Source organism: Undibacterium paludis, assembly GCF_022568815.1.
Classification (GTDB): Bacteria; Pseudomonadota; Gammaproteobacteria; order Burkholderiales; family Burkholderiaceae_D; genus Undibacterium.
The window spans coordinates 170,404-226,942 of the sequence record NZ_JAKZHX010000011.1; the positions used below are offsets into that span (position 1 = coordinate 170,404).

General features: G+C 49.7%; 62 protein-coding genes (2 of these 62 running past the window's edge). 41 read left to right on the top strand and 21 right to left on the bottom strand.

Annotated elements, in window-relative coordinates; genetic code table 11:
• The 8 genes from LZ463_RS19480 to LZ463_RS19515 all read left to right on the top strand — a co-directional run.
• Positions 1–39, top strand: the 3' portion of a protein-coding gene (locus tag LZ463_RS19480) for a hypothetical protein (RefSeq protein WP_241457495.1). The gene continues 561 nt to the left of window position 1, outside the view; 39 of the gene's 600 nt are visible here — the last part of the coding sequence; its start codon lies beyond the left edge, outside the window; the stop codon is at positions 37–39.
• A gap of 153 nt (positions 40–192) precedes the next feature.
• Positions 193–603, top strand: coding sequence for a hypothetical protein (locus tag LZ463_RS19485; RefSeq protein WP_241457497.1), 411 nt, complete (start codon positions 193–195; stop codon positions 601–603).
• A gap of 341 nt (positions 604–944) precedes the next feature.
• The gene (locus LZ463_RS19490) at positions 945–3,980 is read left to right on the top strand and encodes a hypothetical protein (RefSeq protein ID WP_241457498.1); all 3,036 of its coding nucleotides are present in this window, start codon (positions 945–947) and stop codon (positions 3,978–3,980) included.
• Positions 3,981–4,462: 482 nt separating this feature from the next.
• On the top strand, positions 4,463–4,996 hold the full coding sequence (locus tag LZ463_RS19495) for a DotD/TraH family lipoprotein (protein WP_241457500.1): 534 nt from the start codon (positions 4,463–4,465) through the stop codon (positions 4,994–4,996).
• A 20-nt stretch (positions 4,997–5,016) separates the two neighbouring features.
• Complete coding sequence (locus LZ463_RS19500; RefSeq protein WP_241457503.1) at positions 5,017–5,958, top strand: type IV secretory system conjugative DNA transfer family protein; 942 nt, start codon at positions 5,017–5,019, stop codon at positions 5,956–5,958.
• A gap of 18 nt (positions 5,959–5,976) precedes the next feature.
• The gene (locus LZ463_RS19505) at positions 5,977–7,239 is read left to right on the top strand and encodes a type IV pilus twitching motility protein PilT (protein WP_241457505.1); all 1,263 of its coding nucleotides are present in this window, start codon (positions 5,977–5,979) and stop codon (positions 7,237–7,239) included.
• Between the two features lie 9 nt (positions 7,240–7,248).
• Positions 7,249–7,536: an IcmT/TraK family protein gene (gene icmT / locus LZ463_RS19510; RefSeq protein WP_241457507.1), complete on the top strand. Its 288-nt coding sequence runs from the start codon at positions 7,249–7,251 to the stop codon at positions 7,534–7,536.
• 169 nt (positions 7,537–7,705) lie between these two features.
• The gene (locus LZ463_RS19515; RefSeq protein WP_241457509.1) at positions 7,706–9,136 is read left to right on the top strand and encodes a hypothetical protein; all 1,431 of its coding nucleotides are present in this window, start codon (positions 7,706–7,708) and stop codon (positions 9,134–9,136) included.
• Positions 9,137–9,237: 101 nt separating this feature from the next.
• Here LZ463_RS19515 and LZ463_RS19520 read toward each other — a convergent pair whose 3' ends face one another.
• From LZ463_RS19520 to LZ463_RS19535, 4 genes are read right to left on the bottom strand one after another with little or no spacing between them, the layout of a single operon-like run.
• Positions 9,238–9,654 carry a hypothetical protein gene (locus LZ463_RS19520; protein ID WP_241457511.1) on the bottom strand — a complete coding sequence of 139 codons (417 nt, stop codon included), beginning with the start codon at positions 9,652–9,654 and terminating at the stop codon, positions 9,238–9,240.
• Positions 9,644–10,270 (bottom strand): hypothetical protein, encoded by a 627-nt coding sequence (locus LZ463_RS19525; protein ID WP_241457513.1) that lies wholly within the window; start codon positions 10,268–10,270, stop codon positions 9,644–9,646. Before LZ463_RS19525 ends, LZ463_RS19520 begins: the two co-directional genes overlap by 11 nt.
• Before the next feature lie 58 nt (positions 10,271–10,328).
• Positions 10,329–10,763, bottom strand: a complete 435-nt coding sequence (locus LZ463_RS19530) for a hypothetical protein (RefSeq protein ID WP_241457515.1) — start codon at positions 10,761–10,763, stop codon at positions 10,329–10,331.
• The gene (locus tag LZ463_RS19535; RefSeq protein ID WP_241457517.1) at positions 10,764–11,726 is read right to left on the bottom strand and encodes a hypothetical protein; all 963 of its coding nucleotides are present in this window, start codon (positions 11,724–11,726) and stop codon (positions 10,764–10,766) included.
• 202 nt (positions 11,727–11,928) lie between these two features.
• Here LZ463_RS19535 and LZ463_RS19540 point away from each other — a divergent pair, with 202 nt between their 5' ends.
• Positions 11,929–12,552: a thiol:disulfide interchange protein DsbA/DsbL gene (locus LZ463_RS19540; protein WP_241457519.1), complete on the top strand. Its 624-nt coding sequence runs from the start codon at positions 11,929–11,931 to the stop codon at positions 12,550–12,552.
• A 50-nt stretch (positions 12,553–12,602) separates the two neighbouring features.
• Here LZ463_RS19540 and LZ463_RS19545 read toward each other — a convergent pair whose 3' ends face one another.
• Positions 12,603–13,133: a PH domain-containing protein gene (locus LZ463_RS19545; protein WP_241457520.1), complete on the bottom strand. Its 531-nt coding sequence runs from the start codon at positions 13,131–13,133 to the stop codon at positions 12,603–12,605.
• Between the two features lie 137 nt (positions 13,134–13,270).
• A complete protein-coding gene (locus tag LZ463_RS19550; protein WP_241457522.1) occupies positions 13,271–13,600 on the bottom strand; it encodes a hypothetical protein in 330 nt (109 codons plus the stop codon).
• 472 nt (positions 13,601–14,072) lie between these two features.
• On the opposite strand from LZ463_RS19550, the gene LZ463_RS19555 reads away from it, so the two are divergent.
• From LZ463_RS19555 to LZ463_RS19565, 3 genes are all read left to right on the top strand, one after another.
• The gene (locus LZ463_RS19555; protein ID WP_241457524.1) at positions 14,073–14,912 is read left to right on the top strand and encodes a FimL-related protein; all 840 of its coding nucleotides are present in this window, start codon (positions 14,073–14,075) and stop codon (positions 14,910–14,912) included.
• Between the two features lie 68 nt (positions 14,913–14,980).
• On the top strand, positions 14,981–15,235 hold the full coding sequence (locus LZ463_RS19560; protein ID WP_241457526.1) for a hypothetical protein: 255 nt from the start codon (positions 14,981–14,983) through the stop codon (positions 15,233–15,235).
• Between the two features lie 222 nt (positions 15,236–15,457).
• Positions 15,458–15,838 carry a hypothetical protein gene (locus LZ463_RS19565; RefSeq protein WP_241457528.1) on the top strand — a complete coding sequence of 127 codons (381 nt, stop codon included), beginning with the start codon at positions 15,458–15,460 and terminating at the stop codon, positions 15,836–15,838.
• A gap of 37 nt (positions 15,839–15,875) precedes the next feature.
• On the opposite strand, the gene LZ463_RS19570 is transcribed toward LZ463_RS19565, so the two are convergent.
• Together LZ463_RS19570 and LZ463_RS19575 are read right to left on the bottom strand one after the other, a co-directional pair.
• On the bottom strand, positions 15,876–16,742 hold the full coding sequence (locus LZ463_RS19570) for a hypothetical protein (protein WP_241457530.1): 867 nt from the start codon (positions 16,740–16,742) through the stop codon (positions 15,876–15,878).
• A gap of 496 nt (positions 16,743–17,238) precedes the next feature.
• Entirely contained in the window at positions 17,239–17,469 is a 231-nt protein-coding gene (locus LZ463_RS19575; protein WP_241457532.1) for a hypothetical protein, read from the bottom strand.
• Positions 17,470–17,473: 4 nt separating this feature from the next.
• Here LZ463_RS19575 and LZ463_RS19580 point away from each other — a divergent pair, with 4 nt between their 5' ends.
• From LZ463_RS19580 to LZ463_RS19645, 14 genes are all read left to right on the top strand, one after another.
• A complete protein-coding gene (locus LZ463_RS19580; protein WP_241457534.1) occupies positions 17,474–18,253 on the top strand; it encodes a hypothetical protein in 780 nt (259 codons plus the stop codon).
• 332 nt (positions 18,254–18,585) lie between these two features.
• On the top strand, positions 18,586–19,032 hold the full coding sequence (locus LZ463_RS19585) for a hypothetical protein (RefSeq protein ID WP_241457536.1): 447 nt from the start codon (positions 18,586–18,588) through the stop codon (positions 19,030–19,032).
• A gap of 3 nt (positions 19,033–19,035) precedes the next feature.
• Positions 19,036–19,650, top strand: a complete 615-nt coding sequence (locus LZ463_RS19590) for a hypothetical protein (protein WP_241457538.1) — start codon at positions 19,036–19,038, stop codon at positions 19,648–19,650.
• 15 nt (positions 19,651–19,665) lie between these two features.
• The gene (locus LZ463_RS19595) at positions 19,666–20,391 is read left to right on the top strand and encodes a hypothetical protein (RefSeq protein ID WP_241457541.1); all 726 of its coding nucleotides are present in this window, start codon (positions 19,666–19,668) and stop codon (positions 20,389–20,391) included.
• Positions 20,388–20,951 carry a hypothetical protein gene (locus LZ463_RS19600; RefSeq protein WP_241457543.1) on the top strand — a complete coding sequence of 188 codons (564 nt, stop codon included), beginning with the start codon at positions 20,388–20,390 and terminating at the stop codon, positions 20,949–20,951. The genes LZ463_RS19595 and LZ463_RS19600 overlap by 4 nt, the downstream gene beginning before the upstream one ends.
• 80 nt (positions 20,952–21,031) lie before the next feature.
• Complete coding sequence (locus tag LZ463_RS19605) at positions 21,032–21,568, top strand: hypothetical protein (RefSeq protein ID WP_241457545.1); 537 nt, start codon at positions 21,032–21,034, stop codon at positions 21,566–21,568.
• A gap of 10 nt (positions 21,569–21,578) precedes the next feature.
• The gene (locus tag LZ463_RS19610; protein ID WP_241457547.1) at positions 21,579–22,106 is read left to right on the top strand and encodes a lytic transglycosylase domain-containing protein; all 528 of its coding nucleotides are present in this window, start codon (positions 21,579–21,581) and stop codon (positions 22,104–22,106) included.
• The gene (gene icmP / locus LZ463_RS19615) at positions 22,084–23,226 is read left to right on the top strand and encodes a type IVB secretion system coupling complex protein DotM/IcmP (protein ID WP_241457549.1); all 1,143 of its coding nucleotides are present in this window, start codon (positions 22,084–22,086) and stop codon (positions 23,224–23,226) included. The genes LZ463_RS19610 and icmP overlap by 23 nt, the downstream gene beginning before the upstream one ends.
• A gap of 41 nt (positions 23,227–23,267) precedes the next feature.
• Positions 23,268–24,035 carry a hypothetical protein gene (locus LZ463_RS19620; protein WP_241457550.1) on the top strand — a complete coding sequence of 256 codons (768 nt, stop codon included), beginning with the start codon at positions 23,268–23,270 and terminating at the stop codon, positions 24,033–24,035.
• Positions 24,036–24,157: 122 nt separating this feature from the next.
• On the top strand, positions 24,158–26,695 hold the full coding sequence (locus tag LZ463_RS19625; RefSeq protein ID WP_241457552.1) for a type IV secretory system conjugative DNA transfer family protein: 2,538 nt from the start codon (positions 24,158–24,160) through the stop codon (positions 26,693–26,695).
• Positions 26,696–26,712: 17 nt separating this feature from the next.
• Complete coding sequence (locus LZ463_RS19630) at positions 26,713–27,348, top strand: YcbK family protein (RefSeq protein ID WP_241457715.1); 636 nt, start codon at positions 26,713–26,715, stop codon at positions 27,346–27,348.
• 4 nt (positions 27,349–27,352) lie between these two features.
• On the top strand, positions 27,353–28,429 hold the full coding sequence (locus LZ463_RS19635) for a hypothetical protein (RefSeq protein WP_241457554.1): 1,077 nt from the start codon (positions 27,353–27,355) through the stop codon (positions 28,427–28,429).
• A gap of 564 nt (positions 28,430–28,993) precedes the next feature.
• Entirely contained in the window at positions 28,994–29,206 is a 213-nt protein-coding gene (locus LZ463_RS19640; protein ID WP_241457555.1) for a hypothetical protein, read from the top strand.
• A 177-nt stretch (positions 29,207–29,383) separates the two neighbouring features.
• The gene (locus LZ463_RS19645) at positions 29,384–30,250 is read left to right on the top strand and encodes a hypothetical protein (protein ID WP_241457557.1); all 867 of its coding nucleotides are present in this window, start codon (positions 29,384–29,386) and stop codon (positions 30,248–30,250) included.
• Positions 30,251–30,533: 283 nt separating this feature from the next.
• On the opposite strand, the gene LZ463_RS19650 is transcribed toward LZ463_RS19645, so the two are convergent.
• Together LZ463_RS19650 and LZ463_RS19655 are read right to left on the bottom strand one after the other, a co-directional pair.
• The gene (locus LZ463_RS19650) at positions 30,534–32,891 is read right to left on the bottom strand and encodes a DotA/TraY family protein (RefSeq protein ID WP_241457559.1); all 2,358 of its coding nucleotides are present in this window, start codon (positions 32,889–32,891) and stop codon (positions 30,534–30,536) included.
• Between the two features lie 30 nt (positions 32,892–32,921).
• Entirely contained in the window at positions 32,922–33,428 is a 507-nt protein-coding gene (locus LZ463_RS19655; RefSeq protein WP_241457561.1) for a hypothetical protein, read from the bottom strand.
• 209 nt (positions 33,429–33,637) lie between these two features.
• On the opposite strand from LZ463_RS19655, the gene LZ463_RS19660 reads away from it, so the two are divergent.
• The 13 genes from LZ463_RS19660 to LZ463_RS19720 all read left to right on the top strand — a co-directional run bounded on the left by LZ463_RS19660 (position 33,638) and on the right by LZ463_RS19720 (position 45,278).
• Complete coding sequence (locus LZ463_RS19660) at positions 33,638–34,126, top strand: type IVB secretion system protein IcmW (RefSeq protein WP_241457563.1); 489 nt, start codon at positions 33,638–33,640, stop codon at positions 34,124–34,126.
• On the top strand, positions 34,123–34,749 hold the full coding sequence (locus LZ463_RS19665; protein ID WP_241457565.1) for a hypothetical protein: 627 nt from the start codon (positions 34,123–34,125) through the stop codon (positions 34,747–34,749). Before LZ463_RS19660 ends, LZ463_RS19665 begins: the two co-directional genes overlap by 4 nt.
• Positions 34,750–34,867: 118 nt before the next feature.
• Entirely contained in the window at positions 34,868–35,506 is a 639-nt protein-coding gene (locus LZ463_RS19670) for a hypothetical protein (protein WP_241457567.1), read from the top strand.
• Positions 35,507–35,520: 14 nt separating this feature from the next.
• Positions 35,521–36,690 carry a hypothetical protein gene (locus LZ463_RS19675; RefSeq protein WP_241457569.1) on the top strand — a complete coding sequence of 390 codons (1,170 nt, stop codon included), beginning with the start codon at positions 35,521–35,523 and terminating at the stop codon, positions 36,688–36,690.
• 32 nt (positions 36,691–36,722) lie between these two features.
• Positions 36,723–38,378 carry a transglycosylase SLT domain-containing protein gene (locus LZ463_RS19680; protein WP_241457571.1) on the top strand — a complete coding sequence of 552 codons (1,656 nt, stop codon included), beginning with the start codon at positions 36,723–36,725 and terminating at the stop codon, positions 38,376–38,378.
• 42 nt (positions 38,379–38,420) lie between these two features.
• On the top strand, positions 38,421–39,062 hold the full coding sequence (locus LZ463_RS19685; protein ID WP_241457573.1) for a hypothetical protein: 642 nt from the start codon (positions 38,421–38,423) through the stop codon (positions 39,060–39,062).
• Positions 39,059–39,778, top strand: coding sequence for a hypothetical protein (locus tag LZ463_RS19690; RefSeq protein WP_241457575.1), 720 nt, complete (start codon positions 39,059–39,061; stop codon positions 39,776–39,778). Before LZ463_RS19685 ends, LZ463_RS19690 begins: the two co-directional genes overlap by 4 nt.
• Positions 39,768–40,871 (top strand): M23 family metallopeptidase, encoded by a 1,104-nt coding sequence (locus LZ463_RS19695; RefSeq protein ID WP_241457577.1) that lies wholly within the window; start codon positions 39,768–39,770, stop codon positions 40,869–40,871. Before LZ463_RS19690 ends, LZ463_RS19695 begins: the two co-directional genes overlap by 11 nt.
• Positions 40,872–40,885: 14 nt before the next feature.
• Positions 40,886–41,914, top strand: a complete 1,029-nt coding sequence (locus LZ463_RS19700; RefSeq protein ID WP_241457579.1) for a hypothetical protein — start codon at positions 40,886–40,888, stop codon at positions 41,912–41,914.
• A 218-nt stretch (positions 41,915–42,132) separates the two neighbouring features.
• Complete coding sequence (locus LZ463_RS19705; protein WP_241457581.1) at positions 42,133–42,447, top strand: HU family DNA-binding protein; 315 nt, start codon at positions 42,133–42,135, stop codon at positions 42,445–42,447.
• Between the two features lie 576 nt (positions 42,448–43,023).
• Positions 43,024–43,533: a hypothetical protein gene (locus tag LZ463_RS19710; RefSeq protein WP_241457583.1), complete on the top strand. Its 510-nt coding sequence runs from the start codon at positions 43,024–43,026 to the stop codon at positions 43,531–43,533.
• A gap of 12 nt (positions 43,534–43,545) precedes the next feature.
• Positions 43,546–44,745, top strand: coding sequence for a phospholipase effector Tle1 domain-containing protein (locus LZ463_RS19715; protein ID WP_241457586.1), 1,200 nt, complete (start codon positions 43,546–43,548; stop codon positions 44,743–44,745).
• Between the two features lie 98 nt (positions 44,746–44,843).
• Positions 44,844–45,278 carry a nuclear transport factor 2 family protein gene (locus tag LZ463_RS19720; protein ID WP_241457588.1) on the top strand — a complete coding sequence of 145 codons (435 nt, stop codon included), beginning with the start codon at positions 44,844–44,846 and terminating at the stop codon, positions 45,276–45,278.
• Between the two features lie 27 nt (positions 45,279–45,305).
• Here the strand turns inward: LZ463_RS19720 and LZ463_RS19725 are convergent, their stop codons facing one another.
• From LZ463_RS19725 to LZ463_RS19755, 7 genes are read right to left on the bottom strand one after another with little or no spacing between them, the layout of a single operon-like run.
• Complete coding sequence (locus tag LZ463_RS19725) at positions 45,306–45,770, bottom strand: nuclear transport factor 2 family protein (RefSeq protein WP_241457590.1); 465 nt, start codon at positions 45,768–45,770, stop codon at positions 45,306–45,308.
• Between the two features lie 14 nt (positions 45,771–45,784).
• Positions 45,785–46,552, bottom strand: a complete 768-nt coding sequence (locus tag LZ463_RS19730) for an SDR family NAD(P)-dependent oxidoreductase (RefSeq protein WP_241457592.1) — start codon at positions 46,550–46,552, stop codon at positions 45,785–45,787.
• Positions 46,549–47,115: a DUF3833 domain-containing protein gene (locus LZ463_RS19735; protein ID WP_241457594.1), complete on the bottom strand. Its 567-nt coding sequence runs from the start codon at positions 47,113–47,115 to the stop codon at positions 46,549–46,551. The genes LZ463_RS19730 and LZ463_RS19735 overlap by 4 nt, the downstream gene beginning before the upstream one ends.
• Positions 47,116–47,123: 8 nt before the next feature.
• Positions 47,124–47,699, bottom strand: a complete 576-nt coding sequence (locus LZ463_RS19740; protein WP_241457597.1) for a chalcone isomerase family protein — start codon at positions 47,697–47,699, stop codon at positions 47,124–47,126.
• A complete protein-coding gene (locus LZ463_RS19745) occupies positions 47,696–48,964 on the bottom strand; it encodes an SAM-dependent methyltransferase (protein ID WP_241457599.1) in 1,269 nt (422 codons plus the stop codon). The genes LZ463_RS19740 and LZ463_RS19745 overlap by 4 nt, the downstream gene beginning before the upstream one ends.
• Positions 48,961–49,836 carry a DUF1365 domain-containing protein gene (locus LZ463_RS19750; RefSeq protein WP_347176284.1) on the bottom strand — a complete coding sequence of 292 codons (876 nt, stop codon included), beginning with the start codon at positions 49,834–49,836 and terminating at the stop codon, positions 48,961–48,963. The genes LZ463_RS19745 and LZ463_RS19750 overlap by 4 nt, the downstream gene beginning before the upstream one ends.
• Complete coding sequence (locus LZ463_RS19755) at positions 49,811–51,112, bottom strand: NAD(P)/FAD-dependent oxidoreductase (RefSeq protein WP_241457601.1); 1,302 nt, start codon at positions 51,110–51,112, stop codon at positions 49,811–49,813. The genes LZ463_RS19750 and LZ463_RS19755 overlap by 26 nt, the downstream gene beginning before the upstream one ends.
• A 273-nt stretch (positions 51,113–51,385) precedes the next feature.
• Between LZ463_RS19755 and LZ463_RS19760 the strand changes: the two genes are divergently transcribed.
• Positions 51,386–52,006 (top strand): TetR/AcrR family transcriptional regulator, encoded by a 621-nt coding sequence (locus LZ463_RS19760; RefSeq protein WP_241457603.1) that lies wholly within the window; start codon positions 51,386–51,388, stop codon positions 52,004–52,006.
• On the opposite strand, the gene LZ463_RS19765 is transcribed toward LZ463_RS19760, so the two are convergent.
• From LZ463_RS19765 to LZ463_RS19775, 3 genes are all read right to left on the bottom strand, one after another.
• Positions 51,997–52,236: a DUF2783 domain-containing protein gene (locus LZ463_RS19765; protein ID WP_241457605.1), complete on the bottom strand. Its 240-nt coding sequence runs from the start codon at positions 52,234–52,236 to the stop codon at positions 51,997–51,999. The genes LZ463_RS19760 and LZ463_RS19765 overlap by 10 nt on opposite strands.
• Positions 52,227–53,918 carry an FAD-dependent oxidoreductase gene (locus LZ463_RS19770; RefSeq protein ID WP_241457607.1) on the bottom strand — a complete coding sequence of 564 codons (1,692 nt, stop codon included), beginning with the start codon at positions 53,916–53,918 and terminating at the stop codon, positions 52,227–52,229. Before LZ463_RS19770 ends, LZ463_RS19765 begins: the two co-directional genes overlap by 10 nt.
• A gap of 205 nt (positions 53,919–54,123) precedes the next feature.
• Positions 54,124–55,086, bottom strand: coding sequence for an MBL fold metallo-hydrolase (locus LZ463_RS19775; protein ID WP_241457609.1), 963 nt, complete (start codon positions 55,084–55,086; stop codon positions 54,124–54,126).
• A 135-nt stretch (positions 55,087–55,221) separates the two neighbouring features.
• Between LZ463_RS19775 and LZ463_RS19780 the strand changes: the two genes are divergently transcribed.
• Complete coding sequence (locus LZ463_RS19780) at positions 55,222–56,007, top strand: IclR family transcriptional regulator (RefSeq protein ID WP_241457611.1); 786 nt, start codon at positions 55,222–55,224, stop codon at positions 56,005–56,007.
• A gap of 27 nt (positions 56,008–56,034) precedes the next feature.
• On the opposite strand, the gene LZ463_RS19785 is transcribed toward LZ463_RS19780, so the two are convergent.
• Positions 56,035–56,539: the 3' portion of a glutathione peroxidase gene (locus tag LZ463_RS19785; RefSeq protein WP_241457719.1), read on the bottom strand. The gene runs 23 nt beyond the window's last position; the window shows 505 of its 528 coding nt (coding positions 24–528); the start codon falls outside the window, past its right edge; its stop codon occupies positions 56,035–56,037.

Here is a 56,539-nt window from a genome sequence, read left to right on the forward strand (position 1 = left end):
TTGCAAAAATCATTGGGTATCAGCAACATTATTCATTAACCTCGCGCGTAGATGAGGCAGTGTGGCAAAAATAGGAAAATATTTTTACTTTTGTTTGTATAAAAACTTGAAAGCATTTTTTGTCTAAGGTATTCTTACCAATGTTCTTACCGGACTTTGTTGCATCTATTTCTAAAGCTTAGGAGTGTTTCCATGAAAAAACTTAACAAAGATATCAAACGCAAACTTGGCATGGCGCTGGGTGTAACTGCAGGTTTGGCCGTAGCATTTGTTCCAGAATTGGCGTTTGCTCAAGCAACAAGTGCGCAATCGATTGGCGATGTCGCCATGAACGCGTCGAAGAGTATCAACGGTGTTCAGGTCATGATACAAGGCGCCTGCTACATGGCCGGTGTGGCCCTGGCTGGCGGTTCCATGTTCAAATTCAAGGCGCATAAAGACAATCCTCAGCAAACTCCATTGTCCACCCCTATCGTGATGCTGGCAGTAGCAGCCGGCTTGCTGTACCTGCCATCGTTGATGACGAGTGCAGGTCAGTCTTTGTGGGGTGGCAAGCAGACCAGCGACAAGGTTTCCTACGAATACAGCAGCTACGGTTCTTAATTTGCTGCAAGTCTTGTATTGGGGGGATTGTCGTCCAGGTACATGATTGCCAATCGGCTTTCTTGAGCAGCCAGAACACCCGAAGAAAATATGACGTGGTGAGCTTTGTCAAGAATCTGTCAGGCCCTCGTCATGTCATATCGGGTCAGGTCGATTGGTGTTTGCCGATGACGAAAAGCTCAGTAACCCGCAAAAAGCCTCGCAGGCCCGGTCTGCGGGGCTTTTTCGTAATGAATGTAAGTTGCTGCGTGGGAATTTTTCCGGCAGCAACAGGCAGGTTTTTCCGGGTAAATTTCTGACCCAGTAATGTGGCCGAGTGTAAATAATCGATCGGAGTGTATATGTCTGTTGTAAATTCTGTTCTTGAAGGTGTCGATGAATTCGTCTACTGGGCTGGTTCCATGTTCAGGAGTGCCGCTTCAGTTTATTGCGAACTGGAAACTACCGACGACGAGAGTACGCTGGTGGCCAAGGATGGCTCGCTGATCAGCTTCATACGCATAGATGGCGCCCGCTTCCTGGTTGGTGTCGAAGAATTTTCCACCATACATCGTTCTCTGATGCAGGGTATAGAAGCATTCTTTGGCAACCCTGGGCACCACATGCAAATTGTCTTTGGCTGCGACAAGGAATTTGTAGTCCGTGATATCAGTTATGCACTTGAGGGATCAAGGGATACGGCAAGAAACCTGCAGATGGATGTGCAAGACATGTTTGATGCCAAGGTGGCTCACATGTCGCAGTACACCTCGCATGAGGAATGTTATCTGGTCTTGTGGACGCATGGTTCTTCCATGACCAAGGCAGAGGCATCCGCCGCCTCGAAAGAAAAAATACAGTTCAACAAAGAACATAGTGTGCCTGTCATGAAGCATAGCCAGTACCTGTTCGCGGCAATCCGTGAATTGCGTGACAGGCATAGCTCATTCAAGCGATCAGTCAGGTTGGAGCTGGAAACTGCTGGCCTTGATTGCGAGATACTGGATGCGCATACGGCTTTGCGCGTTGCCAGGATGTCCTATGATGCTGACTATACGGATGAATTGTGGAAGCCAAGACTGCTTGGCGACAAGATCTCACCGCGCGCTTTTGAAAACCCGCATCCCCGCGATATCTCCGATATTCTGTATCCGCGCATAGAACATCAGATCATGCCCAGGGATGCCGAAGAATTCAATGGCAAATGGCTGCGCATCGGTGATCGTATCATCGCACCTGTCCATGTTTATTTGTTCCCCAAGGATATCAATACCTTCCAGCGTCTGTTTGCCCGTCTGAAAGAAGCCGATTTGCCGTGGCGTTATTCGATGATGATGGAGGGGGGAGGGGTACGCGGCTTTGGCATGAAGTCTATGATCGCCGCCCTGATTTCCTTTGCCTCGGCCAATAACAAGCTGGCCAATAATGCCGTGCAAGCGCTGCAGAATTATCAGGAGATGGAAGGGGGGACTGTCGTCAAGGTTTCCATGTCTTTTGTAACCTGGGCAAAAGTTGGTGAGGAAAAGCTCTTGCGTAGCCGCGAACAGCGACTGGCTCGTGCGGTTGAAGGTTGGGGCGGGATCGAAGTGTTTGACAAGAGTGGTGATCCGTTTGAGGGGGTCGCCTCTACCCTGATTGGTTTCACGACAAAAAACATGGGTACGCCGGCCATCGCTCCTTTGCCGGATATTGTCTACATGATGCCGTTGCAACGCCCCGCCTCATCCTGGAAGGAAGGGGCAGTCCTGTTCCGTTCACCTGATGGGAAACTCTGGCCGTATCAGCCTGGCTCCAGCAAACAGACCACCTGGATTGACATCATCTTTGCGAAGCCGGGTTCAGGCAAGTCGGTACTGTCGAACATGTTGAACTGGGCCATTTGCGTGATGCCAGGCCTGAAACGATTGCCACGTATCTCAGTGATTGATATCGGCCCTTCATCAAGCGGTTTGATTTCGCTGGTGAAGGATGCGCTGCCGCCCAATCTCAAGCATCTGGCCAATTATTTCCGTCTGCGCATGACGCCGGAATACGCAGTGAATCCATTCGATACTCAACTGGGGTTTCACTATCCTATTCCGCAGGAACGTGCATTCCTGGTGAACCTGCTGACCTTGCTGACCATGCCTATGGGCAAGACAGAACCTTATGACGGTATGCCAGACATTTGCGGCATGGTGGTTGATGAAGCATACCGCCTGTATTCCCCAGAAAAAAGCCCAAAACGCTATTCTGAGCATCAGGATGAAAAAGTAGATGCTGCCGTCAGGTCGCTGGGTCTGCATACGGACGAGATCACCACATGGTGGGATATCACCGACGAGTTATTCAGACATGGCATGGTGCATGAAGCCATTCTGGCACAACGCTTTGCTGTACCCAACATGAACGACCTGACTTCGGTCGTACAGGATCAATCTTTCCGGGACGTGTACACCAAGCCCAAAACGGCTACTTCAGAAACCATTGTTGACGCATTTTCACGCATGATTCAGTCAGTATTGCGTGAGTATCCGGTGCTGACATCAACAACCAAATTCGACATCGGTGACACACGCATTGTTGCGATTGACCTTGATGAAGTAGCCAAATCTGGCGGCGCTGCTGCTGACCGCCGTACCGGCATCATGTATATGCTGGGCCAGTTCATCGGCACGCGTAATTTCTTCTTCAACGAAGAAAACCTGCAGGAATGCCGCCCTTTGTATAAGGCTTATCACCGTGCCCGCGTCGATGAAATCAAGGAAGATCCAAAACGCGTGGTATTCGATGAATTCCATAGAACCGAAAACTCGCCGGTAGTACGTGACCAAGTTCTGGTCTATATGCGTGAAGGTCGTAAATGGGGTGTGCAGGTTTGCCTCTTATCGCAATCGATGAACGACTTTGACAAGGAAATGGTTGAATTTTCTACGTCGATGTTCGTGCTCGATGGTGGTGACGCAGCACAGGTAAAAGAAATTGGTGACCGCTTTGGTTTGTCCAAGACGGCACGTCACGCACTTGAGTCAGGTCGTGTTCACCCCCCACGTTCAGGTGGTTCGACTTTCCTGGCCATTTTCTCGACCAAGAAACACCGAAATGAGCAATTGCTGACCAATACCGTCGGCCCCATGGAATTGTGGGCGTTTTCAACGACACGCAAAGACACCATCCTGCGCGATAAATTATATCGGGCCATAGGTTCCTCCAAGGCACGTCGGGTCTTGGCCGAGAACTATCCTGACGGTTCAGCCATGGAAGAAATCGAACGTCGTGAACTCGCCAGGAAATCGGCTACCGGCATGATAGGTGAGGACGATGACAGCAATATTATTGACGCTATGGCTGAAGAATTGCTTGTCTATGCCCAGAAGAAAGATCACGAAGATAAAAAACGGGCTGCCGCGCTGATGTAAGGCGAGCAACTGTCAGTGATCTAGCCAGGTAAAGCACCCCTGTCAGCGCATTGTGAAGTAATGTTGTGCTGACAGGTGGGGGCAACATGTCTGCAGATATCAGCGGCAATGCCAGGGACAGTTCCCTGGAGCAGCATCTTTCCCCTGTTGGAAAGACTGTATTTTCGTTCCCTGTCCGTCCATGATCGTGATGAAAAAGCGAAAAAGATGGAGCTGGGAAATTGTCACTTTTTGATGAAAATTTGGCTGAAATTTAGCAAATGTTTTATGCTATCATTGTCTTAAAATATTTTAACTATTCAAAATTTTCATTCAGGGAATTAAAAAATAGTAAGTTTTTGCCGAATTAATCGTAAAACAGTACCAGCAGCAGGCTTGCTGCATAGATCAGAACGCTGTCCCAGTGCACTGATTGACATGCAGGATGTTCAGAACAGGCCGGGGTTTTAAAAAACGCACGTTTGCAAACAGAGACTTTATTCATGAATCAGATCAAATTTGCTGTCAGCACATTAGTTGTTTCTGGACTCCTGGCTGGCTGCCAGACTGGTAACGTCAAGGTCGCAGAGGATCAGAAATCCCGTCTGTCTGAGACCGTCAGCCTGCAAAAGCAATTGCTGTCCACTGCTGACTCCATAGAACGGAATTCGCAATTGCTGGCAGAAGCCACGAACACACGTGCGGCTGTAGAAAAAGCCCAGTTATCCCCGGCACAGCAGGCAAAAATGGATAAGTCTGCAACGACCAAAGAGCCTTATGGGATGACGGCGAAAATCAGTTTTGTCTGGGAAGCCGGGCCGATACAGGAAGTCGCGCGCCAGATGGCAATCCGTTCAGGTTATGAATACATGCAACCGGAAGGCAGTGTTCCCAGCATCCCAGTGATGGTCAAAATCAATGCGAAAGAACAGTCGATCGCTTCCATCCTGCGTGATGCCGGTTTGCAGGCTGGTTCACGTGCGGACATCGTCGTCGATGAAGCGAGAAGAAGAGTCCTGGTTCGTTTCTTTGAATAATCTTCACAGTGGATAAGCGTATGTTCAAAGCAGGTCGAATTCTGGCAACTTCCCTGGGGCTTTTGCTGGCATCCAGTGTTTATGCACTCGGTAGCGGTGAATCTTATGTGCCAGCTGCCAAAGTCGAAGGCAGCAGTTCAAATACTGCTGCCCCGCAGCTCAGTGATTTTAGTGCGGATAATATTTCCAAGGCAAAGCGCAGTGAGGACGATCCCTTTAAAGACAGTGATATCCGCGATTTGCGTATTGCTGCAGTACGTGAGGCTGCCTATGGGATGGGCATACGTAATGGGCTGGTTGCCAGATCCATCCTGATCAAGGAATTCCTGTACCGCCATCGCTCGGAAATGGACAGAATCTTTAATTTTGCTTCGCTGATGCTTGACTGCGGCAAGGAAGAAAAGACGCGCTATTCACAGAAACTGATAGGTGAACGCCCGAATGAAAACTGCGTTATGCAACCGCCCGTCATACTTGGCGCAAAAAATCTGTTGAATGATAAGGATGGCGAGGGTGAAGTTCTGCGCTACTCCAAGGCCAGTTTTCGCATCAAGAAGCAGGCGCGCCTGATCACGACCATCCCGGTCTGGGAAAATTATCTGATTTTTGACGCAGGTTCACCAGGTAATGATGTGCACCCTTCACTCTTCCCCAAGAATGACGAAGAAAAGCGCGTCTGGAATCAGGCTTTGGCTGAGGGCTGGGACAAGGGAGTGGAGCAGGCCAATGCCATCTATCGCCAGAATCTGGCAGTCTTGCATGAGGATTTCTCTGGCATGCAGCGCTACCAATATCTCTTGTTGCAAAACCTGGTCAGCAAACCTTTCGTGTCACGTAATCGCCTGGGCATTACTGGCAACGGGAAAACCGGCATTTCCATTGATGATATTACGCTGACGATAACCGAGCGCCCTGAATTCAATTTGAAATCCAGCGACTGGATGTTGTTCCCCAGTTTTTGATCGCATAGAGGTAAGTTCATGTCAGCGCTTGTAACACCTATTCCACTTGCTCCGAAGCCGGTAAAAAGTCTGGATTCCAGCTTTGACCGCGAAGCAGTGGAAGCCCGTTATGCCTTCAAGGATGTGCCCAATACTTTTGAGCAGAATTCCTTTCGCAGACTACTGCAGCACTGTCTGGACATCGGTGTTTCCGATATTTACCTGAAGACAGGCGATCCGGTCAAGGTCAGGGTGGGAAAACCCATTTTCAAACTGACCAAGCGCAACCTGGAAACCAGTGAACTCAATACCATCGTGACTGAGGTATATGGTACCAATGGGCCATCAAAACTGGGAGGCGGTGAAGCGATTGACTATGCCTACGAGTTAAAGCTCGATAACCAGCGTGGCGTATCCGTACGCTTTCGTATGAATGCAACTGGTTGTCTTTCACCATCCGGGCCTGGTGTGGAAATAGTCATGCGGCCTCTGCAGGAAAATCCGCCAGAAATTTCTGCCATGAAATTACCTGCTGACTTGATGGAACAATTGTTTCCGGAGATCGGCCTGGTACTGGTCACCGGTGAAACCGGCTCAGGCAAGACCACCCTGCTGGCGGCCATCATCCGCTACATACTGGAGCAGCCTGAATCGAATAAGCGTATTTTGACTGGCGAAGACCCGATTGAATTCGTCTTTGATAAATGCAAGCGTTATTCATCCATGGTGGCGCAGCATGAAATCGGACGTCATTTGAAATCTTTCTCGGAATTCATCCGCAATGCTGTACGACGTGATCCGAATATCCTGATGGTTGGTGAGATGCGCGACCATGAGACCATCAATGCCGGCATACAGGCTGCGCAAGTCGGTAAGGCCGTATATTCGACCTTGCATACCAATTCCGTCGGCCAGACCTGGAAGCGCATGGTCAACGTTTTCCCGCACGAAGAGCGGGTATCGAAAATGGTCGATCTGATTGACACCACCAAGGTCATCCTGACTCAGCGTCTGGTAGCGTCGACAGAAAAAAATGAAGATGGCAATTTCAAGCGCATAGCACTACGTGAGTTCCTGGTATTTGATGATGAAGTCAAAACCAGGCTCATTGAGCAGGTTGGCGCCGATGTCAACATGCTGCCTTTCCTGACGCATTCCATCGTCAGGGAAAGAAAGCAGCTGCTGGTTGACGAGGCACGCCGCTATTATCGTGAAGGCATGATTTCCGAGATTGAATACAAAAAGTACGAAGTGAGCGCAGCACAGGCAGAGCGCATGCTTGGCAGCGATGGTCCGCAATAAGGAGTTCGCATGGCAAATGAAATAGATGATGGTACGTCGAAGGTAATCTGGCGTGATTCTGCCAGGGAATTACGTTTTCTGGGTATTAACTATATCGCCGTCTTTCCCCTGGTTTTCTGGCTTTTGCATGCCAACATGTTCACCTTTGTTGTGGCTGTAACAGTCATCGTTGCATTGACCATCCTTGAGCGTTTCAAGTATTCGCCAGCCGTGGTGTTCCGCATCGTCCGCTGTTTTATTGGTGGCAAAGTCAGGTATGCAAAAAACTGGAATGAGATGAAACGCTACCGCAGCTGAAACTGTGTTTACCTGCATTTGTTGAACAAGATTTTTAAATATTGACCAGAATCTGTCATGCAATTGCCTCCGTCTGTATGGTGGCGGCGCAGACTGGCGGTTTCTGTCAGCTTTTTCTCAAAAGGAAGAGTTTTTATTTTTTAGCCCAAGGCTAAGGGAGAACCTGGTGATGGAATGTCAACGTAGTGTATTGAGTGTGATGGTCGCCGGCATTTTTGCCGGTACTGCATGTGTCTATGCTCCTGGTGCTATGGCTGGTTATGAAATCGTCAGTAATCAAAGTACACCTTATGTGTACCAGATTGCCGGCGCCAGCAGAAAAGTTATTGATGTACGTGAAGAACGGGTCATAGGTGCAACCGCCAATACCATACATCACGGCTATATCAATATGGACATGGCGATGGTGCCTGTGGCAGCCAACCGCGGCATAGACATGCTGGGCGGCTTGCGCGGCATCGTCCCTGAAAGCCAGGAGTGGCGCGTATTTGCCCTGCGCGGTGTCAACGTCAAACACAAGATAGACTGGGCCAGTTCTGAAAGCTGGGTGATGACACTTGATGGTGTATTGCTCAAGAATAAACTGATCGCAGATATCAATTGGGACAACAGGGAAATCACCCTGGCACCAATGTCAAATAAAACCTATGCCCAGCAACTGGCCAGGCAGGACAAACAGCGTAGTGTATTGCGCCTGGTGACGGTCAGGCAGCAATATGAAACACCAGAACCTTTGATCGCCTTGCGCCTGCATCCAGCACAGAGTGCGCTTACTGAAGGTCGCAGCTTGCCGGTTGCCAGTGTGGACGTACCTGTACGCACCCTGGAAGAAGTCGGCGACAATCGCGGTAATGCCAACATAGGCGTCAAAATGCCGGACGCAGCAATCGATACACTGATCAATCAGAGAGTCGAACAGGCGACCCGGGAAAAAATGGCACAGCTTGAAGCACTCGAGGCGCAATACCGCGAAAAGCTGGAGCAGTTGAATGCACGCAGCAAGCAGATCAAGTCTGAGCAACCTGCCAGCAACGAAGGGAGCGTACTTCCCAAACCGGCAGCGCAGAATATAGGCTTTAAAGAAAAACCATTTTCCAGCAACGGCATGATGCGCGCAGACTATCGTTATCCGGGCCCGATGCGGGGTGGTTACCAGATGACCAGGCTGGGCTGGTCCAGTACTAATGAAAAAATGGTGTCTGACGATCAGGTCATGAAAAAAAATGTTCGCCTGGATACTGCAGTGGCAGTAACAAATCCCGTTGCTGCAGACAATGCCGCGGCTAGTGAAACAGTGACCCCGGCGCCAGCCAATGTCTTGTCATTCCCGGTTCAGTCCAACGTGGAGGTGACTGAGCCTGCGCAAACCAAGTGGGAAATCACACTCAATGACAAAACCCTGCGTAATGCCCTGACGCGCCTGGCATCGCGAAATGGTTATTCCCTTTCATACCAGACCAAAGACCAGGAAATTAAAATGGGCGGGACTTTCTTTGGTACGTTTGACGCAGCCCTGAGAGAGATCGAGCTGGCTACTGGCAAGCGCATACGTCAGATCGAATCAAGGCTACTGGGTCGCCTGATCATGGTGACTGACTGAAAGAGCGGGGGAGAATGATGGGGGAGTTGCTGGTGCAGACCAGATTCCCCGGTTTGATTGCCAAGCTTGATTGTGGCAATCGCGTTCATCTCAATATAATGTCAGATGGCTGCCCGATGTGCAAATGAGCGCCACAGGCTGCTGCGCGAAGATTCTAGTTGACGGCGCTCTTCATGCAGGACAGTGACCAGGTGGCGGATCTTGGCCAAATCGCTCAGAGGCAAGGATTGGCGCTGTATCTGTTCTATCAGTTGCAGGGTTTCCAGCGTATCAAGCTCCAGTCCGTCTTGTACCAGGACTGCCAGGACTTCTGAAGCAAATTCATCCTTCCAGATTTCTTCGGCGCTCCCAAATCGTTTAAGTATCTTGCTGGTCGATGGATCAAAAGATTCTTCCACGCCCGCACTTAAATGCTCAATGAAGCGCACGCGTCCCATGACACCATCAGAGAGTGCGTAGACAATTTGTTCCCTGCCCTTGTAGGCAACCTGATAAAAGCATGCGTTTTCAATTTCCATTACGTATTCCTGACGTGCCTCTTGCGGTATCCTGCAGGTCTGCTGCAAGGTCGTGATTGTGGTTGGACAGCGAAGCCAGCAAAGTCCTGGTCTTGTCACCTATCTGTTGTATGCTTTTTTGCAGGGAGTCTGATGCCTCCTGTCTGGAGATGTCAAAAGCCAGCAGTCCGACGACGTTGGTGCTCAATTTCTTGAATACATCAAGCTCTTTGAGCAGGGTAGGGTGGGTCAGTGTTGCACTGCTGTCCTGCAAGTCGATACCGGCATGTCTGGCGGCGATATCGACACGGACGGCCTGAGTATTGAGGCTGGTTAGCTGCTTTTGTATCAGGAACAGATTGCAGCGCTCAACAGCGTGAGTGTATTTCGCATCAAATGTCTGGGTACTGAGGGCAAGGTCCGTATTGGAAAAGTCAGGCCTGGCGCCTGACGTCAGCATCTGATTCAATTCTTCTATGCAGTTCTTTGCCTTGCCTGTAGTGCTCTGCTGCTTTGCCAGCATGGAAGCCAGATCATCTTGCGCCAGGGCCCTGACAGCGTCATCTCGGTAGCAGCCGCTATGGCCGTCCTCGTCCCGCTTGCTTTCAAGCGTTTTCAGAAAAAGTGTGTAACTCACGATATATCCCTTCTTCCAATCGTATCGCTGCAAGTCTTACTTGCAGCCTTCATTTTCATTAGTGCGCAACGTGCTCATCTTGATGCGGCCGGGCTTGGGGGCCAAGGTGGGTATCCAGCGCAACTTCATAGATGTGAAACAGGTCATTCGGTCCGACTATCTTATCCAGCCAAGCGGCTGGAAACGCCAGCCAGACTCCGTAGACCCGCAACAGGCTCAGGCAGTGCAGGTCGATGAATCGGGATCCCATGCCGCGTAACTCAGTGCCGTAAATCTGGTTGATCTGTGTACTCAGGCGTACGTTGAGTTTGCCACCGAGCAAGAAATTTCTGATGACAAAGAACAAAAAAATCAGTGCATAAGAAACAGCCAAAAATTCAAACCTGTGCGGTACTGTCGTGTTCAACAGCAGCAAGACCGGCATGGCGATGCACAAGCCTGCAGCTGCAAAATAGGCCAGTAACACCAGGCTGACACGCTTGTCGGCAGACACTCAGATTCTCCAGTTGACTGCAATGGCCATGCAAATCAGGGCGATCAGGGCACAGATCTTGACGCGTGGATTCCAGACGACTTCGCGAAAACTTTTTTCGGGCCCCACGCCTTTCACGTAAGCGCGGTAATGCTGGGTGACATGGGCAATCAGGTAAATCATCAGGGGTATGATCACGAGAGAAATCCGGCCCAGCCGGCTTGCCTGCTCCACCAGGTGGTAGGCTAATGCCAGTCCGAACGTGGTACCGCTCATGCTCAGCAGATACGCCATGTGATGGCGATCATATTTACCACCCAGCATCACGTAACTATGATCTTCAGTCGCGACTGTCGATACTTCCAGCATGGATGTCAGACGCACGGCATAAATCAGGACGCCAAACATGTATACCAGAACAATTTGCGTCGCATACAGGGGCAACATCGTGTCAAGTGTACCGGCGACCACTGGAATCAGGTAAAACAGCGGAAAACACAGCAAATCCACCATCCAGATCTGTCGCAATATCAAGCCATACACCAACGCCAGTGCTGCCATGGATAGCACATACCAACTGGTATGTATGCCACGTGTATATAAATTGGCCAGCACGGCAGCTGTGGTAAACAGGACGATGGCAAGGCAGGCAATCATGCGCCAGTCAAAAATTTTTGCCAGTTTTTTCTCGGCGTCTGACAACAGGCGGACATTTTTCTTGATACTTAGCGCAGTGATCAGTAATTCAGAAGCAATTCCAGCAAGCAGAAATGGGAAGAAAAACCAGAACGTAACAGTCAGAAAATTCAGGTCAAATAATTTTCTGCCATAGAAAATGCCCATTAATGCAAAAAAGCCCGAAGCCCAATGTGGCCATCGGGCGAGTGTCCAATACTCCATTTGCTGTCCTAAGTGTACATTTCTTGATGTTTGCTGCGCCAGTACGCTGGCACCCTGATTATCAGGCGTCAGCGTTAATTTCATTGAGCATAGTTTAACTCAATATAAATACAAAATAAATCGTTTAAAAAAAGAATAATTATGTGTAAATTTGGCTTTATTTTTGACGGTAAATTAAATTATCATTGATATACAATGAAATATTGAAAATGTCTGAAAACATGAACGGGTTATGGCGAAAATTGGTATGTACAGTAATTTAATTAGAATTTTTGGAATCGCAGTGATGCTTTCAATGCTGTCGGCTTGTGGCGATACGGGCAAGGCCAGGCAGATGATGGAAGGGGCGATCGCGGCGCAGCCTGAAGAAAAGAAAATCATCGAATTCTTCATGTACACCTGCCCGCATTGCAAAAATATGGAACCGACAGTCAATAGTTGGCAGGCAAAACAGTCGATATTGTTTCAGCAGGGGATCTATACTTTCGAGCAAATCCCGGCGATCTTTTCTGCAAATTGGGGAAGTGAAAGCAAGAATGGTGAAAGAGAAGCCATCATCTATTACACCTTGCGCAGGATGGGACTGGAATTATCGCTGAGAGCACATGTTTTTGCTGCCATCCAGGACAAGAGCCTGGATGCCAGTGATCCGCAATCCATTGCTGCCTTTCTGGCCAAAGAGGGTATTCCGGCGCAAGAATTCAACAGCACAATGAAAAGTGCAGAAGTCAAAGCTGATGTAGGTCGTGCAGAACAAATGACGCGTCAATACGGCGTCTTCTCGGTACCTGTATTTATACTGTTTAACCGCAGCATCATCATGGCGCAAGACTATGCGGACAATAATGCGGTGGAGGCTGCCTTGCTCAGTACAGTGAAGCAGCATTACACACAGGCCGGCGCAAAATAGCTGACAGAGTAATCAGGCAAAACCCTTGCAGCCAGGTCACGCAGGGTTTGTCAGGGCTGTATGATGGAAGTAATCTTGCGCCGTGCGCGTTCACGCAACGAACATTCGCGCAGTTCGTCGGCCAGCTTCTCCAGTCCGTCAATACCATAGATACTGATGACAGGTGAGCTGGCGTCAGAAGAGCGCAGCCTGACGCTGCTGTAGCCTGCCAGACGCATGCCCAATGGCTTGTAGACGTCAAAATGTTCTATAGTAAACAACTCCACACTTTCCAATAATTTTGAAAGAACACCACGTTCTATCTTGATGCGCTGTGTGGTGATATGAAAAGTGACGGCTATGCTCTCCAGCCAGTAATACACATAGGCTATGCCTAGCGTACAGAAGACAGCCAGCCATTGCCAGGCGCTGTAGATGACGGCAGGGTGGCCGGAATACAGTATGTGTTCAGATTCCGCGTCCTGTGCATCCGTTACGGCTCTCAGGTCGGAATTGCAGAAGCGGCATTTTAATGCCCCCACTTTAATGGTCTCGCGACAGATGGGGCAGGGCATGCTCTGGTCTATGGATGCTTCACTCATGGATTTCCTTGTGTTTCCTGAAGTGTGGATTAGCCTGGCCGACCGACAGGATTGCCGCCAGCCCTTCATTCTAATGTGGAATCAGTGCCAGCCAAGTCTGATCTGCATTGTATATGGCTGGACTTGCATGAGCATAACTATTGCTCATCATCGAAGGGTTGCGGTTTGCAAGTATCAATTTGGGGTGGGCGAATGTCGGAAAAAGGGGCAATTTTCCCACTTGGCAATATATTGGATATGGCCAGCTGTGACGGGGGCTGAGCCTGTATGCAAACACCTCTGGCATTCACATCGCCATGCTGTAAATGCCAGAGCTCGTGCAAGCTCATCTCCTTGGTATCACGGCGGCCATCGCCATCCATGTCCAGTATGCTACCCGGCGTGATATTACTGTCTTTCAGGTTGGGTGACAGGTTCGTATTGACTGGTGGCACTGCAGTTACCACTGGTGGATTTGTACTTTTCATTCCTTCACTTCCTTCTGACTTGCGGGTTTCCAGGTATTACGCATGAGTACGCTGTTGTCAGCCTCGTTCTCAAATGAGTATCTGCACATTACTTAATATTGTTCTGATCTACTGGTCACAATGCATGTGGCGATCAGTTGCCAGTACTATTTACCCCTGTCTGCTCATTCAATCGAAAATGTATTTTCATTTTGTTATTGTTGCGCCATTGATTTTCTTACTTTTATTTGTATAATCATTGTATTCTGTTGGCGGCAAATCATCAATCCATGTAATCTGCACAATGCATGTCATCTGTCTTCGCTACGGTGATAAGGGCAGAAGGCAAGCAAATGAAGACTGGCGAATGCCATGTAGCGGCGTCCTGTGAACATTGCCGGGGTCGTCTTGGGTAATTTCCATGGACTTTATGGCAGCTTGTTTTTCTCTATTAAGGAATAGGTGCAGGTGAATGTGGCGGCATGAGCTTGATATGGTTTCTTCCCTGGCGTCGGAAAGTGCCATCGCGGCACTCATGGATATGGAAAAAATCATCTCCAGCGACGCCGGTGTGCGCGATCCCTTATTTCATACTGGACTGACCTATTCATCTGATATGTTGCGGGTGGCAGGTTTTGTCGCACCCATGACTCTGACCAGGGACATTGTGAGGACATTCTCGCAGCCTGTGCTTGGCGAAAATGAGGTGCGAGCTTTGCGTCGGGCTTTGCTGGTATTGATTTCCTACCTGCGTGATGCGATAACATCCGGCGCCCGGCCTACCCTCTTCCTGTATGAAGAAGCCTTACTGTTATCTGACATCTCAGGGCATTTGCCTTCAAGCTGCGGTAGTTTTTTTGCGCCCTATGCGTTTTGGGATGTTGAGGACAACCTTGGCAGGACTGTCAGTGAAGCAGGCTTCAGTCAGGCACGTGAGGCTTATCAACGGGCTTTGCTTGGCTATCTGCGCAATCGGGATGGCAGTGGATTGTCGGAATTTGCACACATGTTTGAGCAGGCGGCAATACAGAGTGAAAACTCCTGTAACTATTCGGTATTTCGTTTGCCGGCAGCATTCCTTGCCGTCGTGGCAAGTCAGGATGCTTTTCTCAACCAGGATGAAATGCAACTGTTTTCCCTGCTTGATGCTTTTTTCTTCAAGCAAACCACGGTGGCGCGCTGCCCAGATCCAGTGTTGATTTCGCGTTTGCTTCATGTCATAGGCAAGGCAACAGTTGATGTCCCGCTGGTACTGGAAACACAGGAATATTTTAAACTGGATGGACTGCTCTCGGGATTGAGGGTGTGTAGTCAGGAATCGATAAGGGCGTGAATAGCGCAGGCTTGTGACAGGGTTAATGTTTCAGGTTAATGATGAAGCAATAATAAAAGGAGGTAATCATGGCATTGCCAGTATTGGCCGGTATGGCGGCGAGATACATAGGAACAAAAGTAGTGGAGCATGGCATAGAAAAACTGGCTACCAAGGGCATAGAAAGCGTGCTCTCATCGGGTGCTTTGAAAGAGGGGATGGGCAAGCTCGACCTGGCTGGCAAAATGGATATGCCATTCAGCCCATCAAAAATGTTGATGTCGTCAGTCATGGAGCCTCCGGTAAAATCATTGATGAAAAGTGCCGCTCCGGCAATGAAGTAAGGTTTGTGATGATGTTCTGATGTGAAGGGGCAAGCGCACCATGTGCGGCAAGGCCAGGATGTCTGTCGTCTGCTCAATGCATATCTTTGCATGTATCCATGTCATATAGTACGGACTGTTGTGCCGGTACTTCACATTCTTCGAGTGGACTCGTTCGCCACTTGCTAGCCAGGGTTAGCAGGCAGATAATCAAGCTATCTGCACTGCGCAGTTTCGTAACGCATGCTCGTCAGTTCTGTGGATGCGGGATTCAACTACACACTCAGCGCTATGAAAATTTCGGATCTGGTTTTATATGTCAGAATTTGGTTGCTGATGGCAACGATATGGTTCTTTGCAGCCGCCATCGAAAGATTCAGCTACCCATTTCGTTATGATGGGGAATTGCGCGCCGCCGATGTATTAAAACTTACCGGTGATTGCAAGGGATTGGCTGGCGACACCATGATTGCATGGCGCCTGTCGGCCGACAAGAAGAGTGTTGAGTATAAATGTCCGGCTTCAAAGCCATGGCCGTTTTATTCCACAAGTTCGAGTACTGATTTGCCACCGGCGATCTTGCGCGCCGTTACCGAGGCTAAAAAAGAAACTGGTAGAAAGTAAGTGACCAGCCGGACTTTGGGTGGCAGGTGGACATGGCTTACATTTTGGGGCCGGTTTTCGCTGCTGGTGAGTGGTCAAGTTTCTGACTGATCAGATCGAACAGTTCCGGTTCCACCTTGGTCCAGTTATCGCCGTTGAGTGCGGTAACGTTGGCAGTTTCTTTGGTGGCGGCGTCCTGGTACGGGCCAATTGCACTGAATTGTGAATAGCCACCTGCCTCGCGGCGTAAAGTGAAAAAATCGCCTTCAGCGTCTTTGTAGGTCCGTTCGGCAAATTTTTCGTCACCTTCGCTGCCATAGCCAAAATCAACCACTTCAAGCTTGGCTGGCATGATGCCGCTGTCTATGTTGCGCTGATGGGTAGTGGTGTCTTCGATCTGCTCGACAAAGCTCACCTGAAAACTGCCGCCCAGCATCGCGCGCTTGCCGATTTCGGATAAGGCGTCAGTAATCATGGACGCCGCATTGACGTTTTCCATTGCGACTTCATGGATGTCTACGCTAATCTGGTGTACGGATTTTCCTTCGTCAAGGCCTGGCTTGACGTCAATGGCGACATTACCAAATTTTTCCAGCTTATCGACTTCAACGCGAATTTTGTTGTAACGCTCGAAAATATCGGTGCTGATCAGGCATGCACCGGTGACGGTGACAGCCAGTTCGGGTTTGATGTCAAGGATGCCTTTTTCGCGCAGTATATTGGCGATTTCGACGCGCGCATACATTTGAATCTGTTTTGGATCTTCAAAATACAGCACCCCTGAAAGGACCCTGTCTTCTTCCGATTCAACAAGTTCAAATATGCGGTCTAGTTGCTCCTGTGCGACAAATTCAGGGTCAACTCCATTACGGCGAAGTACCTCAAGAATATCTTCCTCCGTAAGATCAATAGTTGAGCCACTCATCTTTGTCCTCTTGCTCTCATCAAGCAATTTTTTATTTTTAGCACGCGAGATATTACGAAATTAAAGTACGAAAGTCAAACCAATACTGGTAGTAGGCCTATTAGGCTACTGCACTAATATATTCACGCCGCCTACCTTGTTAAGCGAATATCTCGCAATTGATTTGTATGGTTTCATGCTCTAACCGTGCAGCTCGTATTGCGCATGTTGTCAGGTAAGTATCTAAGGATGTAATGTCAAATTTCAACTACTTCTTTTGATACTTTATTCTTTCCGTTGGTCGTGATAGTTGTTTGTTCGCGCAAAGCTTGCAAGCCCTCTATTCGTTCTGATGTCAGTCCATATGCGCATGACTATCAGGAGTGTCTGCAGCAATAGCGGTGATAAGTTTTTTTGAATTGTAGGGCAGCTGACAGCGACATACATCCCGTCGTTCCTAGTCTTACAAAATGTAACATTTTGCCTTGGTGGGACCGGGCCGCTCCCTCTACCATTGTCAGGCAAGCGCTGTTGATTCAGTCTTTTCTTTTTTATCCGAATGAGCACTTGTCCCGGTCATCAAAAAACTGATCATGGTTTCATGTTCGGCGTATTGGCAATCAAATACTGTATCGCGTGCCTGTGCTGATGATGAGTGGAAGTAGATTCGGAATATACTTGCAAAGTTAATGACCAGGCCACCTTGTTTGCGTGCCTGGTTTGAATTCGTTTTATTTGTTGGAGACATGTACGTGAAATCAAGCAAGCCCGAGTCTGAAAAAGTCACCAAAGTGGTGAAGCGTGAAAAACGCAAGCCAGCGGTCAAAGAAGTGCCTGTGGATGAGGTGTTTCCTGAATTGATGATAGTCGGGACCAATATTGCAAAAAACAAGAGTTACTATCTTGCGCAGAAAGAATTGATACAGCGTGTAGCGCATGGCATCTATATACCGACAGATCGCATTGCTGATGGTCAGGCCATTCTCAAGCGGCACGCCATTCGCCTCGCCAGTCTGCACTTCAAGAATGCAACCGGCCTGTCTTATTCCAGCGCGTTTACCCTGGAGGCCATTACGCCCGAAGCCGGTCCGCCACTGGTTTTTGTTGCCGGTGATTATTCCTATGGCCTTGAGCTGGGTGAAGGGGACATCAGGCTCATGCTGGTGCAATCCCTGCATCCGCCGTATGAAATGCTTAAGCAGGATGGTGAATATGAATTGTATGAGGACAAGATATGTTCTGATCCTATCGGCGAATTCGTGGTGAAAGTGCCGCGTCCGGAACTGCTGGTGTTGCACAATTTTGAGCGTGTCAAGGAGTGGTCGGAAAAAAGAATTGCCAATGAGCATCTGAAGAGCTTCGTCAAATGGATTGTTGACGCCAGGTATGACGGTTCCATCCCCGCATTCTCGGCCAATTTTGCTGAGCTGGCGATAAGATGCAATCGTTTGGAAGAGCATGATCATGCTGTCACCGCCCTGCTCGCAGAGGGCTTCTCCATGTCTGAAAGATACTTGCGGAAAATCGTTTGACTTTTGATTTTCGTTCGCCTAAACTTTGCCTCATATATGGGGGTGGCGCTACTGCCTGCGCCACAAAATGCGACTTAAAACACGAAGATTTGCCTTTCTGACTGATCGCTGCCGAGTGCAGCGACGGTGAGTTGAGTCTGGATGTATCAGAAGTGGCTGTCGGTTGTGTCGGTCACATTGCTGGTGCGTTCTGGATATATCGGATTCCCTGGATTGGTGTACCTGATAGCGTGCATGCTTAAATCCCCCATATTTGTTGTAAACCGTAGGGCAGCCACAGGCTGCTTTTTTATTTATCTGGGAAAGAGCAATTCGTGGATATTGAGGCGATCTTGACAAAGAACCATGGGCAGCAGACGGTTGATGCAAGAATGTCTTTACGGCAGGCGGTTCAACTGTGCGCGCAGCATTTGTGCGATATCGGCCTGGTGTTGAATGAAGAAATGATCGTTCCGTTTTCTTTTCGGAATTGCATGATTTTCCTTTCAAAACCAGATGGCCAATTGCAGGTGGATGTTGCAGTTTCCCAACCGGTGCAGATGGACCATGCCATTCAATCCATGCATTTGAACACCCGGTTTGTGATGAATGAAATGGTGGCGCAGGCTATAAGTTTGTATGGGGCAGAAGGTGATCAGGCATTTGCCATGTCCTTCCTGTTCCGGGATGGCTGTGGTCTGGTGAAGTTCGGACAAGACAAAGCTTACCTGGTTGAATTGATAGAGCGTATGCCTCTGTCGTTTGACCACCAGGTTGTATTCGCTGAGATAGAGGAGTAGCAGGTGAAAATTCTTTCAATGGTACTGGTCATGGTAACACTGACAGTCACCGGATGTGCTTCACGCCAAACTGCGCAGTATGATGATGCGGTTCCTGAAAATAATTTCAAAGGCATCGTGGAGCTTGATGCTGCAAAACACGCTCCTTTCATGCGTGACGTGCAACTGGCTGCGCCGCTTGCCGCTGATGTGGCTAGGCCCGACCCTGCGCTGATGAATTATTCCTGGTTTTACACACGTGGTGAAACGTATGGCCAGCATCTTGATGCCTGGGCACACAAGTTTGCTTTCCGTTTTGAGTCACGCATTCCTCTTGGTTACGATCCCTATGTACAGTCTGACGGCAGCTTTACTGGCAGTCTCTATTCCGCTCTTGAAGATTTGAGCACTTTTTCTGACGAAGGCAAAGCCAGTTTTCATCAATATCGGGACAGCAAACGTTTGCGCACAAAAAGCCTGCAAATCACGGTATATGAAAAGCAGCGTTATATTCGCGTAGAACTGAGAAACCCGGCAGCAGAAGTGGCTGAGGCTGAACGTGATGAAAAAGAGCGTCGTGAAAACGAGAAACTGGCAAGCAAGTCCGGTTTTCTTGATTTCTTTCGTTCAGCAAAATAAATAATCTCCCTGACCATGGTCTACGCCGCTTCTTCCCTTTTCTTGCTCGGTTTGCTGCTTATCGGGGTGCGCACCTATGTGCCAACCAGTATCAGCAGCAACAGTACCAGTTTCAAATCGCTGTCATACGCAGGCATGGTGGGTATATTGATGATAGCCATTTCCTGTGCCCTGACTGCTTATGTCGGCATTTTCAAGTCTAACGACCAGTTGCCCGCGCCTTCGCCTGTGTCAGGTGATTTTGGTTTCTCCGCCAATGCAGCCAGCACAAGTCAGGGTCCAGCGATCCAGAATGGCGCCGCACTGGAAAGAAGCGCCACGAACGCGCAAGCTGCGCCTGCAGAATCTGCGGTAAATCCCATGATGCAAAAAACAAATGCCACTGGAACACCTTCAGTCTTTTCTCTGGCGCAGGCAAGTCAGATGTGCGCCGGCTTTTCAGATGTGGCAATGGGCGCCCTGCTGGCAGGTGCAAAAAATGAGCCCTATGCACCTTATGAGTTAAAAGCCAAAGCACTGAGTGAACAGGTGATGCGTCTGCCTTTTGTACGTGAGGCGGGCGCTAAGCCTATGCAATACGTCTCTACTCTGTTTGCCACCTTGATTGAAGACCAGTATTACATCTCTCCCCAGAACCGTGCCGTGCAATTGGGCCTGATTGGCAAGGTAGATAGAAAACTCGCACTCGATGCCATGAATCAGGTCTGCGAACTGAAAATTCTGGAGATACGTGCAAAATGAGCTCACCAGCAGGCATGGATCAATTGACTTTGCTCAGCAAGACCATGGAGTCTTTGCTGGCGCCAAAATATATTTTTTTTGCCAATAACGCAGACGGCCGGGTTCACGATGGCATCGTCTATGGTAGCCGCGAAAATGACTGGATTTATGGTGAAGATGGCTTATTTCCGGCCATGCTGTACCTGGCAGAACGTCACTACAAAGACAGCTTCTTTGAAGGTGATTATGCGGTTGCCCCGGCAACTGGTACGCTTTCTCCAGGTTTTGGCATAGACTGGGTTGCTGATCCTGAATTCAAGAGTCGCACTGGCTATCGAGCACAGATTGCGGCGGGTGGTCTGGCAGTATCGCCCTCGGTGATTTTGCTATTTGTGCTTGATTCCATAGAGCGCATGCATCAGTACAGCTACAGGAAAGTAAAAGACTGGCGTTTCGAGATTGATGATGCGCAATTGCTGGAGGAGCTGGAAGAAAAAAAGATAGTAAATGCGAATGGTTTGCTCGATCTTTTTCAAATGGTGCTTGCACCTTTGCCTGAGCCAGAGCCAGAGAACGTATAAGACACATAGCAGTTCGCATGCTGGACATATCATAATTTGCATACAAGCCGTATAAAGCCGTATATTCGTAGGGAATTTCAATGTCGGAAAAGAAAGAAGCATCGCCACTCAGGCGAAAACTGATTCCTTCTGCTGATGCAAAGAAGGCGGCAGGTCTGACCAGTGGGGCAATCCGCCGTCTGTTCACCAGTGTGCGCTCGGATCGTGAGGAAAGTTTTACCGAGGCACAAGAGCGTCTGGGCTGGACCGAAGATGATATCGCCGGGTTTGAAGCATATAGAAAAAAAGAAACGGTCATCTATGCTGTGTTGACGGCAGTGGCTTTTCTGTTTGCCTGTTCTGCGCCGTATTCTCAAAACCCCTTGTCCCATTTCGTGACGTCACTGGCGGTAATGCTCATGATAGGCACCCGCTGGCTGGTCGCTCATTTCCGTCTGACACAGATTCGTCAGCGTGCCCTGTTTTCTTTTGCTGAATACCTGGGAATACTGTTTCCCTTCCTGGCGGAAAGCGTCAAGGAAATTGGTGCGGGACTGGACGAGAAGAGCACGGATGGTACCGTCAAAAAAGCAGAGGATGTGAACAATGTTGTCGACCTGAGCAAGAATCACAGCTGAGGTAGTCATCATGGATGCCTATATCGCGCCACCGGATACTGCATCGGAAGCAGCTTTTTATTCCTGCATCAAGGGAGCGTCAGAATATTACAAAGTACCGTCCATGGCTTTATTGTCGATTTATGCGCAGGAACGCGGGTCTTCGCAGCAGACTGCAAGGAACCAGAACCGCAGTCAGGACTATGGGCGTTTCCAGATCAACGATGCGAGCTGGAAACAGTATCTGGCCGAACATCATATACGCCTGAACCAGGTGCTGACGGATAATTGTCTGAATGCTTATGTTGGTGCGAATATTTTCAAGCAGCGCTATGTGGTGTGCAAATCGGACGTGTGGTGTGCCATCGGCTTGTATCACTCTGCCAATGAGCCGCATCGTAGCAATTATGTAGAAAATGTCTACAGCAAATACAGATCCTTGCAAAAGGATACCAAGTTTTTAAATTGGTTCCGTTCACTGGCTTTGTATGATGCCAGCACCGGCAACTGGGAATATTTTAGAGGAGGAGCAGTGCATGCCGCCACCACAAGCAGGTAATTCAGGAAACGACAACTCCAGCGATGGCTTGTGGAGCATGCTCCTGTTCGCTGCAGGAGTGTTGGTACTCTGGTTCGCCGGCAAGGGCTTTATCGTTGGTGCCATTTTCCTGTTTCGCTCTTATGTCACCGGGCCGCTGATCGCTTTTTTTGACGCTGATGTCGGCGCTGCGCTGGAGTGGATGAGGCATGCGCCGTATGGAGAGGTTGAGTATGCCGAGTTTGCCGCCAATGGTGAACTGATTGGCCGGTACACAAAAGTCCCGGCCATGCTGTTGTGCATGGCCATGGGGGCATATATTTACTTCAAGCACCCATCACAGAAATTCAAGCGTCGCTGGGACATGTTTTCCCTATCGAAAAAAGAAGTCGTATTGTGGCCCTGCATTACGCCTGTGCTCAATGCCAATCTTTTGAAAACACCAATAGAAAGCGGGCGTTGGGCGTGGAGCACGACACCCAGAGAATGGGTGGAGAAGAATCAGTTATGGGAGAACTATGAAGAAATCTCACCGGTCAGCGGCTTGCCGGTTGAACGTCGCCGCCTGAATATGGCAAAAGCTGAGATAGCATTGATCAAACAGCTGGGTCCGCGTTTTACCAGTTTTAATGATCTGCCGCCTTACCTGAAAGCTTTGCTGGGTTCTTTTATGGCCAAAATCTGTGGCGACAAGAAAACGGCACTGAAGATACTGAATCAATTGTCCGCTTCCAGTACTGCGGTTGGTGTTGCCAGCAACGATGTCAGTGCAAAACTGGCGCTGGCCAGTTTTGATACCGAACTGGGTGTTGCCTGTTTTGAACGTTACAAGAGTGACGAGAAAATTGTCAAGATACTGGCGCGCCATGCCTATCTGTCTACGGCCATGCTGGCCCTGCTGGATAAGGCGCGTGCCAGCGGTGTGGTGGCTTCGGCTGAATTCTTGTGGCTCAAACCGGTCAATCGTACCCTGTTTTACATGTTCAATGCATTGGGGCGTCGCACTTGCTGGATGGATTCTGCTGGCATATTTGCGCATTACCAGGCTGAACTGCAAACCAGCAAGAAAGTGGTAAGGCCGTATGTAAAAACAGCGCTTGATGGTCTGGCATCCTATCTCGAAGAATATATCGACGCTTAGGGTGGTCAGTAATTTTCACTATGTTTTTTTAGGATTATGGAATGTTAAAGAATATCATCAATCGTTTCGAGACTTATCAGGCGCTCAACGTCAACAAGAATTTCAATTCCCAGGAACTGACCGTACTGGGCAAGATATTGCTGGAAGGTTCGCGCGAAGTTGAAGTGGCAAATGTCATACGCTTCCCTTCCATAGAACGTGGCTTCTCCATTTTTTCCATAGAGACCGGCGCTGCACTGTCTGCTTCGCCTAAAGTGGCAAACTCAACAGAAGAAGGGCAGACTGCAACAGTTGCTGCCACGCATGCTGAAAGTGCCTTGCCCAGACTCGCCACGGGCCTGGTCAATGAATTGAAAAACGATGCTTACCACCTGATCGTAAGACAAGGTAATACGCTTGAGAATGGCATGGTGCTGGCATCATTCAGCAATGTGCAGAGTGCCGGCATGGCCTTGCGTAAATTGGCCAAGCTGAACGCCAGAAAGAGTCGTTTCTGGAAGATACTCGGCTTCCTGATCGTGGTGTACCTGTTGCTCTCTCTTCCGATGATCAAGCGAACTCCTGGAAAGTCCGTGGAGGAGATTACCAGCAGCATGGAACTCCGTAATCCTGAAATCGCACGCCAGGTGGAGAACGCCAATCGTGCCCGTACTGTCGGTAGCGAGATCATGAGCCAGTCTTTGCCGGCTGCGCCTATGCAACCTGATCCTGGTTCCATGCTCGGTGGTGCTACCGTGCCGCAGACTGAAAGTCAGCCAGCGGCGCCAGTAACCAAGCCAGCCCAGGCGAATGGCAATTTTGGTTTTTGAGCTGAGCACAATCTCACGAAGAGTATTCGTGGCGCACTGTTGAGTACAGTCGAGCCATGTCATTTGATGCACAGTGTTGCCAGTCTTGTTGTTGTCAGTATTAATCCAGTTTCGAGGGAAGCATGTCCCAACCACACCAGGCGGGTCTAGAGCCAGAAAACGAGGTGAAAGCTCATCACCGGCGGCGTGATACACGTCCGCAGTTGCAAAGAATTAAAGAAGACATCCTGTTCAAGCCCGAGGCTGCATGCATACTGATGTTTGTGGTCGGGGCTGCCGCCATGATGTTCCCTGCCTGGCATGAATACATCGTGGTATTTTGCGCCTTGCTCTTCTTGTACATACGCTCCAGTTTCAAACACTATAGCCTGCCTTTTCGCATGCCGATGTCGACAGACTACAATCCTGCTGCCGATGATGGCAAGGGACGTTCTGGCATCATCGACCCGGAAGAAATCAATCCGGCTACCGACAAACCAACCTGGGCAAAAGGTATTTCGCATTTTGGCAACCGGAAAAAAGATGATGCCGAATTGTGGTTCAACAACGACGACCTGCGTACCCACATCCTGATTTTCGGTTCTACCGGTAGCGGTAAGACTGTCACTCTCGTATCGATGGCGTATAACGCCCTGATGCAAGGGTCGGGATTTATTTTTGTTGACGGTAAAGGCGATGCGAGCCTGTTTGCCACCATTTTTTCCATGAGCCGGGCCATGGGCAGGGAAGACGATTTCCTGATCATCAACTTTGGTACAGGTTCACGCGATATCGAGGGCCCGCAACTGACCAAGCTCTCCAATACCATCAATCCCTTTGCTTTTGGCGCATCTGATGCATTGACACAGTTGCTGGTAGGTTTGATGGGCGATTCTGGCGGTAGTGGTGATATGTGGAAAGGTCGCGCGATTTCCTTGCTGACAGGCTTGATGATAGCACTGGTGTCATTGCGTGATGCCGGCCGTATTCTGCTTGATGTGGAAGTCATTCGCGACTTCATGCAATTGAAGTATATCGTTGCTCTGTCCAATGGCAAGAATCCTATTGATGGCACACCCATCAAATTATCTGATCGCGCCCAGGCAGCGATCAAGGCTTATCTGAGTTCCCTGCCAGGCTTCGTTGAAAAGAAAGGCGCAGACCAGTCAGCCACCACGCTGGAGCAGCATGGCTATCTGCAGATGCAGTTTACCCGCGTACTTGGTTCCTTGTCCGATACACTGGGCCACATCTTCAAGACCAATCTTGGCGAGGTTGATTTATACGATGTCGTTGTCAACCGTCGCATCCTGGTGGTCTTGTTGCCGGCACTGGAAAAATCCCAGGACGAACTGGCCAACCTTGGTAAGGTTGTCATCATGAGTTTGAAAAATATGATGGCAGCAACCCTGGGTGCGCAAATGGAAGGCAGCAAGATGGAGGTGCTTGATAACCGCCCCACCAATGCACCCTCACCATTCGTCACCATCCTGGACGAATACGGCGCCTATGCCGTACCTGGTGTTGCCGTGATGCCGGCCCAGGCGCGCAGTCTGGGATTCAGCATGGTGTTTGCCAGCCAGGACATGCCGGGCTTTGAGAAGGCATCCAAAGAAGATGCTGCGTCCATTGCCGCCAACTGCAACATCAAGATTTTTATGAAACTTGAAGATGCGGAACGCACCTATGAGATATTTGAAAAATCCGTGGGCATGGCAGATGTCATGGTGATGGGTGGCATGCAAGCCAATACCAATGGCATAGGCACCAATTACATGGACAATATGAATGCCACGATGGAACAGCGTTCCCGTGGGTCATTGCAGGACCTGAAAGAACAAAAGCCGGGCGAGGCGCATATCCTGTTCAAATCCAGGATCATACGTGCACGCATGTTCTCATGCGGCATGGTCGATGAAAGAAACCTGCTGGGCAAGTACCGGCTCAATCACTTCATCAAGGTCAAACCCCCGGCCTATGGTGAAATGGCTGAATGGGACTTGCCTGCCGACGCGATACGCAAAAAAGTGGAAGAAACTGCGACTCCTGCGCAGGCACAACAAGCACCACGCACTGAAGAAGCCAGCAGTGTTGCTTTCGCCAAAACCAGGGCTGCCGAAGCGATGGCAACTACGGCTGCTGGCAATGTTGGTGACGCCGGTGCAAATACGTCGCCGACACCCGAACGTGCAGCCAGGACCTTGTTCAGCAAGCGCTCTTCCCGGAAAAAAGCAGAAGACCTTGAATTCGATGGATCGGTAGTCAGCATCTTTGGCCGCAGCAACGAAAGCCTGGATGCCGACAGCAGAGCAGTTGTAGCAGATTGGGCGGGAGAAACAACGTCGGCCTTGCATGAACAACTGGCGGGGCCTGCTGCTTATGAGGTCGCCTGGCAGACCGAGCAGACGCTGAGTGAACTGTATGCCATGGAAGAGCAGACTGGCAAAGGGCGGCAGCCACAGATATTGATCGATCGCCAGCATACTCATGCGGCACTGATGGCCATGGACCGGCTGTTCGGGCTGAATGCAGCGCAGGCAAAAAATCATGCGGATCATGTTGTGCATGCGATTGCTGCGAATGCCTCTTATGTCTGCGGCACGGTACCGGCAAAACGGCCGGAACAGAGCAGCCTGCTGGCGACATTCAGGCACAGGTATGCTCCCAAGTCAGCAGCTTGAAGGCAAACGTGATAGCAATGGAAAACTCAGGGCAGCAAACTGACGGCAAACAGGGCAGGCGCGATTTTCTCGCCAGCTCGTTCGCCATGGCTGCGGGCCTGATATTGCCTGCAAGCGCCATCGCTTCAGCCGGGCAGTTGTTCCGGCCGGATTTTTATTACCCTGCGCACGTCGGCAACGGCCAGATACTGCGACGTATTTATCTGACCAGGGAGGCATCAAAGTGGCATGCCGCTGAAAAAGCTGATTTTTTGTTGTGGGACAAGGACGGCAGGATAGATGCCGAAGGCTATAAACGCTTCTGCTGGTTCCTGCGCGACGTCAGGAGTGCCAGAGTGGTCCAGGTAGACATGCGCCTGGCCGCATTGATTACGGCCTTGCAGAGCCACTTCTGGTTCAATCAGGGCATACATGGTTACTACCACCTGACTTCCGGCTATCGCTCATGGGTAACCAATGACAATACCGAAGGTGCAGCAGCAGATTCCGGCCATGTGTATGCCGGTGCAGCCGATGGCTGGCTTGATGGTGTCAGCACCGACAGCCTGGCTGATGTGGCGCTGGGACTGAGGGCTGGCGGCGTAGGTTTATACAAAAAACGTGGGTTTGTGCACACTGACGTGGTAGGCAAACCAAATTTATGGAAGGCATGAAGCAATGCAAAAAAACTGGATATTAAAAAATGCCATACTCGGATTGAGTATTTCGCTTTCTCTGTCGGCCATGGCGGCGACGGACTGGAAGAAAATCATGACGGCGCGCGGGAGCAAGGTCGTCAAGGAATTCTCTTCTCCCTCAGGATTCCGTGGACTGGTTGTAGAAAACTCCGGTGTTGAGAAGACCTTCTATGTAACTGAAAACGGTGACTATCTTTTCTCCGGCGAATTGTTCGGTGAAAACGGCTCGCCTGTCTCTGCCTCTACCGTGGTGCCCAAGTCAGCACCTGACTGGAAGCGCATCATGCAGGAGAAAGGCAATAATGTGGTCAGTGAGTTTCGTTCTGCTTCGGGTTTCAAGGGTCTGGTGATAGACCGTAACGGCAGTAAAAAGATTTTCTACGTCACGGCCAACGGCAAGTTTCTTGCTCTGGGGGAAGTATTCAATTCTTCTGGTGGTTCCATTACCAAGGAGGAAACTGCGCAGCAGCTCGGCTCCGGAGCAGCCACTCCGCCAGTCGCGGCTGCAAGTGAAGTCGACAAGACGATTTCAGAGCAAAGCAAGATGCTCAATAGTATCCGTGAGCTTGAAACCATGCCTACGGAATTCAAGAACAAGGTGTTTGCAGCTGCCGAAAAATCAACAGCCTGGGTAGAAGAGGGGAGTGGCAATAATATTGTCTATGTCATCTTTGATCCGATTTGTCCGCATTGCCATAAAACCTGGGAAATGTTGCGCCCTTATGTGCAAAGAGGCCTGTTGCGGGTACGGTGGATACCTGTGTTATCACTGAGCGGCAATAATATGCAGAGCCCGTCGGCGCAGATGGCGGCCTATTTCCTCAACAATCGCGGTGAGGCAGATATCGTCGACAAGATGTTTACCAAGACGATCAAATCCATACAACCCGATGACAGGATGGCGCGGGCTCTGTCACAAAACCTGCTTTTCCTGCGCGATACCAATTTCCGCGGCACACCATTGCTGATCTATCAAAGGGCTGGCGAAAAAAATGCTTTCATTGTCCCAGAGCAACCTGAAGTCGCACAAATTGAGCGCATGATCAGGAAAAATTGAAACCAAATGTATCCTTTGTCAGAGATTGCCTACAAAACGACATAAAAACATACATGAAGACATGAAAAAAAGTGGCTGGTCCTGGTGTGAGATCAAGATGAAGCGAGTTTATCGTTTGCGTCTCCTTTAGCCTTGCCTTGACTGAAAATCAATGCATCATAACCGCTGAAGAGCTCACATTTGTATTAACCGGGAACCCCATAATTGAACAGACGAGGACGTAGTAAGCGTTGTTTATTTACTATTTTCATTTTTGTCAAGTGGAATTGCAAATAGAAACAATATGCAAAAGCCGTTTGGGCATGGCGCTATAGGCTGAATATGGTCGCTAGGTTAAGATACGAAGCTTGAACACCTGCTATGAAGCGAATCTGGCGAAATTTCTGCAAAGTAATATGCCTTAATAAAAATGTCGACTGCAAAGAAATAAATTGTATTAATTCATGTGCTTGACATTCTTTCCTGCAAGAATCATCAGTGCCGGATAGCTTCATGTAATAAGGCGAGGAAGTCGATAGGGACAAAATGATTTATTTCTGGATTTTGTTGATGGTGTTGCTGTGCATGGCAGTTTACGCTTTTGACCAGCAAACCGAAGTTGATCCTGAAGTCGCAAAGCCGCGCAAACTGGTGATCAGACTGATAGTCTGGGCATTGAAGTTGCTGCGGCAGGTGGGCAGAAATATCGTGCAGGGATTTAAACACGATGTTGCGGGTATCGTCCCGCGTAGTCAGTTAAAAAAGCGAGAGCAGCAAAGCTCGGAACAGCAAGATTGATAAGAGCGTTTTAGTTTGGAGCCTTCAGTGAACGAAATCATGAATGAGGATTTGAAATCTTCAGCACCCGGAGCCAGGCCACAAACCAAGTGGGCGGATCTGATGATGCACACTGTCCGTATGGTCGTGGCCTATGATCCACGACAGCAGAGCAAGCGTCTGTGCTTGCTGGGTTCCTTGTCCGCCGCTCAGCGTCGCTTGCTCATGCTTGAAGGGTTCTACGAAGAGCAAGGGATCCTGTTCCGGAATGAACTCAATTTTGGCCTGGCGCAATTGAGCAACATTTTTCCTTATGTGCGAGTGGTCAGTAAATATGCAGAAGAAATAGGTGTGACTGTCAGTGATCTGCTGGCGATGCATCTGGAGTTGAAGAGAATTGCCGCGGCCCGACCAACGATATTGAGTACTAAGCCGTCGGTAGAGAGCGACACGGCTCAGGCAAATCTGCCACGTCCATTGCTGACGATTGAACCTGTACCTTTTTCGAGCCGTTTTTCCAGTGTACGAACACATCTTGCACAAGCCGATTTCAATCGCCTGAAAAAATCCATATATATCCGTGCCGGTTATCGTTGCGAGATTTGCGGTGAAAACGGTTTTGAGCAAGGACACCAGCATCCTGTCGAATGTCACGAAGTATTTGAATTTGACGAAACCAGCGGTACACAGAAAATGTCAGGCCTGATGTGCGTCTGCCCAAACTGTCATTCAGTAAAAAACATAGAGTTGACCAGAGCCAAAAGTGAAGAGGATTTTGAGGCTGCATTAAATCGCCTGGCCAGCATCAATGGCTGGAGTAAATCGCAATCTATGGCGTATTACCAACACTCCATGCACGTTTGGAAAGAACGTTCTAAAAAATCCTGGATATTGAATTTACAGTTACTGGATGGTATAGGTCTGCAGTTTCCCAGTGATAATGGTGCCATGTTAAAGCGAGTCAAGCGAGGACGTGAAGCCAATCCCGTCCTCCCGTTTCTGGCACAAATGCCTTTAAGTGGTATGAAAATGTATGCCCAGGCAGGAGTTCAGTCAGAGATTTGATGTAAAACAAGTTCTCAAACAAAAAGCATCATGTGTCGTTCCCGGCACATGATGCTTTTTTTATGGCAATAATCAGGCTGTAATTTCCGTATGGTCATCTCATGTCTGATCTGTGTGACGTAGCACCTCAACAAACAGACACTTTTAGTGGACTGCATGATTATTTTGGGCGGAGTTGCTTGTATTTTTCAGTATGCTCTCTCGTCGCTATCTGTTCTTGTTTGTGCTTTGATGCTCATCAGGTCAAACTGATGAGCATCAGGCTGGCTTTTGTAAAGTGCATTTATTTATTTACAGCGGCGACGATATTGGACGCTTTCTTGCGTACGTCACGACCTACACCACCCAGTGCTGGCGCACTTTCGGTAGCAGCCTTGCCTCCAGCAGCATCCACACCCTGTTGAATATTACCAGCAGTTGTCTGGGCTTGAGAGCCAACTGAATCACTGCCACCTATCCAGCGCATGATATTGTCGGGACCCGTATTGATGAGGCCAAATACCATCAAGATCATTTTGGTGGCAATACCTGAATATAAGATTAAGGTGCCGAGGATAGTCATCACACCAACCATGGAACCTTCGGTCATATTTGACAACGCCTGGAAAAATCCTTGATTGATGAAAGTCATGATAGGCTTGATCAATACCATTGCAGCAAACAGGAAAATCACCATGAGTGCCGGTCTAACCAAAATAGACAGGACAAACATATAACCTGGCGAACCACGACCTGCAATGTCATGGCCTTCAGGATGCATGTGGGCTATGGCCCAGATTGGCGCGGCAACGACTGCTTCCACAAACGAAATCAACCACCAGGCTACACCTGTCACCCAAAAAACATAGGGCATCATGGGCAAAATGATACCCAGGAACATCCCCATGCTCAGCATCGCCCCAACTACTGCGGAGAGTATTATCGACATTGTGGGGTCATCGCTCTTGTCCTGCTTGTTTGTGGTCAAAGCGCCAGCCCCGTAAACCAGCATGGCTTCTGCGGAAACGATAGTGGTGTCACCGATGGATTTCAATTCTATGAGTGGATCCAGGCCGTATTCTCCGATTTTTCCAACTTTGGCAAATTTCAATAACCCGGTGGAAATTCCATCTGTGACATTGGTCCAGATTTTTCTGACATCTGAACCCAGGCCAAAACGTGGAGTTTGACTGTCTATTTTTGACGCAAGGCTATTGGTACCGATTACAGCCTGCTCTACATTGTTTAAAAAGGCAGAAAAGGCAGAATTCTGAAGGTCATTCGCCATGCCACCAATGTTGGGGACAGTATAGGTCGCATGAATTGAGCCATTGATGACGTTTTGTACTGCATTATTCAGATTGCCAATCTTCATATAGAAAGAACCAGCATGCAGCCAACCACCGTCTTTCATTTGCGCTTCCATCTTTGCTGCCCATAAGTCAGAGGGCGCCAAATTTTGAAACAAATATTTCTTTGAATTAAGTTTGATTGCTGCAAGAAGGTCTTGTTCGTATTGAAACTGAACAGTGGATATCACATCACTGACCGAATTTGCAACGCCTGGAAATAAGATGTTTTTTGAAGCGTCATCGGCAGCGAGTAATGCGATTGCCATTGTATTCAAGTCCTTTGACGGACCAGAGTAATTCCCAGCGCCCGCCAGCATATCCATGATGATCTTCTTGTGAGCCTTCCGCATCTCGTTTTCAAAAGGAACCACCTGTGTATCGCGGTCAAACAAAGTGAGCGAATCAACTCCTGTCATATTGAACATGTCGGTAGGGAAAGTCTTTGCATCGGCGATGATGGTGCTGCAGGCTGCGTCACTGGAAATAACACTGTCACATCCGACAAGCCCTTTGTAGCCGTCGAGCAGCATTGTTCCGGTGCCGGTCGATCCCCAGCGCAGAGTGCCGCAAAAACCCGCGCTTTGCGCACTTTGCGAACCATAAGCCCGGTAGGTGATTTGCTGGTCTTCTTCAACAGGATCAATGTGCATGTCGAATTTTTCACCTGCCTGCCGACAGGCAACCATCAAGAATGCCTGCTTGGCTGTTTTGTTGGGTGCCAGATAAGGAGGGGAAATCAGTGTTTGGCTGGTGACTGCCTGATGCGCCACTTTCCAGATGGAGCCGCCAAGCCCCACCGCCTGTAGGCCGCACCAGATCAGCACAATCTGCAGAAAGGAATAGCCTGCAACTGTAGGCAAGAGCATGGCCATGCCCCCGGCTGTCCTAAGCGGCACCATCATGGTGTCCCATTTCTTACCAAGCCATTCACCGTCCTTTGCTGTATGGACCGCGCCGCCAATATAAGTGTAGGCCATGATAATCATGCCTATGACAAGAACGCCGGCATTCATGGTGCTTAACAGCTTTGAGAGAATGTTGTCGCCATTTGAAACGATGGCGCCGCCATAAATACTGGTGACAACAGGGCCGAAAACAAATTTCAGAATTTGTATGGAGTAATCACCGGATTCTCCTTCGGGTGTCCAAAAATTGCCGGCGTAGGCGTTTGTCGCCACGACAATCGACATGAGCGCAAGCAAGACAATTTTGTTCAGGTATTTAGGCATCCGCATAGCTATCTCTTTATGGCTGATGATTGGTTTGCATATCAATTCACCTGAATTCCCTTTGATCGATTTCGTATTCATCACGGATGGACAGGTAAGTTGTAATTAAATTCAAATAGGTGTTACGCGTTTTCTCTTTCGGCCCGACGAGGCTGTCATCCCTGGTCGATCAAGTGGGCTGCCGATTGTCGGCGTTAAATCCATTGCCTGGGTAAAAGCTCTCTCGTGATAGCGCTTCTCAGTTTCTCCGACAAGATTTTCGCTGGGCTTCTTTTTCAGTTTTTTGCCGGGATGCTTCAGGTCATCATTGGCATCCAGTACCAGTACTGGCTTGACCGTGGTCTTACCGTTCAAGGTGACATGCGCCTCATTGAGCGCTATCGCATTTGCATTATTGGTTCTGCCATTTGCCTGGTTCGACATCTCTGACGCGATATCAGCCGCATGCAGCGCGTTGGCCACCAGCATGCCTGCTACCGGGCCCAGCATCATATCGGCGGCATGATGCACGGCATCGATCGCCTTGTGCTTCTGCATTTGCTCGCCCATTTCATCCGCCAGACCCTCGGATTGTTCTTTTGCTAAATGGGTGTTTTGTGGTGTTGATTGATTGTCCAAATTTTACACCAATTAGTTTTTTACTTTCACTTTTTCAATTATTAATGATAACCTGTTGCTAAAAAGTCGACAAGTAAAATAATGAATTTAAAAAAACGTTCACATGTATACGTTTTTTTAAATAAAAGTAAAAAATACAATGGTATTTTCTTTAAACAATTCTGTAGTTATAATATGTAAGTGTTGTATTCTATTGGTATGGGTGGTGAATGATTGATCTGACAACTTCTGGTTTGGAAGATTACTGGGGTGAGGTGGCTCCCAGTGCCCCTTTCATCGTCGCCTCAATGGATGCAGTGGAGGATTGGGTGGTGGACCGCAACGGGGTTGTGGATACGGATCTGAGCTCACTGGTTACTGAATTGCCAGGCATGCTTGCACAAGTCCTGGAAGGCGGCTCTCAGGGGCAAAAAGCAGAATTTGTTGCTGACTTGATTGTGGTATTGGCTTACCTGCGTTCCTCAAAAGCATTGCGTCTTATTCACTGGCTGGAAACCGAATTTCCTGGTTTCGATTTTTTACGCGAGGCCAGGCAGTTATATGAAGAAGGCGGGGTCGCGAGCATGGACAGAGTTGCCTATAAATTGTTGATGGACAGATTGCGCTTTGCCAGTAAGACGGCTTTGCTGCAGACGGTATTTTCTCCTGAGCGCCTGCTGGCGGTACGTAATGCTATTGAGCAGAATGTGAATAGATGATGCTTGCCCTTTTGCGTTTCTTGTTGTGTTCAGGTTTTTTGCTCGGTGCCTTATTGCCGGGCGTAAGCGTGGCTGACGGCATGTCTGGTGTGGGTGATTTGACGATCACGACACTTGATGTTTCAGCGCAGAAGATTTTGGCAGCCAATGGGGTCGTCGGTGCAACACAGGTTGACATGAGCCTTATCGATGATTGTGCCAAGAAAAAGAAGGACGCTGGCGATGACGCAAAAAAAGCAATGGCAACTTCATTGACGCCCAGCGACACTGCGAAAAAACTGAATGATAGCGTGAACGCCTGTTTTGCAAATATACAGATGATCTCCATGGCTTTCAATTTGCCGACCAGTTTTAGTTTTACTGAGCTGTTTGAGCAGATATTGAAACAACTCATCGAAAAACTGGTTGACGAGGTCATCATGAAAATATGTGCGGCGGCAACGGGTGCCTGGAATTCTGCAGTGGGTAATGCGATCAATACGATTAATTCCGGGATCAATCAGTCGGGTATTAATACCTTCGGTACTTTTGTCTCTGTTGGTAGTCCACCACCTGCACCGATGGCGCCTGCGTCTGTGGCTCCGGCGCCTGTCAGCCCACCTTCACCCATTCCAGGGCTGTAACGGGATTGTCGAGGGATGACTGGGGTGGTTTTGTAGTGATAAGTATGTAGCATGTCGGCATGCTGGCATGGGTCAGCACAATGATTGAAAAGTAAGGAGCTTAGGAATGCGAGAAGTGATGAAAAAAACCATTTGCCGGACATTGATCCTTGCGATGTCAGTCATGCCTGTTCTTGCCAGTGCTGACAGTGTCATTACAGTTGGTGCAGTTGGATCAGTCGATTCACCCCTGGTTACGATTGATGTCAATACGCAGAAAGCCATGCGTGCTGCACAAACATTTGGGTCAAACGAAGTGAAGGCTCGTACCTTGAACAATTGCGGAACTTTGGTCGATAAGGCAATGAGCGATGCGGGTAAGAACGTGGCTGTCGCGGCGGCACCTGGCGATCCAGTCAAAAAGTTTAATGACTCCATTAATTCCTGCCTGGATAACATTCAGACGATTTCGATGCTGTTCAATTTACCGACCAGTTTCAGCTTCACTGCTGCATTTGAAGCAATTCTGAATCAGCTTATCGAAAAACTGGTGAGTGAAATCATCATGAAAATCTGTGCAGCTGCAACTGGTGCATGGAATAGCGCGGTGAATAATGCGGTCAATACCGTCAATTCCGGCATCAATCAATCAGGCGTCAATACATTTGGTACTTTTGTCAGTGTCGGCACAGGTAGTCCACCACCACCAGCGCCGAAGGCGCCTGCACCTATGGCACCGGCACCTATGAAATCTCTGTCGACCATCCCAGGCTTATGAGTAAAGGCTAAGCGATGAAAAACTTGAACAAAAAAATTGTGGCAATAGCGGTTTCCTGCACGCTGGCATTGCCAGTGGCTTTATATCCTTTGCGTGCGTATGCCTGTTGTGGTGATGGTGCAATTGCCGCTGCGGGGGCAATCACGGCTGGCGGTACTGTCGCCGGTGCGATAGCAACGGCTGCTGCCGGCATTATTGCCGCCATGACGGAAATTGTGGAACTGCAGATATTGCCCGAAATCTGGGGAGCCGGCGCCAAGGTCAAGGCAGCTGTTGAAATGAATGGTGCCAGGGCTAAGGTGCTGGCAGAGGGAAAGATAGCAGTTGATGGCGATATCAAGATCAACGAAGCAGCCGCTATTGCCCTCTTGAATGTACGCGATCCCATGTTGAATGGTCAGCGTAATTGTTACGACCTGGCTTCTTCAACCACCCTGGGTTCTGCAGTGGCCGGGGTTTCTCCCAATTCACAGAGTGTGCAGGAGAAAGTGAATTACTTCCGCAATGGTTCACCAGATATCCGTACTGAAATGGCCAAGCGCTATCAGGACGATATGACCTATATGGACAGCTCCGCCGAAGGCAAGCGTTACTACCAGGCACCGGTCAATGCTTCCAAGACCGTGCTGGCGTCAGCAGACCAGCCACTGGATGATGCCGGTGTGATTGCAGCGTCCCGCTTTGCCATCAACGTCGTCGGTGAACCTCCCAATACACCTGCCAATGTGGCTGAAATTTCCAAAACTGCAGCTGGCAAGCAATGGCTGTCAGCAAACAACACCTACGCTGCCCGTGCATCCGTTCCCCTGGCAACGATGGAAAATGGAGCGCTGATGCGCAAGGTGGATCCTAGTTTAACGCCAGAATCGATGGGCGTGGTAGCACCAGGGCTGACGGCCTTGTCGCCTTTGCAGGCCATGAAATTATTCGTGGAAAACCGCTTTGTTGACCAGTCCTGGTATCTGACCTTGTCACAATACAATACCAACGGGTTGTTGCGCGAACTGAATAAGATGATGGCATTCAAGAGCTGGATGGACTATCAATCCTATGTGCAACAGGAGCGTGTAGAGCAAAACCTGGCAACGCAAGTGGCCATACTGAATGAAATCGCTGTCAGCCTCAATCCAAATTACACGAAAAATCGTGAAATGGCTATACGTGCGATTGGTAGCACTCCCTAATCGACGCACTGAAAATTACACCAACCATGCGCATGTTTTTCAATAAACAAGAATTGCAGCCACAACCCGCCGCCAGGAAAAGTGTTCCTCGGCGCTATGTCTGGTCGTTGTTGAGTTTTTTGCTGCTCCCCCTGTTTTTTGCGTCCCGGTCGGTATGGGCGTTTTATTGTTGTGAGGTCTGGTCCCCTGCCATGCTGGCGGGTATATCTGAAGCAACGGGGACTATTCTGGCAGCGATTTCAGCAGCAGTGGCTTCGTTTACATTGGCACTCAATGGCTTGGTCAACTATCAGGTTTTGCCAGAAATTTGGGGGGCCGGGGCCAAGGTTGCGGCAGCCATAGAGATGAATGGTGCGCGTAATAAAGTTGCCAGTGATGGTGAAGCTTCAACACTGCAGGGAAAATCTTTCCTGTATGGGTCCCAGGTGGGCCTGAGCGTCAGTCCGCCAAAAGGGCCGCAGGAAGCAGCGACAGCGGCCTTGGTCAAGAACATGGGGAGTGATCATCCAGCCAGGGTCTGTAACGAACTGGTGGCGCAGACACAGGTTACGCCGCTGACTTCTTCCGGCACTGCGATTGCTGCAGATGCGATGAATACGCGTATCGTCAACAGTATGCGAACTTCGCGCATGGCGGATGCTGAAGCCAGCTACAATCGCCATTCCACTTCATACTGCAGTTTGTCTGATGTCTTTAACGGCATCTGCTACGCAGCTGCGGCAGATCACATGCAAAACCTGGATGTGATGCCTCCTGGTTATAACCAGGACGGGGAGACTAGGACTACGCAGTTGTCTGAAGAAGAAAAACGTGCTGCCATGATCTGGTCAGAAAATGTCCTTGGCATGGGCAATTACCCGGCGATGGATTATTCCGAAGATACCTATAACTCGGACACCAGAAAGGCATTTTCGGGCAGTAATAATGTGGTCCAGGCGCGTATGAGTACCGTGGCGCATTCCCTGAATTCCCAGATCGCCCGCCGCAGCAAAGTGGTGGTGGCTTTTAATGCAGATAATTCTGCCCGTGCTGACGTGGCCAACCAGATTGCCGACGCCAATCCCAACCTGGACCCTGCCGCAACGACAACTGGTGCACCGGAAACTCAATCAAGATGCGCTGCCAGCATGGACTTTGCGCAGTACGAAAAAATGGGTAAGGCTGATGTCAACACCGCAATCAACAACTCTTTCGCCAACGCTGATTCTGGTACTCCTTTGCTCAATTTCGGTGTCTCCAGATCAGCCTGGCATTACTATGCCTATGTAGAGTCGACCAAAAATCCTACGGCGGTCAGTTCTGCTGGCTATTACGGTTTATATCAGATGGGGGTCGGTGCTTTGGCTGACGTCGGTATGAGCGGCTTGATGCCAACGGCTGTTTTCGATCCCTATCAGAATGCGATAGCGGCCAAGAAATACGCAATAGCCAATATTGCTGCGTTTTCCAGTACCTTTCCGAATGGCGTCAAAGGTGTGCCGCCAGTTTTCGTCCTGTATGGCATGCACAATATGGGGGCAGCTGGTTTCAAACAGATTTATGACAATATTACTACCGGCGCTCCTCTGTCTGCCGCGCGCAAAAAAGCGATACAAGGCAATATGAGCCCACGTGTTCCACTGGATCAGATCAATGGTCAGATGTACTGGGAATTCTGGCGCAAGAAGTTTGGCGCGAATGCCTGCTAGAGCGCAGCGTGAAAATCCAAATGAGATAATCCTGTCAGAACTATGAAAAAATTTTTGATCACCGTCATGCTGTCCGGCAGCGTCTGTTCCAGTCAGGCAGCAGATGCCATCAAAGTCGGGCATGAAGTAAAATCTGCCGCTGGCATCGAAAAGATTGTCGCTGTGACGGCTAGCGGTGCGGATAGCTACTGGATTTCCAGCTTTGTACGCGATGGCAATTGTCCTGAAAATTCAGGTAAATGCGGCAACGATGGAATTACCGTGCGCGCACCTGGTGGTGTCGCAAGCATATCAGTTGAAGATGCTAGCAATACAAGCGGGTTCTTCTCACAGAACAAAAACCCTGTTGCCGTGGTCATCGTGCCGTCAAACAAAGCCGGATATGCCTATGCCTCAGCAGAAGTGTTCATCTTCTCTGCAGACAAGAAACCGGTCAATGTACTTAAAACCGCGCCGGTCCTGCTCAATAACCTGGAAGGGGCTGCCTGTGAAGGCAAAAAACTCTGCGCGGACAGCAAGCTGACGGTGGTTTTTCTTGCCAGCGCAGCAAATGAATATCCTGATGTGCAATTGCGACAATCTGGTACTACTGTCAATGCAAGTGCCAATGGTCTGGAAAAACTGGACAGGACTTTTTCTTTTTCATTTGATGCACAAAGCAAACGGTATATAGCAAAAAAATGATGCACATATCTTTACGTCAATTGCTGGTACTGGCATGCGCAGTTTTCCTGATGCAGAATCAGGCTTGCGCGCAATTGGCTATCGGGCAAGAACCGGGTGAAGATAACCCCTGGTTTTCATACTATATTATCGACAAGATTGCCAAAAGCCAGCCGGAAGCTGAAAGAAAATCACAGCTGAAAGAAGCTGAAGCAGTCAAGAAAATAGATACCTCACTGGCTTATGCCTATCCCAAGCTGGCAGGTCTGCGACCACAGGGGGTAATAGCAGGTGAGCGCGACAAGCGTTATGCCATGATCTACAGGAAGATGGCTCTGTTCGCCGCCAATGACCAGGTCGTGTCAGCGCAGATCCTGTTTTACACAGCGGTACGCCTGAAGCAGGCCGATCAGGCAAGGGGTGTTGCGCTTGATCTGCCATACCTGGGATTGCATCACTTTCTCTATAACGCACTTTGTGTTGACAGTATTCATGATGGCGCAGATGATCAGGTCGTGTGCAGGTTGATACATGCTTCTGCGGATCGGGCGCAAAGTGAGTTAAAGAATGACAAATTGAAGCAATACATTAACTGGGCCGCTCTGGGTCTTGGCTTTGACGACAAAGTCGCCTATGAATCAGGAGTGTTCCTGATGGAAAAAGAAAATCCTTCACGGCAGGAAAAAGACATCATCAAATCCATACTCAAACCATTGTTGAAAAAAAATGCGGGCTAAATTTTCTTTGAGATCGTCTACGCTACTGGCTGTTACCTGCGCAACCCTGCTTGCACAGAATCCAGCGATGGCGGCGGCTTGTCTGCAAACAGTCGTCAAGTCAGGTTCGCTGGTTATCAGCAGTCCGTTTGGATGGCGTTTTGGCGCCAACCCCAATGGCAAAGGCAAATGGCAATTCCATTACGGGACAGATTTTTCCAAGAAAGCCCTGCCTGATCCTATGGTTGTTGCACCTATTGAAGGCAAGTATATGGCCTATTCCGGGTTGGGCCAATGCGGAAACATGGTGGTGATCCAGCAGCCAGATGGATTGTCGGCAAAGTTTTGCCATCTGAAAAACTTTGAGCCTGATGCCAGTGGAAAACCAAGAGTCAATGGTTCGACCATCAGTGTTGGTGACAAGATAGGAGTTCCTTCCAATACCGGCATTTTGCCAAATCCCGAGCATATTCACCTTGAGGTCATCACCAAAGGAGACCCTTCGCAGACTTCGGCATTCCGTATCCCGCCACCTTTTTGTGGCGGCGTCTCATTTTCTTATCAAGCGGCGGTTGACACGCCCGACAGAAAACCCCCCTTGAGTCTGATACGGCCCGCCGGGGCAACAAAGGACAATGTCTACGGCGCAGGGGACAAGAATTTCGACAAAGCTTTCTATGATCAGTACATGGTACAGAATGCGACGACTGGCACCATACCAAGCTCCGCCATTGCCAATTCAAATACTACGACCAACGTTGATCTGGCCAAAATGAACCAGTCTGGAGCGAATGCTTCAAAGCAGCCCGTCATACCAGCTCCTGTCCTGGCAGAAGAAATGTCTTTTTCTGAGATGATAGGGAGCGAAGCAAGGAAACGTTTCGGATCTGAGCAATGGTATTCTGAACTGGCGCAGAAAGCAGAGCTGCCTTTGTATTATGACTTGGCGGTAATGACTGCCTACCAGATTTACATGCAATATCAAAAGCAGGAAGTGGCTGAAAATATTGTTCAGTTATCTGCCACCAGAACGGCGTTGCTAAACGAAGTTGCCAGTCAGATCAAGGTGAAGAAATTGCGTGACCCTGCGCTGCTTAGCATTGCACCGAAGTGATACAAGACATGACCATGAGCCTCAATAAGCAATCTGTATTGCAAATGCTGTTGATATCTGGCCTGCTCGGTGGTCTGACCTGGCCTGTTTTTGCATCGGCGCAATTGGCGGACGACCTGACGCAAATGGATGCGCCAGCGGCACGAAAAAAGGCTGTTGACGAACAGTCAAAGTTAATGAACCAGCGCGTCAAAGAAAAACTGAGACCCGACGATGCGAAAAAATATCAGGCTGCGATAGATCAGTTGCAGAAGCAAAATGGTGCAGAGATTGCGCAGTCGATGGAAGACAGTCATGCCAAAAAAATGGCGGCGATGCCGGCAGAACGTCGAAAAATCGTAGAAAATTTCAGGAATTACTACGATACCCAGATGAAAACCATCGATGCCGATCCAGGCTATAACCCTTTGAACGCAGCTCTGGATAAATTGCACGCCCATCTGCTGGGATTGGACCGTGGCGATAACAAGGTAATGAGTCCGCAACAAAAGGCTTACTTTGAACACCGGGAAGCTCAATTGCGGCAAAAGTACACCGATCCGTTGCAACAGGAAAAGAACAGGCGCATGCTAGAAGAGGCGAACGCCTACATGAAAGCCAATCTCGACAGGCAGGCAGAGTATGGGAAAAATTTCAACGAGACGTCAAAAGTAGGCGGTCAGACCATGGCCATTCCTTTGCCACTGTCAGCCCTGCAGTCAAACTGGCTGGTACAGAAGATGGCAAAAGATGAACCTGCTACTTACACACCCAGAGCTTCCGCCCTGCCGCCCGGAACTGCCGAAGCGGTCAAGGCACAGCTTGAGGATTTCTCTCGTCAATTACGCAAGAATAAAAACTATATCCCGAAAGAGCCCTTTGGTCCCGGTGGCCGCTACAGCTCTGTAGCGGTAACCAAGCCCGATGCGGCGGCGTCTGCAGTCAGTCCCACGGTGAATGAGGGTAAGCTGGCACCCGCCAGTGCCGTCAAGGCAGCAGATGCAGAAAAAAACAAGGCGCAAGAAGCGCCTGTGCGCAAGCCTTTGGGAATTCCGGGCTTGTAAGTCTGCTGACACTGAGACCAAAACAGTCGCAAACACAGCCACGCATAGATCTGCTGGTTGATTGAAAGATAAATTGGCCGACAGACCGATCAATCTGTTCTGTTCATTTTAGCCTTGCCGAGATAGTCTGGTCTCTTTTGACTTTCAATTTATGAAGGCATATTATAGCTTTTTAGAAAAAAGGCAGTTTTTGACTGCATGATGAAAGCTATAGCAGAATGACTAAACACGATATCGTTGAGCGAATTTACGGCAAATACCAGGGGACTCTGACCAGAAACCATGTGAAAGATATCGTTTCTTTTGTATTTGACGAAATTGTCCGCGAGATGACCGAGGGCGGCGAGGCAAAGATCAGTCGCTTCGGGACTTTTAAAGTTGCCGAGAGAAATGCAAAAAAAGCCAGAAACCCCAGAACTGGTGAAGAAGTGATGATAGAAGACCGTAAGGTGCCCAAATTCAAGCCCAGTCGTTACCTGCAGAACAAAGTCAACAATTTGCCTACCGATGATGAGAAGGATGAGGACGACTGATATTCTGCTGGCGAGATACAGAATTTTAAAAACGGATGCTGATGCATCCGTTTTTTTTGGGTGGAGACCAGGTAATGCAATCACATCCACATCGTGCTCATATACCCAAGGCTCAAGAGTTTAGCCAGACGGGGACAAAACCGTGGTGCCCAAAAGATTGGCTCTGCATATATCTGGCCGGTTTTACACAACATGCCTGAACATCACTCACATTTATAATTGTTTTTTACTTTTGTTTTTATAAAAATTTGAAAAATAAAAAATGCGCAAGTATAATTCCTTGCATCAGGCCTGTTTTCCCGGGCTGAGTTTTGACCATCAGTAGCATGAGAGTCAAGTTCTGCTCGCTGCAGGCAGGAGCGATTTCCCGATTTCAGGCGCGGTTCCAGGTTTTGTCTTTTTGCTTCTCCTTATGTATGGTAGCTTGGATTATTTTTAAAATTCTGATAATAATTCGTGTGCGGCATAATTAATCAAGGTATTTCCGGGGCATATTTCTTCTGAGTCATGAAATAAGTTCCGTGCAAAAACGGGCAAAAAATGAAACTCTCGAAACGAAATTTTGCAGGATTTTTGATGGCAATCGCCTTACAAACACAACTGGGATCTAGCGCAATGGCAAATGAAGAAGCATTGAAATTCACGACACATGATATTGATATCAAAGTGTTCAGTGCGAGTGATGTTTATATCGTCTATGCAGGGTCTCCGCACAGACTCAGCTTTGGCAAGGTCTTCAGGGCAAAGACACCTGAAGATGTCAGCAAATTCAAATGGGGTACTTCCGGCAGCTACAACGCATTTGCTGGTCCGGTGGAAATGGAATGGCGCTCGCAGGATGGTACACCGTTCAAATATTCACTTAACCTGGATGAGATATTCAAAGACAGAAAAATCCTGCATACGGAAGACGTCTCAAGGTTGTATAAACCAGAGCCGGTGTATGGTGGCCATCCGACCATCATCCTTGAAGTGAATGACCGCACGGTGAATGTCTATATGTTTGTCACGATGCGTTTGGAAAAAGATGAGCAGACACGTGAGCACCGTGATCATCTGACCCTCGCTTTTACAAAGACTTTTTGATCTTAATTTCCTATGACTGTTAAATCTGACGGCGTTGATGTTAAACAGGCCACTCCTGAACAACTGGCAACCTATACCAGGGCAGAAGCTGAGATCAATGCCTTCAAGGTTCCACAGCTCTATGATGCCAAGGACCCCAATGCGCGTGTGTTCGTCGCCTTGTTTGACGGTACGGGAAACGATGCGATCAAGGACCCCAAACACATCACCAATGTGGGGCTGCTCAAAGAGCAGCTGGAGAATGCCAGGCTGGAAAATCCGAATATCGGCTTTTACTATAAAGAAGGTCCAGGCACACAGGGCGGTATCAAGGGTACGATAGATGGCGCGACAGGTGGCACCTACCAGGAACGCCTGGAAGAAATGTATCAACGGTTTGATATCCAGTCTGCTGCCTGGTTGCAGGAAAATCCCAATGCCAAGATCAGTGTCGTGTCTGTTGGCTTTAGCCGTGGCGCTGAACAGGCGGCAGGCTTCACCCGCATGGTCGATGAAAGAGGCATCCAGAACCCTAACGCAAGGCAGGTGGAGACCTATCCGCTGAGCCTGGGTCTGAAAGATGACAAGGTGACTTTCACCGCTCCGCCTCTACAAGAGCCCGGTCATCAGGCACAGGCTCTGGCCCTGTATGATCCTGTTGCGACGGGCGCGCCAGAACGCAAGGACAGGCGACCAGCCGATTCGGTCATCAGCGGCCTGCAAATCAAGGCTGGCGATGAGCACCGTTCTTTGTTCCCGGCAGATAACATTATTCCCCAGGGCTTGTCGGCTGACAAGCGCTTCCTGGGCGTGACGACTGCTGGTTGCCATAGCGATATAGGTGGCGGCTATGAACTCAATGGCCTGTCCACGCGCAACTATAATTTGATGAGCGACTATTTGAACGCCAGCCTGGGTTCAGCGCTGATCATGAAGCGTGAAGTACCTGCCGAGCCAGAGAAGAGTGTGATCCATGATTCTACGCAGCACAAATTCTTTTACCTCAGGGTGGAAGAGCGTGGCATAACGCCCAGACAGGACCCTGACGGCAAACCCGTTGAACCCGTGGACCAGAAGCTGCTCGATCAATTCGGCGGCAGTATCAAGCCAGTTGCTGATATCAGGACAGGTGCCGACATGAATGTGCTGAGCGCCGACGACAGCCCTTCAAGCCGCCTGCTGTCGCGCACACCGGAAGTCGTCAAACCAGCACCGGAACAGCCAAAAATGTAGATTGGGACGGCAGAAAAAAGTACTTGCGTGCAGAATTCTGGTCTAAGATCATTCTTTTCATATCGAGCCTGGCATAGGCCAGATCTCCTTAATAAAGGATGACGATGAATTCGCTTTCTCCAGCCGTTGCAGCATCCCTGAAAACCTGGCATGAGATGGTTGCCAGTGGTGACCTGACTGCTCTGCCTGCCATCGTGCATGCCGATGCCGTGTTCCGTTCACCCATGGCTCATCAGCCTTATGCCAGCGCGCAGGCAGTGATCTTGATCCTGGGTACGGTCATCAAGGTATTTGAGAATTTTACCTACCACCGGCAATTGTCTTCTGATGACGGCCTCAGCGTTGTACTTGAATTCAGTGCCAATGTCGGCGACAAGCAGCTGAAAGGCATAGACATGATACGCTTTGATGGGGACGGGAAAATCGTCGACTTCGAAGTCATGGTCAGGCCCATGAGCGGCTTGCAGGCCTTGGGACAGGAAATGGGGGCCCGCCTTGCACAATATCTGCCTGCCTATAAGTCGGGCAGATAATTGTTTTCATGGTTACTTAAGTCAAGCCTATCTGCGGGCCTGACGTTTGAGGAAGCGCATGAAGCCGCCCAACAGGGGGAGCTTTTCATATAATTCTTCAGCTGCATCCCAATAATCGCGATGAAAATGCACCCGGCCGTCCTGAGCGAAACGTAGGTGCGTAGCACCACGTATACAAAGCTCTGCGGCATTGGCTTTGTTCAGTTTGAACAGGAAATCCCAGACGATGAAGGCAGATTCTCCCTGTAGCACTGACGAACTTACGTGAAAGCGCGGTTCTCTGACTTGCTCAAACATATGTTGAAATACGTGTGTTATTGCTGGCAGATCACGCAATTCATTGAACGGATCCTTGAAATACGCATCTTCTGTATAAATGGTGGACAGGTCCTTGCATTTCTCTGGCGAAATCGTCTCAAAGAATGTAATCAGTTGTTGCAGCCTCAATGTGTGATCCGGGATGGCTGGCAAACCGGTAAGATCTTCGCTCATCAAGTTTTCGTCCGTCATAGACCAGTGACCTTATGTACAAGGTAAAAATATGCAGGGTAGGGCAACAACCGTGCGAATCTTAGCCAGTTGGTGAAACGCCTGGGGAAATGTATGTGGAAATTGCCTCGCTCCAAGCCTTTGACAAGTGCTTGCGCTGCAGCCGGTGCACTCATCAGCGCCGGCATCCGGAAATTATTCTCGTGTGTCATGGGTGTTTCCACAAAACCGGGATTGATCATGTAAACAGCGATATTCTTTGGTCGCAGATCAAGGAACAGTGACTCACACAAATTGATGAGGGCTGCCTTGGTGGGGCCATAGACCAGTGCCTTGGGTAATCCTGACAGCCCGGCAACTGAACTGACGACACCTATCCCACCTGCACCCTGTTTCAGCAAAACGGGTAAAACCACTTCCAGACATTGGTAGACACCGCGCAGATTTACGTCAATCAGCGATATGGCCTTGTCCAGGTCAAAGCTGTCAGCACGCATTTCATTGTAGCTGCCAGCCACGATCAGCACCAGGTCTATCCAGCGCCAGTGTTCCATGATCTCCGCATGACTGGTCGCCAGACTCGCACGGTCCGTTACGTCCAGTGGCAATGCTCTGGCGTGCGGATAGGCTGCAGCGATTTTTTCCAGTCGTTCGCGCTTCCTGGCTGATATGACAACATGAGCGCCACGTTCCAGCAATGCTTTAGCCGTTGCTTCACCGATACCGCTGGACGCACCTATAATCCAGACATGTTTGCCCTGCCAGTCGCGGATGACGGGATTCATGGCTGCCCCTGCTGGGTGGTGTGACGCTTGGTGAAAGACAGGGTGACGCTGCCTAATTCCACACCAAATTTTGTCATGATCGCGCGGTTCAGCATGACATGCTCATCCATCAGTACCATGGTGTCGTCAAAATTCACATGGTAAGTGCTGCCGCTTACCGGCAGGGCTAACACATAATTCCAGTGCAGCACATTGCCAGAGACTATGCCCTCTGCTTCACCGACTACATCCGCTGCCGTACCGATGAAATGATTGTCGGCCACTTTTTTCAAGGTCCAGACACGTTTCTGCCTACTGCCATCTGCATAACTGAAGTCTTCATTGAGGGTGCCGGTGTCACCATCCCACTGACAATCCATAGTGACGGTAAACCGTTTGACGATGGCGCCCGATCTGTCCTGAAACATGCCCCACGCATCAAGCTTGCCATTGAAATAGCTGCGCAGATCCAGTCGCGGCTGTTCATTAACATACCGATTCGGCGCAAAGCCCGATGTGCATGACGCCAGTAGCAAGACCATGCACAGGATGATCAGGCGTTGGCAGTGTTCGATGATGTTCATATTGATTCTCAGTTCCCAGTTGAACCTAGCAGTTTGTTTCTCAGATTCTGCGCAGAAGTTTTTTTGTCCAGCCAGATTGCGAAGAAGGCGTTTGCAAATTCTGCATCCCTGATTTCCCCAAGCAATTTCCCGTTCAGGTAGAAACGTGCCGCCTCATTCGGTACATAGATGCCGGTAATATGTGTTCCCTGTCTGACGTCAGGGAACAATGTTTTCATTTGTGCCAGCCAACGTTCGCGTTTCTCAGCCGTGCCTAACTGAAGTTTTTCTATCTCTTCTATGCTGGCACTGGCAATCTTGTTGCCATACAGGGTGCGGGCATAGGTCAGGTCCAGGGCAATACGGGTGGTTTTGTCTCGGTCAGGCTGGTACGCGCCTGAGGTACTCCACAGTGCCGCATCGTAAATATGGAGACCAAACCAGCGGTAACTGCCGCTGCCTTGCAGTTGTGCCTGTGGTATTTCTTCACTGATATGCGCTGGCGCCATCGTAGATGCCTGAGCCAGGCAAGTAACCATACTGCTTTGCAAAAGCAAAAGCGGTATCGTTACTTGCAGGTGTTTTATGCTCAGAAAAGTTTTCATTTCTTTACCAGTGTGAACTGCGCGACATTAATGCTGCCAGCGCGAAAGCCAGCTTCACAATAGGCCAGGTAAAATTCCCATGTGCGCAAGAAATTGTCATCAAATCCCAGTGCTTTTACCTGCGCTGATTTTTCCATGAACGAACGACGCCACATCAGCAGGGTACGGGCATAATCGATGCCGAAGTGAAAGGTGTCGCGTACTTCCAATCCATATTTCTTAGCCATGGCATGGAATATTTTTACCGAAGGCAGCATGCCGCCTGGGAAGATGTATTGCTGAATGAAATCTGTCCCTTTGCGATAGCGTTCAAACAAGTTATCAGCAATGACAATGCTTTGTACGCAAGCGCGCCCGCCAGGTTTCAGGTTGCGCTGTATGCACGAAAAATACGCAGGCCAGTACTCCTCACCAACGGCTTCGAACATTTCTATGGAAGCGATGGCATCGTATTCGCCTTGAGTGTCCCTGTAATCCTGGATTTTTAAATCACTTCGTTCAGATAAGCCGGCCTGCTGCAGACGGTGCTGTGCATATTGCAATTGTTCTGTGGACAGGGTCAGTCCAGTCACATGTGCGCCCGCATCGCGTATCACCATTTCAGCAAAACCACCCCAGCCGCAACCTATTTCCAGGACCCTGGCTTGTTGGGGTAACTCCAGTTGCTGCAAGATACGTCTGTATTTGCTTTCTTGCGCTGCTTCCAGTTGTTCAGGCTGATCATCGGTAAAAATTCCACTCGAATACGTCATTGATGGGTCTAGCCACAGTTTGTAGAATTCATTGCCTATGTCGTAATGCGCGTGGATATTTTTTTTGCTGCCCGTGCGTGAATTACGATTCAACAGGTGCTTGAGCCGATACAGGAGGTTACCCCACCAGCTACCATAAATCACGGTTTCGAGTTGCTGGCGATTATGCGAGATCAGTTCAATCAATCCGGTCAGGCTGCTGCTGGACCAATGACCGGCGATATAGCTTTCGGCAAAACCGATGTCACCGGATTTGATAACCGCACGTAGCAAGTGCCAGTTGGCCAGATGCAGGCTGACATGCTGAGTGCCAGCATAGGCACAGCCATAACTTGCAGTTTGTCCATCCGGGAATTGTATCGTCAGGCAACCATGCTCAAGCTTATTCAGCAAGCCGAGTATGAACCTGGCTTCCGCAGGAAAATTTTTGCTATCCAGTGTCGATGCTGACAAGCTGGATGCGCCGTTGCTGGATGTATTGGCGGAGCTGAGGGTGGGGTGCAGGCTGCTCATCGACTTATCTCTTCTGTAGGAGGGTGGGGTTTGGAAAAAAATGGAACACGCTTGATCCACAGGCGCGCAGCCTGCACGTGTATGCGCAGAACCACGCCTAGCGTCATGAATGGGTAACGCAGTAAGACTCTGACGATGGTTCTTGAGGTAAAGCCCAGTTCGGTGCCCGATATGCTGGTCAGCAATAGTGGGCCGGATATGTCGTCATAGTCTATTTTCGCAAGATGCCTTACACGCCCTTCTTGCGGAGTCTTGTATGAACCAGCATCTCCCGCGCTAGCACCGGCTTGCATGAAATAAAACCGATAACCGCCCTCAACAGCACAAAAAGGCGAGACGTGGAAAATTTTCCGAGCATGCAGTTCTTCCCCATTCGCGAGTGTCTGTCCGTTTTCCAGCAGGTACAGATGTTTCTCGCCAAAGGTATTGCGTACCTCACATACGATGGCGCGCAGGCTGCCGTCCTGCCTGTGACAAAACCAGAAAGACACCGGATTGAACACAAAACCGAAGACTCGCGGGAAGCATTGCAGGAAGATGTCTCCATCCGCGTCATTGATCCCTTCGTTCTTTAGTGTGTGGTCCAGCCATTGCGCCAGCGGTCGTATGCCATCGCCGTGATCACTTTCGTGAAAAGATAAAAAATTGCTGCGATTTAATGAAAATAGCCGGGGCAACAAAGGCATTTCGTGCAATTGCCTGACCGGTATGCGTATGAAGAAGACGCCATAGCGAAATGCATTCTTTACCGGGCGCAGACGTTTGTGCATCACCTCGCCAGTACACAAAACTGGCATATTGCCGCATTTGACGTTGACATCGGTGTGGACTGATGCAGGCATGATCTCAGGCAGCACGCGCGGAGGATTCATAGTCAGTTTCCGTCCTGGCTAGTATGCTTTCGGCCACACGCAAGCCTGATTTCAACCCGTCTTCATGAAAACCATAGCCCGTCCATGCACCGGCAAACCAGATATGACGACGTCCCTGAATATTAGCTAGCTGGGTTTGCGCCCTGATTGCATCACTATCAAACACAGGATGGGAGTAATCAAAACTGTTGATGATGGTTTCTGGTGCCGGTTCCTCGATGGGGTTGAGCGTAACGATCACTGGTGCACTGAACGGCAGGGGTTGCAACTGGTTGATCAGGTAATGGACGCACACGCGTGCTTCATTTCCATTTTTGCTTTGATAATTCCAGGCTGACCAGGCTTTTTTATTCTCCGGCAGGAATCGTGTATCGGTATGCAGTACGGCGCGATTGGGTTGGTACTTGACGGAAGACAAGACATGTCTTTCTGTTGTCGTCGCATCGACCAGCATTTTCAGACTTTGGTCACTATGAGTTGCCAGCACGACTTGTTCAAAAAGCTGTGCACCTTTGCTGGTGTGTACCTCGATAGTACCGGGCGATTTTTCGCGCACTGTCAGTACCGGTGTTTTCAAATAGCGATGGGCGATATGAGGTAACATCTTTTCCACATACTGCCTGGCGCCTCCTTGTACAGTTTGCCATTGTGGTCTGTCATTGACTTGCAGCAGGCCGTGGTTGTGGCAGAAATTGACGAAGGAGGAAAGCGGGAAGTCCATCATGGTCTCGACGGGGCAAGACCAGATGCAGGCAGCCATAGGGAGCAGGTACCACTGCCGGAATTCTTTGCTGTAGCCATGTTGATCCAGGAAACGACCGAGCGGCTGCTGGACGTCTTTTGGGAATGTTGCTGTGGCCAGGGCAGTTGCTTGCCTGTTAAACCGCAAGATGTCGCGGAGCATGCGCAGGAAAGCCGGGTTGAACAGATTGCGCCGCTGAACAAATACCGTATCAAGGTTTGCCCCCGCCCATTCGAGATGACGACCGGCTGTAGCGCGTGGGATCTTGACAGAAAAAGACATATCGGTAGCCACAGTCTTGACATCAAGCTCTTTAAACAGCCTGATCAGATGAGGGTAAGTTTTGTGGTTAAACACGAGGAAGCCAGTATCGACACCATAAGTCTTGCCTTCCAGGCTGACATCAACGGTGTGAGTATGTCCCCCAAAATAGTCATTGGCTTCAAAGAGGCTGACCTCATGTCCGGCGCGGGACAGATGGTAGGCACAGGACAGACCAGAAATGCCAGAACCGATGATTGCTATTTTTGTCATTTTAAAAGATGCCGATTAGAAAGCTTGATCAAAATTTACCCTGGATATAACACCAGCACAGTCTATGAAGGTCCCTGTTGAGGCCCAATACTATTTACGTTGCCGACTTATCTCTGGATTCAGGAATTGCAAAAAAATATCTAATTATTTCTGGTTCATTCATCAAATCGCATCGCAAAAGAACTTGTGTCAGTTAAAATATGACTCTATATTTATTTTGTGACTCATCAGTCATAAAATATACTACAAAGTCTTTGTTTGTGCAGAAAAATAATGCAAATCAAAATTCCTTTTAAAAAACAGCAATTTGACGCGCGTGAAGAAGCGATCATTGATGCCGTTAACCGCCTTTTATCAGAAAAAGGTTATGACTTAATGACAATGGATGATGTCGCCGATGCGGTGGGTATTGCCAAAGGCAGCCTGTACAAGCATTTTTCGTCCAAGGAAAAACTGGCTGCTGCTGCAATGACGCGGCTTTTGAAGGCAACTCAGGCAGAACTCGATACTCTGCCGGATGAGATGTTGGCGATTAACAAGATCAGGCATATTCTGGCCTGGTCCTTGCGACTCAGATTGCAAGGGGGGGTTCCACACCTGCCATCGACCAGCCTGGCTTTGCAGCGCAGTTTGATGCTTAATCTTGACTACGTCATGGTGGCACTGCGCGTCAATAAACGCTTCTATGCGCTGGTAGGCAAGGCGCGCGAACAAGGTTCGCTGACACCGCTGGTGCCCGATGATGTACTGGTGTACACCCTGTATTCACGTGCTTGTGACCCGACAATGGAATTTTTGTTGCGCGATCAGCGCTTGACGCATGAGCAGATTGTCGACGCCATGGTACACGCAACCATTGGTGGTTTTTTATCCGAAGCCGGCCGTCAATTCTGAGTACGGGCTTGCTTTTCTGTCGCCAGATGCAAGGCCTCTTTCAGAATGCTGATGTCACCAATATGGTTGGCCAGCAGCAAGATCAGCCTGGCGTTAAAGCTGCTGCTGGCTCCATCGCTTAAATCGCGATGAGCGTCAATCAGTAACTGGTAAAAGTCATCGCCGGGACTGTAATCACGCTGCGCGATCTTGTCGGGGTAATGGAAATTCGCTTGCAGGTTCAAAGGCATGATGTCGTTTCCTGTAAATTATCAGTAGCATTGCTGATGGCCTGCTGTATCAGCTCCGGCTGGAATTGCCGCCAGCGCGCTGCCAGATGCTGGTCGGGCCGCAACAAATGAAAGCTGTCATTGGGTGCGCCATAGCGCTGGCGCAATAGGCCTTTGACATCGTGCAGGACAGGCAGACCCTCAAGATGACTGGCCTCTGCCCGTTCGCTGATGATGATGGTATGTATAGGGATGGCCGCACTTGCCAGGCCGGAAAATGCAGCCAGCTTTTCTGCACTCAGGTCGAGGACTGATTCGCAAAAATACAGGCCGCAAAAAGCCGATTGCAAATGATCGAGTAAAAAGCCTGCTTCGCCGGCGCAAGTCACCGGTCCGTCTTCGAATGGTGCACCAGGCTGCATTGTCGTATCAAAGCAGTCGATGTCAGCTGTGTTCAAGCTGGATTCAGACAATATGGATGGTACCGACAGACGCCCGGAATTGACAAGTTTGCGCGCAAACGCATGCTCTTGCGCCAGTTCCAGTACGGCATTGCGAAAACATGTGCTGATGGTACTTTTGGGTGTGATGAAATCAGTGGAGCGTGTCGAGTTGAGCAGGTTTTCATCGGCGGCAAACACACGCTCGTCGGAATAGCTGTCCAGTAAGCTTGTATCCGCCTTGCCATCCACGACCAGCTTCAACTTCCAGACCAGGTTGTCTGCATCCTGTATGCCAGAATTGGCGCCGCGCGCACCAAAGGGTGATACCTGGTGTGCGGCATCACCGGCAAACAGGACACGACCAGAACGGAATTTTTCCATACGCCTGCACTGGAAGGTATACACGCTGACCCATTCGAGTTCAAATTCCCTGTCGTCACCGAGCATGGACTTGATGCGCGGAATGACATTTTCAGGCTTGCGCTCTTCCACCGGGTCGGCATCCCATCCCAGCTGGAAATCAATGCGCCAGACATTGTCCGCTTCACGATGCAGCAGCACAGACTGGTTGGGATGGAAGGGAGGATCAAACCAGAACCAGCGTTCTGCAGGAAAGTCGGCCTTCATCACTACGTCGGCGATCAGAAAACGGTCCATGAAGACCTTACCCTCGACTTCCAGACCCAGCATCTGGCGTATGAGGCTGCGTGCACCGTCACAGGCAATCAGCCAGTCGGCTTGCAAACTGTAGTCACCTTCCGGTGTTGTTATCTGCAAAGTGGAAAATTCTTCATTCTGCTTAATTGCTGTGACACGGCTTTTCCAGCGCAACTCAATGCCTAATTCCACTGCACGTTGTACCAGGAATTCTTCGAGATAATATTGCTGCAGATTCACCATGCCAGGGTGCTTGTGATCGGGCGCTGGCAAGAGGTTGAAATTGAAAACTTCATCCTTGCGAAAGAAAGTGCGCCCCACATTCCATTCCACACCCTTGTCACGCACCGCCGATGCCACACCCAGCCTGTCGAGTATCTCCAGCGTGCGCTTGGCGTAGCATAAACCGCGCGAACCTACCGATACCGTATCATCATCATCAAGCACCAGTACATCAAGCCCTTGCAACTTGCAATCTATTGCCGCCGTCAGGCCAACAGGGCCGGCACCGACAATAACAACTGTGCGGCGCGTGGCTTCCTCGGCTTGCAACTCCGGCGGAGTCACAAAAGGGAATTGCTGATATTGATAAGTGCTAAGCAAGACATAACTCCAGCTAGAACATTAAGCCTGAGGCAAAGTGAGATGCAGATATTGACATCAAGACTGCAAACAAAACTGGCACTTCTCTTGTTTTTCTCTGTGGTGTAGCAGGGAATTCGAGCGGCATGCCGCTCGCCTGCGTAACGAAGACTGCCTGCAAGCAGTCTTTCCACCCTCGGTGTCTTTGTGTTGAGAGGTCTTGACCTTACCCCTCCAAGCTCTTCCACATCTCCACATCCCGCTCAGCTGTCCACACGCGCGGGTCAGCATAACCGGATGCTTCATCAAAAGCCCGTGTCACGTCAAACGGCAGGCAATGATCAAAAATCACCCAGTGCCCGTACTTGGGTTTCAAGACGTTGTAAGTATTCTTGTAAATGGTATTGAGATCATGTTGCTGCTGCTGGCCTGCCTTGACACTGGCATACAGGTCGCTGATGAAGGCACGGGTTTCGCTCAGCCCGGCAGCTACCAGTTCTGGTGTGGTCAGTGCTGCTCCACGGCCAGGCACCAGTTTTTCTGCCTGCATTGCTTCCAGATTGCTCAGGGTTTGCGGCCAGTCTGAATAATAGGCGTCACCGGCATAAGGTGTTGCGCCGAATTCAACCAGGTCGCCAGAGAACAGGACTTTCTCTTGCGGCAGCCAGACGATGGTGTCGCCCTTGGTATGGCCACGCCCCACCTGCATGATTTTCACTTCGAGCTTGCCCAGCCAGAGCGACATCTCACCCTTGAAGGTGATCGTCGGCCAGGTCAGGCCGGGAACGCTTTCCACGGCGCGGAACAGGCGCGGGAAACGGCCTATTTCACTCTTCATATCAGCTTCACCGCGTTCCACGATCAGGTCATAGGTGTCGCGGCTGGCTATGATGTGTTCCAGGCCCTCGGCCACATAGCCGCTGGCCCCGAGTACGCGTACTGCATGGTAGTGCGACATCACTACGTACTTGATCGGTTTATCCGTCACTTCGCGGATGCGGCGGACCACATCCTGTGCCATGATGGGTGTAGCCTGGGTATCAATGACCATGACCGCATCGTCGCCGATGATGATGCCGGTATTGGGGTCGCCCTCTGCTGTATAAGCATAGGCATGTTCGGATAACTGCTGGAAGCTGACCTTCTTTTCTTCCAAGTCCGCGTGGGAGGCAAATTGCTTGGTGCTCATGTGGATGACCTTAACGATGTTTGATGTGCTCAATGATTGAGCAGATGATATGGAACAAGAATAAGCATTAATTCGTTATTTGTAAATGCATTTGTTAATAGTAAAATATATTCGTATCTAGACTGAGGGGCCGGTATGACAGAAAAAATCAAGGAAAGACGTGGCATCGGTGCAATAGAAGTCGGTGGCCTGCTCCTGAATGCGTTGGTCAATTCTGGTCGCGCCCTGTCACTGGGCGACCTGGCGCGCGAAAGCGGCATGCCGGCATCCAAGGCACATGCCTACCTGGTTAGTTTTGGCAAACTCGGTCTGATAGAACAGGATGCCGCGACGGGAGCTTATCAACTGGGCCCCTTCGCCCTGCAAATGGGCCTGGTCAGCCTGCAGCAGATCACCCCGGTCAAGCTGGCCATTCCCGAAGTCAATCGTCTGGCAGCCAGCATGGACCAGACTGTGGCACTGGCAGTGTGGGGCAGTCATGGCCCCACGGTAATCTATATTGCAGAATCAAGCAGGCCCATACATGTCAATATGCACGCCGGTTCTGTGATGTCCATGCTGGGGACCGCGACCGGCCTGGTGTTTTCCGCTTTTTTGCCGAGCAATCTGGTGGACAAGGTCATCGTCCGTGAAATGCAGGACGAACAGGTGATAGGCCAGGCTGGTGTGCAAATGAGCAAACAGGATATTGCCGGTGTGCTCTCTGAAGTCAGGCAGCAGGGTTTGGCCAGGGCGCAGGGATTGCCCATCCCTGGCATCAATGCCTTGAGCGCTCCGGTATTCAACCATGCCCGGGCATTGAGCCTGGTGATGACAGCTACCGGGCCAAAAGGGTGTTTCGACACCAGCTGGGATGGCAAACTGGCAACTGCCCTGCGGGCCAGCGCTAGTCGTTTATCGCGTCAACTGGGTTATACATGACGGGAACATGCTTGCCCCGGTCATGGTTTATTGAACGGCCAGGGCTTTCTCGACGTCAGCTACCAGCTTCTTATCGTCAGGTGCAGTGACGCTGGAATACGCAGCGACGACATGACCTTTGCGGTCTATCAGGTATTTGTAAAAATTCCACTTCGGTGTTGTACCGGTCGCTTTGATCAACTGCGCATGCAGGGGATTGACGTCCTTGCCCATGACAGAAGATTTGCTGAACATGGGGAATTTCACACCATAGGTATTGAAGCAAAAATCGGCAATCTGTTTGTCATTGCCTGGCTCCTGCTTGCCAAAATCATTGGATGGAAAGCCCAGCACTACCAGGCCCTGTTCAGCATACTTGGCGTACATTGCTTCCAGGCCTTCATATTGTTTGGTGAAGCCACAATAGCTTGCCGTATTGACGACCAGGGCGACCTTGCCCTTGTACTGACAAAGGTCTTGCGGCGCTTCATCTTGCAGGCGCTTGAATTTATGGTTCAGCACAGCAGGGCAGGAATCACCACTATCAGCCCAG

Excerpts from the sequence above, each read along its gene's own strand:
- LZ463_RS19490 (WP_241457498.1), top strand. The coding sequence starts at position 945 with ATGTCTGTTGTAAATTCTGTTCTTGAAGGTGTCGATGAATTCGTCTAC.
- LZ463_RS19500 (WP_241457503.1), top strand. The coding sequence starts at position 5,017 with ATGTTCAAAGCAGGTCGAATTCTGGCAACTTCCCTGGGGCTTTTGCTG.
- LZ463_RS19670 (WP_241457567.1), top strand. The coding sequence starts at position 34,868 with ATGAAAAAAACCATTTGCCGGACATTGATCCTTGCGATGTCAGTCATG.
- LZ463_RS19625 (WP_241457552.1), top strand. The coding sequence starts at position 24,158 with ATGTCCCAACCACACCAGGCGGGTCTAGAGCCAGAAAACGAGGTGAAA.
- LZ463_RS19725 (WP_241457590.1), bottom strand. The coding sequence starts at position 45,770 with ATGAGCGAAGATCTTACCGGTTTGCCAGCCATCCCGGATCACACATTG.
- LZ463_RS19630 (WP_241457715.1), top strand. The coding sequence starts at position 26,713 with ATGGAAAACTCAGGGCAGCAAACTGACGGCAAACAGGGCAGGCGCGAT.
- LZ463_RS19545 (WP_241457520.1), bottom strand. The coding sequence starts at position 13,133 with ATGAGTGAAGCATCCATAGACCAGAGCATGCCCTGCCCCATCTGTCGC.
- LZ463_RS19675 (WP_241457569.1), top strand. The coding sequence starts at position 35,521 with ATGAAAAACTTGAACAAAAAAATTGTGGCAATAGCGGTTTCCTGCACG.
- LZ463_RS19765 (WP_241457605.1), bottom strand. The coding sequence starts at position 52,236 with ATGCCTTTGAACCTGCAAGCGAATTTCCATTACCCCGACAAGATCGCG.
- LZ463_RS19620 (WP_241457550.1), top strand. The coding sequence starts at position 23,268 with ATGTTAAAGAATATCATCAATCGTTTCGAGACTTATCAGGCGCTCAAC.
- LZ463_RS19640 (WP_241457555.1), top strand. The coding sequence starts at position 28,994 with ATGGCAGTTTACGCTTTTGACCAGCAAACCGAAGTTGATCCTGAAGTC.
- LZ463_RS19495 (WP_241457500.1), top strand. The coding sequence starts at position 4,463 with ATGAATCAGATCAAATTTGCTGTCAGCACATTAGTTGTTTCTGGACTC.
- LZ463_RS19780 (WP_241457611.1), top strand. The coding sequence starts at position 55,222 with ATGACAGAAAAAATCAAGGAAAGACGTGGCATCGGTGCAATAGAAGTC.
- LZ463_RS19485 (WP_241457497.1), top strand. The coding sequence starts at position 193 with ATGAAAAAACTTAACAAAGATATCAAACGCAAACTTGGCATGGCGCTG.
- LZ463_RS19550 (WP_241457522.1), bottom strand. The coding sequence starts at position 13,600 with ATGAAAAGTACAAATCCACCAGTGGTAACTGCAGTGCCACCAGTCAAT.
- LZ463_RS19760 (WP_241457603.1), top strand. The coding sequence starts at position 51,386 with ATGCAAATCAAAATTCCTTTTAAAAAACAGCAATTTGACGCGCGTGAA.
- icmT (WP_241457507.1), top strand. The coding sequence starts at position 7,249 with ATGGCAAATGAAATAGATGATGGTACGTCGAAGGTAATCTGGCGTGAT.
- LZ463_RS19740 (WP_241457597.1), bottom strand. The coding sequence starts at position 47,699 with ATGAAAACTTTTCTGAGCATAAAACACCTGCAAGTAACGATACCGCTT.
- LZ463_RS19560 (WP_241457526.1), top strand. The coding sequence starts at position 14,981 with ATGGCATTGCCAGTATTGGCCGGTATGGCGGCGAGATACATAGGAACA.
- LZ463_RS19680 (WP_241457571.1), top strand. The coding sequence starts at position 36,723 with ATGTTTTTCAATAAACAAGAATTGCAGCCACAACCCGCCGCCAGGAAA.
- LZ463_RS19700 (WP_241457579.1), top strand. The coding sequence starts at position 40,886 with ATGAGCCTCAATAAGCAATCTGTATTGCAAATGCTGTTGATATCTGGC.
- LZ463_RS19755 (WP_241457601.1), bottom strand. The coding sequence starts at position 51,112 with ATGACAAAAATAGCAATCATCGGTTCTGGCATTTCTGGTCTGTCCTGT.
- LZ463_RS19520 (WP_241457511.1), bottom strand. The coding sequence starts at position 9,654 with ATGGAAATTGAAAACGCATGCTTTTATCAGGTTGCCTACAAGGGCAGG.
- LZ463_RS19715 (WP_241457586.1), top strand. The coding sequence starts at position 43,546 with ATGACTGTTAAATCTGACGGCGTTGATGTTAAACAGGCCACTCCTGAA.
- LZ463_RS19750 (WP_347176284.1), bottom strand. The coding sequence starts at position 49,836 with ATGAATCCTCCGCGCGTGCTGCCTGAGATCATGCCTGCATCAGTCCAC.
- icmP (WP_241457549.1), top strand. The coding sequence starts at position 22,084 with ATGCCGCCACCACAAGCAGGTAATTCAGGAAACGACAACTCCAGCGAT.
- LZ463_RS19540 (WP_241457519.1), top strand. The coding sequence starts at position 11,929 with ATGCTTTCAATGCTGTCGGCTTGTGGCGATACGGGCAAGGCCAGGCAG.
- LZ463_RS19555 (WP_241457524.1), top strand. The coding sequence starts at position 14,073 with ATGGTTTCTTCCCTGGCGTCGGAAAGTGCCATCGCGGCACTCATGGAT.
- LZ463_RS19720 (WP_241457588.1), top strand. The coding sequence starts at position 44,844 with ATGACGATGAATTCGCTTTCTCCAGCCGTTGCAGCATCCCTGAAAACC.
- LZ463_RS19535 (WP_241457517.1), bottom strand. The coding sequence starts at position 11,726 with ATGAAATTAACGCTGACGCCTGATAATCAGGGTGCCAGCGTACTGGCG.
- LZ463_RS19515 (WP_241457509.1), top strand. The coding sequence starts at position 7,706 with ATGGAATGTCAACGTAGTGTATTGAGTGTGATGGTCGCCGGCATTTTT.
- LZ463_RS19605 (WP_241457545.1), top strand. The coding sequence starts at position 21,032 with ATGTCGGAAAAGAAAGAAGCATCGCCACTCAGGCGAAAACTGATTCCT.
- LZ463_RS19665 (WP_241457565.1), top strand. The coding sequence starts at position 34,123 with ATGATGCTTGCCCTTTTGCGTTTCTTGTTGTGTTCAGGTTTTTTGCTC.
- LZ463_RS19505 (WP_241457505.1), top strand. The coding sequence starts at position 5,977 with ATGTCAGCGCTTGTAACACCTATTCCACTTGCTCCGAAGCCGGTAAAA.
- LZ463_RS19635 (WP_241457554.1), top strand. The coding sequence starts at position 27,353 with ATGCAAAAAAACTGGATATTAAAAAATGCCATACTCGGATTGAGTATT.
- LZ463_RS19600 (WP_241457543.1), top strand. The coding sequence starts at position 20,388 with ATGAGCTCACCAGCAGGCATGGATCAATTGACTTTGCTCAGCAAGACC.
- LZ463_RS19685 (WP_241457573.1), top strand. The coding sequence starts at position 38,421 with ATGAAAAAATTTTTGATCACCGTCATGCTGTCCGGCAGCGTCTGTTCC.
- LZ463_RS19565 (WP_241457528.1), top strand. The coding sequence starts at position 15,458 with ATGCTCGTCAGTTCTGTGGATGCGGGATTCAACTACACACTCAGCGCT.
- LZ463_RS19775 (WP_241457609.1), bottom strand. The coding sequence starts at position 55,086 with ATGAGCACCAAGCAATTTGCCTCCCACGCGGACTTGGAAGAAAAGAAG.
- LZ463_RS19705 (WP_241457581.1), top strand. The coding sequence starts at position 42,133 with ATGACTAAACACGATATCGTTGAGCGAATTTACGGCAAATACCAGGGG.
- LZ463_RS19660 (WP_241457563.1), top strand. The coding sequence starts at position 33,638 with ATGATTGATCTGACAACTTCTGGTTTGGAAGATTACTGGGGTGAGGTG.
- LZ463_RS19735 (WP_241457594.1), bottom strand. The coding sequence starts at position 47,115 with ATGAACATCATCGAACACTGCCAACGCCTGATCATCCTGTGCATGGTC.
- LZ463_RS19650 (WP_241457559.1), bottom strand. The coding sequence starts at position 32,891 with ATGAATACGAAATCGATCAAAGGGAATTCAGGTGAATTGATATGCAAA.
- LZ463_RS19730 (WP_241457592.1), bottom strand. The coding sequence starts at position 46,552 with ATGAATCCCGTCATCCGCGACTGGCAGGGCAAACATGTCTGGATTATA.
- LZ463_RS19575 (WP_241457532.1), bottom strand. The coding sequence starts at position 17,469 with ATGTCTCCAACAAATAAAACGAATTCAAACCAGGCACGCAAACAAGGT.
- LZ463_RS19695 (WP_241457577.1), top strand. The coding sequence starts at position 39,768 with ATGCGGGCTAAATTTTCTTTGAGATCGTCTACGCTACTGGCTGTTACC.
- LZ463_RS19610 (WP_241457547.1), top strand. The coding sequence starts at position 21,579 with ATGGATGCCTATATCGCGCCACCGGATACTGCATCGGAAGCAGCTTTT.
- LZ463_RS19745 (WP_241457599.1), bottom strand. The coding sequence starts at position 48,964 with ATGAGCAGCCTGCACCCCACCCTCAGCTCCGCCAATACATCCAGCAAC.
- LZ463_RS19570 (WP_241457530.1), bottom strand. The coding sequence starts at position 16,742 with ATGAGTGGCTCAACTATTGATCTTACGGAGGAAGATATTCTTGAGGTA.
- LZ463_RS19710 (WP_241457583.1), top strand. The coding sequence starts at position 43,024 with ATGGCAATCGCCTTACAAACACAACTGGGATCTAGCGCAATGGCAAAT.
- LZ463_RS19595 (WP_241457541.1), top strand. The coding sequence starts at position 19,666 with ATGGTCTACGCCGCTTCTTCCCTTTTCTTGCTCGGTTTGCTGCTTATC.
- LZ463_RS19690 (WP_241457575.1), top strand. The coding sequence starts at position 39,059 with ATGATGCACATATCTTTACGTCAATTGCTGGTACTGGCATGCGCAGTT.